This is a genomic window from Streptomyces sp. NPDC090127, from assembly GCF_044746945.1.
Lineage (GTDB): Bacteria > Actinomycetota > Actinomycetes > Streptomycetales > Streptomycetaceae > Streptomyces.
Window position 1 is genome coordinate 1 of sequence record NZ_JBIVDE010000010.1, and the last position, 56,533, is coordinate 56,533.

Here is a 56,533-nt window from a genome sequence, read left to right on the forward strand (position 1 = left end):
AAACGCCCGGTTACATTCCGAACCCGGAAGCTAAGCCTTTCAGCGCCGATGGTACTGCAGGGGGGACCCTGTGGGAGAGTAGGACGCCGCCGAACTCCCGCCCTTTTAGCTCAGTCGGTAGAGCGTCTCCATGGTAAGGAGAAGGTCAACGGTTCGATTCCGTTAAAGGGCTCCAGTGAAACAGAAGAAGGCCCCCGCCTCATGGCGGGGGCCTTCTTTGTTTTGTAGAACATTGTCAGGTTCGGGGCGCGAGAGGGAGCCGACCATGGATGATGAGATCCGGCTGATCAGCGATGGCGATGGCCTGACGGTCATCGGGAATCAAGCGGCGGTCGAACGCTTCCTTGTCTCTGAAGGGCTGCCGGCGAAGGACCTCGCATCGCGACGGCTCCGAGCCGCCCTTGGCAACTCGGCCGGAGCCACGCAGGGCGCTTCCGAGATCGCCGCCCACTCTGGTCGCTGGGTGAAGCTGACCAAGGAGTCTGCCCAGCGTGTCGACACGTACGGGCTGAGGGAGAGCGCCGCGACCGGCCTCAGTACAGGGGTGCTGAAAGGGGACAGCGGTCAGATCAGAGGATTCGTCGAGTTCGCGAAGGGGTCGTCGGGGCCGCTGCGGACCAATCCGGCGGTTCTGGCCAATGTCGCGGCAGTCATGGCGCAGCTGGCGATGCAGCAGGCCATGGAGGAGATCACCGACTATCTCGCCACGATCGACGAGAAGGTCGACGACGTGCTCCGCGCCCAGAAGGACGCCGCGTTGGCGAGCATGATCGGTGCCGAGCTCGTGATCGAGGAGGCCATGACCATCCGCGAGCAGGTGGGCCGCGTCTCCGAGATCGCGTGGTCGAAGGTGCAGAACACGCCGGGGACGATCGCGGCGACCCAGGGGTACGCGTTGCGTCAGCTCGACGCGCTCGCGGAGAAGATGGAGCGCAAGGCCAAGATCGGTGATCTCGCCGCCGCGGCCAGGGAGGCCGAGTCCAGGGCTCCTGAGTGGCTCGCCGTTCTCGCTCGGTGCTTCCAACTGCAGGACGCGATCGCCGTACTCGAACTGGACCGGGTGGTGGACGCAGCTCCGGACGAGCTGGACCGGCATCGGCTCGGGATCCGGATCGCCCGGCAGAACCGCATGGATCTGATCTCGCGGAGCACCGAGCGTCTGGTGGCGCGGATGCATGCGGCCGCCGGCGAGGCCAACGCCAAGGTGCTGTTGCACCCGGCCAAGTCCCCGGCCGTGGTCCAGTCGAGCAACCACGTCGTGACCGGTGTCGATGACTTCCACGGGCGGCTCGGGATCGAGTCGGGCCGTCGTCCGTCCGAGACGCGACGATGGGCGGCCGCGGCGGCGGAGGCGAAGGACAGGGCGTTCGAGGCAGGGGCGAACGGGGTCGGTGCGGCCAGGAGCCTCGGCAGCGGGACTCTCGACAGGGCTGGGTCGATGAAGGACAAGCTCGCCGGCGGGATCGCCGAGCGGGCGCTCCGTCGGCGCCGGGACACGGAGGGAGGCTGAGAGCCGCCCTCCGGCCGGCCGGTCCTCTGCTGTCAGTCCGTGGGGAGGGGCTCCGGGATGCGCATGGCCAGGATGGCCATGTCGTCGGACGCGGGTTCCTGGGCGAAACGCTCCACGGCTCGCAGGACTCGGGCCGCGACCGCGCCGGCGGTGAGGCCCGTGCAGGTCTTGAGGACCTCGGCCAGGCCGTCGTCGCCGAGCATGCGCGTGCCCTCGCGGCGTTCGGTGACGCCGTCGGTGACGCAGAGCAGGACGTCGCCCGGTTCGAGGGTGATGTTCTGCTCGTACAGCTCCAGGTCGTCGATGACGCCGAGGAGCGGCTGCGGGTCGGCGGCCGGGACGACCGTGCCGTTCTGACGCAGACGCAGCGGCAGGGGGTGGCCGGCGCAGACGACCTTGAGGAGGGCCGAGCCGTCCTCCTGGGGCCAGAGCTCTCCGTACAGGAGCGTCAGGAAGCGGCTGCGGGCGCCCTCGTCGAGGATCGCCGCGTTGAGGCGCTCCAGGACCGCCGGGCCGCCGAAGCCCTCGCGGGCCAGTAGGCGCAGCGCGTGGCGGGCCAGGCCCGTGACGGCGGCGGCCTCCGGGCCCGTACCGCAGACGTCACCGATGGCGAAGCCGTAGGCGTTGTCGCGGATCGGGAAGAGATCGTAGAAGTCTCCGCCGACCTCGTTGCCCTCGCCGGCCGCGCGGTAGATGACCTCGACCTCGACGTTCTCGATCTGAGGGAGGCCCGGGGGCAGCAGGCTGCGCTGGAGGGACTGGCTGATCGCCATGCGCTCCGAGTAGAGGCGGGCGTTGTCCAGGGCGAGCGCGGCTCGGCGGGAGAGGTCCTCGGCGAGCTCCAGGATCTCCTGGCGGAAGTGGTCGTCGGAGGGCTTGCCCAGGGTGAGCATGCCGATGACGCGGTTGCGGGCCACCAGGGGCAGCACCACCGTCTCGCCGCCCACGGCCGCGGCCGTGGCGAGGGTGGTGTCGATGCCGGAGGACAACGGGCCGCTCCCCTGGCCGAGTTCGCGCATCGAGGTGGAGAGCGCGGCGCGGTGGGCCGCCTCGGCGGGGGCCGCCCAGACGCGGGCTCCCGGGGTGGGCACCGGGTCCGGTGGGGCGATCGTGGACAGCAGGGCCTTGAGGCCGTCGATGCGGTCCTCGTCCTCGTGCAGGACGTACGAGAGGTACGGGTCCGAGGCCTGGTCGGCGATGGTGTAGACGGCGCACCAGGTGGCGAGGGTGGGGACGGTCATCTGGGCCATGAGGGCCAGGGTCTGGTCGCGGTCGAGGGTGCCGGCCAGCAGGTCGGAGGCCTCGACGAGGAAGCTGAGGGAACCGCGGCGGAGGCGTTCGAGCTCGCCGAGGCGGGCCGACTCGACGGCGAGGGCGATGCGGTCGGCGGCGAACTGGAGGCGCAGGGCCTCCTCGTTGGAGTACCGGTTGGAGCTCTCGGCGGCGACGCCGAGGGAGCCGGTGAGGCGGCCCTCGACCTTCAGGGGCACCGTGACGACGGAGCGCATGCCGGTGCCTTCGAGGAGCGGGACGGCGCCGGGGACGGCCGCCAGGTCCTCGTGGACGGCCGGCATCCGGGCGGAGCCGTAACGGCTGGCACCGGTCTCGACGGGGACGCGGGCGAAGCGCTGGCGTGCGGAGGGGAGACCGGTGGTGGCCCGGACCTCCAGTTCCGTCTCGTCGTCGGTGGCGAGCAGGAGGAAGGCGGAGTCGCCGTCGAGCATGTCGCGGGCGCGCTCCACCGTGCGCTGGAGGAGGCCGTCGAGGTCGTCGGGGGCCGGGGAGCCGATGAAGACCTCGAAGGGGTCCGTGGCGCGGCTCTCGGCGCCGGAGTCGGAGACCGCGGGGCGCTGGGGGGTCTGGAGGACGGCCCGTTCGTACTCCCGTACCAGGAGACAGACCGTCGAGGGTTCGCCCTCCGCGTCGCGGACGCGCAGGTGGGAGGCGTAGACCGGGATGATGCGGCCGTCGGCGCAGCGGATGCCGTAGCTGCCCTCCCAGCGGGAGAGGCGGAGGGCCTCGGCGAGGCCGGTGCCGATGCCGGGGGTGTGCGGCCAGGCGGCCAGGTCGCCGAGGGGTTTGCCGGTGACCTGCTCGGACGCGTACCCGAAGAGCTCTTCGGCGTCCTCGTTCCAGGAGGTGATGGCCCCGCCGCGGTCGATCTGGGCGACGGCGACGCGGACGCGGCTGTCGGCGACCGGGAGGAGGGCGTCGGGGAGGACCGGTCCCGCGGAGCGGGTGCCGATCGCGCGCTCGGGGAGGTCGAGCTGGAACCAGACGCGTTTGTGCGTGGGGGTGTACTCGACGCCCCAGCGGGTGGCGAGGGCCGCGCACAGGAGCAGCCCCCGGCCGTTCTCGCGGTCGGGGTGGGCCACCACGGCGCGGCCGCCCTGGACGGGGATCTCGCGCTCGGGGTAGCGGTCGGCCACCTCGACGCGGATGCCGTCCTCGCTGCGCAGGCACAGGACGTCGGCCGCGGTGCCGGCGTGGATGACGGCGTTGGTGACGAGCTCGCTGGTCAGGACGACGGCGTCGTCGACGACCTCGGCGTACCCCCAGCCCTGGAGGGTGTCCCGTACGAAGGCCCGGGCCGTCGCGACGGACCGCCCGACGGGGTCGAAGGTGGCAGCCGCCCGCGCGGTGATCACAGAACTCCTCGTACGCGTTTCGACGCCCGGCTCCGCCATGGTCGGTCTGCCCCTCCCGCTGCGCCCGGTGGTCGATTCGCGCCACCCCGCCCCCGCCGGGCGGACCGGGGCGGTTGGACAGCCGGATGCCAGGTTACTTACCTTCGCTGTCCGAGCGGATGCCGGTCACCGCTGTTTCCGTCTCCCGGGTGTGGGGACGCTATGCGAAGCTGCCGAACTGTTATCGCCAGGTCCGGCTGCGGTGAAACACTGGGCAGGCTTGTGGTGACAGCCCGGGCAGGACGGTCAACCCCTTCGGGAGGGACACGGTGGAGTCTGGCACGGCGGCGCGGCGTGGCGGCGGCGGCACGACGCGCGCGAAGGGCGGACGGCCCCGGAGCGGTGAGACGGTGCAGGTGGACGCGGCGGCCATGGAGCGGCTGCTCGCTGCCCTGGTCTCGATGCGGGACGGCAATTTCCGCAAACGCCTGACCGTGTCCGGCGACGGGATGATGGCGGAGATCTCCGCCGTCTTCAACGAGGTCGCCGACCGGCAGACGCAGCTGACCGGCGAGTTGTCGCGGGTCAGGCGCATGGTCGGGCGCGAGGGCAAGCTGTCGGAGCGCCTGGAGGCGGGGCCAAGCGAGGGTGCCTGGCTGGCGGCGATCGAGGCCGCGAACGCGCTCGTCGACGACATGACGCGGCCCGTGTCCGAGGTGGGTCGGGTGCTGTCGGCGGTGGCCGAGGGTGATCTGGCTCAGCGGATGGACCTGCGGTCGGACGGGCAGGAGGGGCGGCCGCTGCGCGGCGAGTTCCTGAAGGTCGCCCGGACCGTGAACAACCTGGTCGACCAGTTGTCCGCGTTCACGGACGAGGTGACGCGGGTCGCGCTGGAGGTCGGTACGGAGGGCATTCTGGGCGGTCAGGCCCAGGTGCGCGGTATGTCCGGTTCGTGGAAGGACCTCACGGATTCGGTCAACACGATGGCGTACCGGCTGACCGCGCAGGTACGTGACATTGCTCTCGTGACGACGGCCGTGGCCCGGGGTGACCTGTCCAACAAGGTCACGGTTCATGTGGCCGGCGAGATGTTGGAGCTGAAGAACACCGTCAACACGATGGTGGACCAGCTCTCCTCCTTCTCCTCCGAGGTGACCCGGGTCGCCCGTGAGGTGGGTACCGAGGGCGAGCTGGGCGGTCAGGCCGAGGTCGCCGGGGTCGGCGGTGTGTGGAAGGACCTGACCGATTCCGTCAACACGATGGCGGGAAATCTCACCAATCAGGTGAGGGGTATCGCCGAGGTGACGACGGCGGTCGCCAACGGCGATCTGTCCCAGAAGGTCACGGTCAGCGCGCGCGGCGAGGTCGCGCAGCTCGCGGACACCATCAACCAGATGACCGAGACGCTGCGGACGTTCGCCGACGAGGTGACCCGCGTGGCGAGCGAGGTGGGCGCCGAGGGTGCGCTCGGCGGGCAGGCCCAGGTGCCGGGTGCCGCCGGTACGTGGAAGGACCTGACCGATTCGGTCAACACGGTCTTCCGGAACATCACCACGCAGGTGCGGGACATCGCGCAGGTGACGACCGCGGTCGCCAACGGTGACCTGTCGCAGAAGGTCACCGTCGACGTGGCCGGCGAGATGCTGGAGCTGAAGAACACCGTCAACACGATGGTGGACCAGCTGTCGGCGTTCGGTTCCGAGGTGACGCGGGTCGCGCGGGAGGTCGGTGTCGAGGGTCTGCTCGGCGGCCAGGCGCACGTCCCGGGCGCGGCGGGGACGTGGAAGGACCTGACCGACTCGGTGAACACGGCGTTCCGCAACCTGACGGGTCAGGTGCGGGACATCGCGCAGGTGACGACGGCGGTCGCCAACGGCGATCTGTCGCAGAAGGTCACCGTCGACGTGGCCGGCGAGATGCTGGAGCTGAAGAACACCGTCAACACGATGGTGTCCCAGCTGTCCAACTTCGCCGACCAGGTGACGCGGATGGCGCGTGACGTGGGCACGGAGGGCCGCCTCGGCGGTCAGGCGCGGGTCGACGGCGTCTCCGGTACCTGGAAGGAACTCACCGACTCCGTCAACTTCATGGCCGGCAACCTGACGTCCCAGGTGCGGCAGATCGCCCAGGTGACGACGGCGGTGGCGCGGGGCGACCTGTCGCAGAAGATCGACGTGGACGCGCGCGGCGAGATCCTGGAGTTGAAGAACACCATCAACACGATGGTCGACCAGCTGTCCGCGTTCGCCGAGCAGGTGACCCGGGTGGCCCGTGAGGTGGGCACGGACGGCCGTCTCGGCGGGCAGGCGCAGGTGCCGGGCGTCGCCGGTGTGTGGCGCGATCTGACCGACTCGGTGAACGGCATGGCGGGGAACCTCACCGCCCAGGTCCGTAACATCGCGCAGGTCGCCACGGCGGTCGCGCGCGGTGACCTGTCGCAGAAGATCGACGTGGACGCGCGCGGCGAGATCCTGGAGCTGAAGAACACCCTCAACACCATGGTCGACCAGCTCTCCAGCTTCGCGGAGCAGGTGACGCGGGTGGCCCGTGAGGTGGGTACGGAGGGAATCCTGGGCGGTCAGGCCGAGGTGCAGGGGGTCTCCGGCACCTGGAAGGACCTCACCCAGTCCGTGAACTTCATGGCCAACAACCTGACCTCGCAGGTGCGGAACATCGCCGAGGTCACGACGGCGGTCGCCAAGGGCGATCTGTCGAAGAAGATCACCGTCGACGCCAAGGGCGAGATCCTGGAGCTGGTGACGACCGTCAACACGATGGTCGACCAGCTGTCCAACTTCGCGGACGAGGTCACGCGCGTGGCCCGCGAGGTGGGTACGGAGGGCATCCTCGGCGGCCAGGCACGGGTGCGCGGGGTCACGGGCATCTGGAAGGACCTGAGCGACAACGTCAACCTGATGGCCAACAACCTGACCAGTCAGGTGCGGAACATCTCCCGGGTCTCCTCGGCGGTCGCCAACGGCGACCTGACGAAGAAGGTGACGGTCGAGGCGCGCGGCGAGGTCGCCGAGCTCGCCGACACCGTCAACACGATGGTGACGACCCTGTCGTCCTTCGCCGACGAGGTGACCCGTGTCGCCCGCGAGGTGGGCACGGAGGGCGAGCTGGGCGGCCAGGCGCGGGTGCCGGGCGTCTCGGGCACCTGGAAGGACCTGACCGAGTCGGTGAACTCGATGGCGTCGAACCTGACGGGTCAGGTGCGTCAGATCGCCGCCGTCACGACCGCCATCGCCAAGGGCGACCTCACCAAGAAGATCGACATCGACGCGCGCGGTGAGATCCAGGAGCTGAAGAACACCATCAACACGATGGTCGACCAGCTGTCCTCCTTCGCCGAGGAGGTCACGCGCGTGGCCCGTGAGGTGGGTACGGAGGGCATCCTCGGCGGCCAGGCCCGGGTCCGGGACGTCGACGGCACCTGGCGCGACCTGACCGAGTCCGTGAACGAGATGGCCGGGAACCTGACCCGGCAGGTGCGCGCGATCGCGGCCGTCGCCACGGCGGTGACCCGCGGCGATCTGAACCTGAAGATCGACGGTGTGGACGCGGCGGGCGAGATCCAGGCGCTCCAGGACAACATCAACACCATGATCGCCAACCTGCGCGACACCACCCTCGCCAACGAGGAGCAGGACTGGCTCAAGGGCAACCTGGCCCGGATCTCCGGCCTGATGCAGGGCCGGCGCGATCTGGACGACGTCGCCTCGCTCATCATGAGCGAGCTGACCCCGGTCGTCTCCGCGCAGCACGGCGCCTTCTTCGTGGCGGTACCGACCGGTTCCGCGACCGGCGGAGCCGAACTCGGGCGGCTGGGGGAGAGCGCGTACGAGCTGCGGATGCGCGGCAGTTACGGCTACTCCGCCGGTTCCATGCCCACCTCCTTCCGGCCCGGTGAGACGCTCATCGGGACGGCGGCCGAGGAGAAGCGGACGATCCAGGTCAATGTGCCGCCGGGCTATCTGAAGATCTCCTCCGGGCTCGGCGAGGCCGCCCCGGCGCACGTGATCGTCCTTCCCGTCCTCTTCGAGGGGAAGGTGCTCGGCGTGATCGAGCTGGCCTCCTTCCAGCCGTTCACCCAGATCCAGCGGGACTTCCTCAACCAGCTCGCCGAGCTGATCGCCACCACGGTCAACACCATCAGCGTCAACACCAAGACCGAGGTGCTGCTCAAGCAGTCGCAGGAGCTGACCGAGCAGCTGCGCGAGCGGTCCGCGGAGCTGGAGCACCGGCAGAAGGAGCTCCAGGGCTCCAACGCCGAGCTGGAGGAGAAGGCCGAGCTGCTCGCCCGGCAGAACCGGGACATCGAGGTGAAGAACACCGAGATCGAGGAGGCCCGGCAGGTCCTGGAGGAGCGCGCCGAACAGCTCGCCGTCTCCATGCGGTACAAGTCCGAGTTCCTGGCCAACATGTCGCACGAGCTGCGCACCCCGCTCAACTCGCTGCTGATCCTGGCCAAGTTGCTCGCCGACAACGCGGACCACAACCTCTCGCCCAAGCAGGTCGAGTTCGCCGAGACCATCCACGGCGCAGGCTCCGACCTGCTCCAGCTCATCAACGACATCCTCGACCTGTCCAAGGTCGAGGCCGGCAAGATGGACGTCTCCCCGACCCGGATCGCGCTCGTCCAGCTCGTGGACTACGTGGAGGCCACCTTCCGGCCGCTGACCGCGGAGAAGGGCCTCGACTTCTCGGTCCGGGTCTCGCCCGAACTGCCCGCCACGCTGCACACCGACGAGCAGCGGCTGCTCCAGGTGCTGCGCAACCTGCTGTCCAACGCGGTGAAGTTCACCGACTCGGGCGCCGTGGAGCTGGTCATCCGGCCGGCCGGGACGGACGTGCCGCAGTCGATCCGCGAGCAGCTCCTGGAGTCCGGTTCGCTGCGCGACCCGGAGGCCGACCTGATCGCGTTCTCGGTGACCGACACCGGTATCGGGATCGCGGCCGGGAAGATGCGGGTGATCTTCGAGGCGTTCAAGCAGGCGGACGGGACGACCAGCCGCAAGTACGGCGGTACGGGTCTGGGTCTGTCGATCAGCCGGGAGATCGCACGGTTGCTCGGCGGCGAGATCTACGCGGCGAGCGAGCCGGGCCGCGGCTCCACCTTCACGCTCTACCTGCCGCTGAGCCCCAGCGAGCTGCCGCCGCACGGCTACGGGGCGGGGGAGCAGGGGGCGACGGAGTCGCGCGCGGAGACGGACGACGGCTCGGTCGACGAGATCCTGCCCCCCTTCCCGCCCTCGCCCATGGCGGCCGATCTGCGCTCCGGCGCGGGCGCGCTGTTCCGGCACCGCCGCAAGGCGGTGCAGCAGGCGTCGCCCGACGAGCGGCAGCCCGCGCTGCCGGGTCGGGCCGCGTGGAACGGCCAGGCAGCCGAGCAGGCGCCGGCCGACGACGACCGGGTGGAGTCCGAGCCGCGCCGTACGTTCCTGTTCAGCGGCGAGAAGGTGCTGATCGTGGACGACGACATCCGTAACGTCTTCGCGCTCACCAGCGTGTTGGAGCAGCACGGGCTCGCGGTGCTGTACGCGGAGAACGGCCGCGAGGGCATCGAGGTGCTGGAGCAGCACGACGATGTGACGGTCGTTCTGATGGACATCATGATGCCCGAGATGGACGGATACGCGACGACGACCGCGATCCGGCGGATGCCGCAGTTCGCGGGGCTGCCGATCATCGCGCTCACCGCGAAGGCGATGAAGGGCGACCGGGAGAAGGCCATCGAGTCGGGCGCCTCCGACTACGTCACCAAGCCGGTCGACCCCGATCACCTGCTGTCGGTGATGGAGGAGTGGATGCGCGGAAACGAAACGGAGGGTTGTTGACGCACTGTCGCCGCAGGCGTGTGAGAGGTCGGGATACGGGGAACCTTCTGGTCTCTCACCACGTTTCTGCTACGTGCACAGTGACATCGTGGTGACAGGGTGTGGCGACAGGCGGGGTGCGGCTACCATGACCGGCACAAGGACGGACGGCGCATGGGAGTCGTCTTCTGGGGCGGCGCCCGGTGCTTCCCTCGGCTCGGCGAGTCGGGGCGAGCCGATGCCGGGGCGAGGAGGACGGGGCATGGTGCAGAAGGCCAAGATCCTCCTGGTCGATGACCGGCCGGAGAATCTGCTGGCGCTGGAGGCCATTCTCTCCGCGCTCGATCAGACGCTGGTACGGGCATCGTCCGGGGAGGAAGCGCTCAAGGCGCTGCTGACCGATGACTTCGCGGTCATTCTGCTGGATGTCCAGATGCCAGGAATGGACGGATTCGAGACCGCGGCACACATCAAGCGGCGGGAGCGGACCCGGGACATCCCGATCATCTTCCTCACCGCGATCAACCACGGGCCGCACCACACCTTCCGGGGATACGCGGCGGGCGCGGTGGACTACATCTCCAAGCCCTTCGACCCCTGGGTGCTGCGCGCCAAGGTCTCGGTCTTCGTCGAGCTGTACATGAAGAACTGCCAGCTGCGCGAGCAGGCGGCGCTGTTGCGGCTCCAGCTGGAGGGCGGCGGCTCCGGAGGGCACGCGAAGGAGTCGGCAGGCCTTCTCGCCGAGCTCTCCGCGCGTCTCGCGGCGGTCGAGGAGCAGGCCGAGGCGCTGTCCAAGCAGCTCGACGACGACTCGGCCGACGCGGCCGCCGTCGCCACCGCCGCCCATCTGGAGCGCAAGCTCACCGGTCTTCGGCGAGCCCTGGACGCGCTGGAGCCCGGTGCGGGCGGCCCGCCCGTACTGCCTTCGCAGAGCTGACGTTCCGTCAAGGTGCGACCGCCCGGAGTGATCGGGCGTCAGTTTCGCGCCCTCGTAGGGGCGACACGAACGGGTGAGCCCGGATGGGCACGTGTCCGAGGCGGCTCACACCGGTAACCTCAGCATCATGGCCTCACGTACGTCCGGCAAGGGTTCCCAGGGCACGGCGGGCACCGCGAAGCCGCGCGCCGGCCGTACGAGCGGCGCCGCGAAGAAAGCGGCGCCCGCCAAGCCGCCCGCGAAGAAGACCGCGGCGAAGAAAGCCGTACCCGCGAAGCGGGCGCCCGCCAGGAAGAGCGTCGCGAAGAAGGCGGCGCCCAAGCCGGCGCCCTCCCCGACCGGAGGCGTGTACCGGCTGGCGCGCGGGCTCTGGCTCGGACTCGCGCACGGCGTCGGGGCGATGTTCCGGGGCATAGGGCGCGGAGCCAAGGGCCTCGACCCGGCGCACCGCAAGGACGGCTTGGCGCTGCTGCTGCTCGGTGTCGCCCTGATCGTCGCCGCCGGTACGTGGTCCAATCTGCGCGGCCCGGTGGGCGACCTGGTCGAGATGCTCGTCACCGGCGCGTTCGGCCGGCTCGACCTGCTCGTGCCGCTGCTCGTCGGCGCCATCGGCATCCGGCTGATCCTCTATCCGGAGAAGCCCGAGGCCAACGGACGGATCGTCATCGGCCTGTCCGCCCTGGTCATCGGGGTGCTCGGGCAGGTCCACATCGCCTGCGGCTCGCCGGGTCGCGGCGAGGGCACCGAGGCCATGCAGGACGCCGGCGGGCTCATCGGCTGGGCCGCGTCCAAGCCGCTGGTCTTCATGACGGGCGAGGTCCTCGCCGTACCGCTGCTGGTGCTGCTCACGATCTTCGGGCTGCTCGTCGTCACCGCCACCCCCGTCAACGCCATCCCGCAGCGGCTGCGCGCACTCGGCGTCAGGCTCGGCCTGGTCGAGCCGGCGTACGACCCCGAGGCCGAGGCCGAGGGGTACGACGAGGACTGGCGCGAGGCCGAACCGCGGCCCGCCCCCCGCGGTCGGCGCACCACCGCGGGCACCCAGGGGCAGCAGGTCTACGACGTCGACCGGGCCGAGGAGGAGGCGCTCACCACCCGCAGGCGCCCGCGCAGGTCCTCGGTGCAGCCCGCCTTCGACCGGCCCATGGACGCCGTGGACGTCGCCGCCGCGGCCGCCGCCGCCCTCGACGGCGCCGTGCTGAACGGCATGCCGCCCTCGCCGCTGGTCGCCGGACTCACCCGGGACGTCACCGCCGAGCGCGCGGCCGCCGTCGCGGCGGCGGCCGCCGAAGCCGCCGAGACGCAGGAGGCCCCCGGTGCCGCCGGGGCGGCGGGGAACGCCGCGGGAGCCTCCGCCGCGCCGGTCCCCTCCGCGCGCGCCGAGAAGGCCGGGCACGCCGACAAGGGCGGGCGCGCGACCGGAGGCGTACCGGACCTCACCAAGCCCGCGCCCGAGCACTCCGAGCTTCCGCCGCGCGCGGAGCAGCTCCAGCTGGCCGGCGACATCACGTACGCGCTGCCCTCGCTCGACCTGCTGGAGCGTGGCGGGCCGGGCAAGACGCGCAGCGCGGCCAACGACGCCGTGGTGGACTCGCTCTCCACGGTCTTCAGCGAGTTCAAGGTCGACGCGGCCGTCACCGGCTTCACGCGCGGGCCGACGGTCACGCGGTACGAGGTCGAACTCGGCCCGGCCGTGAAGGTCGAGAAGATCACGGCCCTGACGAAGAACATCGCCTACGCCGTCGCCTCCCCGGACGTCCGGATCATCTCGCCGATCCCCGGCAAGTCCGCGGTCGGCATCGAGATCCCGAACTCCGACCGGGAGATGGTCAACCTCGGCGACGTGCTGCGGCTGGCCGCCGCGGCCGAGGACGACCACCCGATGCTGGTCGCGCTCGGCAAGAACGTCGAGGGCGGCTACGAGATGGCCAACCTGGCGAAGATGCCGCACGTCCTGGTCGCCGGTGCCACGGGCTCCGGAAAGTCCTCGTGCATCAACTGCCTGATCACGTCGATCATGATAAGGGCGACCCCCGAGGACGTCCGGATGGTGCTCGTGGACCCCAAGCGGGTCGAGCTCACCGCGTACGAAGGCATCCCGCACCTGATCACGCCGATCATCACCAACCCCAAGCGGGCCGCCGAGGCCCTGCAGTGGGTGGTGCGCGAGATGGACCTGCGCTACGACGACCTGGCCGCCTTCGGCTTCCGGCACATCGACGACTTCAACGCGGCGATCCGCAGCGGCAAGGTCAAGCTGCCCGAGGGCAGCGAGCGCGAGCTGAAGCCCTACCCGTACCTGCTGGTGATCGTGGACGAGCTGGCCGACCTCATGATGGTCGCGCCCCGGGACGTCGAGGACGCCATCGTCCGGATCACCCAGCTGGCCCGTGCGGCCGGCATCCATCTGGTGCTCGCCACCCAGCGGCCGTCGGTCGACGTGGTCACCGGTCTGATCAAGGCGAACGTGCCCTCGCGGCTCGCCTTCGCGACCTCCTCGCTCGCCGACAGCCGGGTCATCCTGGACCAGCCCGGTGCCGAGAAGCTCATCGGAAAGGGTGACGGTCTGTTCCTGCCGATGGGTGCGAACAAGCCCGTCCGGATGCAGGGCGCCTTCGTCACCGAGGCCGAGGTCGCGGCCGTCGTCCAGCACTGCAAGGACCAGATGGCGCCGGTCTTCCGGGACGACGTCACCGTCGGCACCAAGCAGAAGAAGGAGATCGACGAGGAGATCGGCGACGACCTGGACCTGCTCTGCCAGGCCGCCGAGCTGGTCGTCTCCACCCAGTTCGGCTCCACCTCGATGCTCCAGCGCAAGCTGCGCGTCGGCTTCGCCAAGGCCGGCCGGCTGATGGACCTGATGGAGTCGCGGAACATCGTCGGACCGAGCGAGGGATCCAAGGCGCGGGACGTGCTCGTCAAGCCGGACGAGCTGGACGGGGTGCTGGCCGTGATCCGCGGGCAGTCCGAGGAGTGAGACGGGGGCACCGGACGGCGTAGCGCCACGAGTGGTCCTGGCCGGAACGAGACCTGGCCGAGACTCACTCGTAAGGGAACGAGGGCAACCGTTTCCCTTGGTCGTACGTCAAGTTGGAGGGAGGGACAGAAGGATGTCCCAGCCTCATGGCGTACAAACAGGGTCCGCCCGGTTGCCCCACCCTTTCGTACCACCCATAGACTGAACGTCCAGCAGGTGGTTACACGCTCGAAAGGCGCTCTCGTGTCCATCGGCAACTCCCCCGATTCCCCCGAAGACGACCGGAACTCCCCGGCAGACGACCGGGATTCGATCGGTCGTGCCCTCCAGCAGGGCCGGATCGCCGCCGGTCTCACCGTCGACGAGGTCAGTGCCTCCACGCGGGTCCGCATCCCGATCGTGCACGCGATCGAGGAGGACGACTTCTCACGCTGTGGCGGCGACGTCTACGCCCGCGGGCACATCCGTACGCTCGCTCGCGCCGTCGGTCTCGATCCCGCGCCACTGGTCGAGCAGTACGACGACGAACACGGCGGACGGCCCGCGCCGACCCCCGCGGCGCCGCTGTTCGAGGCGGAACGTATCCGCCCCGAGCCGCGCCGCCCCAACTGGACCGCCGCCATGGTGGCCGCCATCGTCGCCGTCGTCGGGTTCGTCGGCTTCACGATGTTCAACGGAACCGACACGAAGGACGGCGCCGGCGCCGTCGCCGAGGGTCCGGCTCCGGAGAAGAAGACCACCAGCCCCACCACGAAGCCGACCCCCACGCCCCCGCGGCCGGTGCCGAGCGCCATCGCGGCGGTGCCGAAGGACAAGGTCACGGTCAAGCTGACCGCGGTCGACGACAAGAGCTGGATCTCGGCCAAGGCCAGTGACGGCAAGCTGCTCTTCGACGGGCTCCTCCTCAAGGGCGAGTCCAAGACCTTCCAGGACGACGAGCGGGTCGACCTGATCCTCGGCAACGCGGGTCCGATCGAGCTCTTCGTGAACGGCAAGAAGATCGAAGAGAAGTTCGAATCCGGCGCCGTCGAGCGGCTCTCCTACGCCAAGGGCGACCCCGAGGCCGGATGATCCCCCGGGCGACCGTCGCGCAGGTGAACCCTGCGCGGCGGGGGTACGGCCGGGACGAAGTAGTCTTGAGCCCATGCCCGAACGCCGTACCGTCGCCCTTGTCACTCTTGGCTGCGCCCGTAACGAGGTGGACTCGGAGGAGCTCGCAGGCCGCTTGGCAGCGGACGGCTGGGAGCTCGTCGAGAACGCCGAGAACGCCGATGTCGCCGTCGTCAACACCTGTGGATTCGTCGAGGCCGCCAAGAAGGACTCCGTCGACGCCCTCCTCGAAGCCAATGATCTGAAGGATCACGGCAGGACCCAGGCCGTCGTCGCGGTCGGCTGCATGGCCGAGCGCTACGGCAAGGAACTCGCCGACGCCCTCCCCGAAGCCGACGGTGTCCTCGGCTTCGACGACTACGCCGACATCTCCGACCGGCTCCAGACCATCCTCAGCGGCGGCAGCGTGGAGGCCCACACCCCGCGCGACCGCCGCAAGCTGCTCCCGCTCTCCCCTGTGGAGCGCCAGCAGGCCGCCACCGAGATCGCCCTCCCGGGCCACGGCGCCGTCGAGGCCCCGGAGAACGTGCCGGCCGACCTGCCCGAGGGCCTCGCGCCGGCCTCGGGGCCGCGCGCCCCGCTCCGCCGCCGGCTGGACCGCAGCCCGGTCGCCTCCGTGAAGCTGGCCTCCGGCTGCGACCGCCGGTGCTCCTTCTGCGCCATCCCGTCCTTCCGCGGCTCCTTCGTCTCGCGGCGGCCCTCCGACGTCCTCAACGAGACGCGCTGGCTCGCAGAGCAGGGTGTGAAGGAGGTCATGCTGGTCTCCGAGAACAACACCTCGTACGGCAAGGACCTCGGTGACATCCGCCTCCTGGAGAGCCTGCTGCCCGACCTCGCGGCCGTGGAGGGCATCGAGCGCGTCCGGGTCAGCTACCTCCAGCCCGCCGAGATGCGGCCCGGCCTCATCGACGTGCTGACCTCGACCGAGAAGGTCGTCCCGTACTTCGACCTGTCCTTCCAGCACAGCGCCCCGGACGTGCTGCGGGCCATGCGCCGCTTCGGCGACACCGACCGCTTCCTGGAGCTCCTGGAGACCATCCGTTCCAAGGCCCCGCAGGCCGGTGCCCGGTCGAACTTCATCGTCGGCTTCCCCGGCGAGACCGAGGCGGACTTCGCCGAGCTGGAACGCTTCATCACCCACGCGCGGCTCGACGCCATCGGCGTCTTCGGCTACTCCGACGAGGACGGCACCGAAGCCGCCACGTACGAGCAGAAGCTCGACCAGGAGGTCGTGGACGAGCGGCTCGCCCACCTCTCGCGGCTCGCCGAGGAGCTCACCGCCCAGCGTGCGGAGGAGCGAATCGGAGAGACCCTTGAAGTACTGGTCGAATCGGTCGACGAGGAGGACGGCGTGGTCGGCCGCGCGGCGCACCAGGCGCCGGAGACGGACGGCCAGGTCGTCATCACCGCGGACTCCGCCGCGAGCCGGGGGCTGACCCCTGGCCGTATGGTCGAGGCGAAGGTCGTGGGCACGGAAGGCGTCGACCTCGTGGCCGAGTGTCTTTTCGAGGAGGCGGGCAGATGACCGGAGTCCCGGCGTCCGCGACGGGCGGGACCGGTAGGCCCGCGCCCGGGGGCAAGCTGGGCTCCGCGGCGGTCAACCAGGCCAGCCTGTGGAACATCGCCAACATCCTCACCATGATCCGCCTGGTGCTCGTGCCGTGCTTCGTGGTGCTGCTGCTCCAGGACGGTGGGCACGACCCCGCCTGGCGCGCCTGGGCCTGGGCCGCGTTCGCCGTCGCCATGATCACGGATGTCTTCGACGGGCATCTGGCGCGGGCGTACAACCTGGTCACCGACTTCGGGAAGATCGCCGACCCGATCGCCGACAAGGCGATCATGGCGGCCGGCCTGATCTGTCTGTCGTCGCTCGGCGACCTGCCGTGGTGGGTGACGGTCGTGATCCTCGCGCGCGAGCTCGGCATCACACTGATGCGGTTCTGGGTGATCCGGCACGGGGTGATTCCGGCCAGCCGCGGCGGCAAGATGAAGACCTTGGCGCAGGGGACGGCGGTCGGGATGTACGTCCTGGTCCTCACCGGTCCACTCGCCACGTTGCGCTTCTGGGTGATGGCTCTCGCCGTCGTGCTGACGGTGGTCACCGGTCTGGACTACGTCCGGCAGGCGATCGTGCTGCGGCGCCGGGGACTGGCGGAGGAGCGGGCGGCACGCTCGGCCTCGGCCTCGGCCCCGGTCTCGGTGGCCGGTGGGTCGGGTGCTTCGGGTGCGTCGGGGGTTCCTGGGGATTCGGGTGCGGCCGGGGTTCCTGGTGGTTCAGGTGCTGTCGGTGGTGCTGAGGGGGCTGCTGAGGCCTCCGAGTCGGGGTCGGCGCAGCCCGTGCCGGGGCCGGCGCAGCCTGTGCCGGGGTCGGCGAGCGGGGCGGAGTCCCCTGAGGTCTCCGCGAGCGACGCCTCCCCGGCGGGTCCCGCGGCGGGGTCGGGGCGATGAACGGGGCCGCCCGCGTGCTGGAGCTGCTCGCGGAGCGTGGTGAGACCGTCGCCGCCGCGGAGTCCCTCACGGGCGGTCTGGTGGCCGCGGAGCTCACGGCCGCACCCGGTGCCTCGGTGGGCTTCCGGGGGTCCGTCACGGCGTACGCGACGGCTCTCAAGCAGGAACTCCTGGATGTGGACGGGACGCTTCTCGTGGAGCGCGGAGCGGTCGACCCCGAGGTCGCGCTCCAGATGGCGGTGGGTGTACGCACTCGGCTCGGCGCCGACTGGGGCGCCGCGACGACCGGTGTGGCCGGGCCCGATCCGCAGGACGGACAGCCCGTCGGCACGGTGTACGTGGCCGTGGCGGGGCCCGTCGGCGCCGGGAAAGTGGTCGCATTGCGGTTGAACGGCGACCGTGCGGAAATCCGTAGAGAGAGCGTACGGAGCGTGCTGGAACTGCTCCACGACGAACTCTCGGGAAATGCGCGGGCACAGGATACGGAACAGAACGGGGGGAATTGATGTTTGCAGCCCTGAGTGAACACGACATCGCTCCCCGCACGGCCGCAGCGCGAGGCGGTACGGTGGGGCGTGAAGGATGCGGCTACGCGGTCCGAGGAGGGAGCCACCGATGATTCTGCTCCGTCGCCTGTTGGGTGACGTGCTGCGTCGGCAGCGCCAGCGCCAGGGCCGTACTCTGCGCGAAGTCTCCTCGTCCGCCCGAGTTTCGCTCGGCTATCTCTCCGAGGTGGAGCGGGGGCAGAAGGAGGCATCCTCCGAGCTGCTCTCCGCGATCTGCGACGCGCTTGACGTACGGATGTCCGAGCTCATGCGCGAAGTGAGCGACGAGCTGTCGCTGGCCGAACTGGCCGAGTCGGCAGCGGCGAGCGAACCGGTGCCTGGGCCGGTGCGCCCGATGCTCAATTCGGTGTCGGTGACGTCGGTGGCCGGTGTGCCCGGCGAGCGGGTGACCATCAAGGCGCCCGCGGAAGCGGTCGACGTCGTCGCTGCCTGAACCGAAGTGGGCTAAAGCCCCGGAGGTGTCCCGTTACGGGCGCCCACCGGGGCTTTAGTCGTTTCCGGTGGACTTTCGGACGCGTTCGGCGTGGGTGTTTGAGATGCCCGAATCAGGTGATCCGTGCATGGTGGGGAAACGTTCGACTGGTTGGAGAACACACATGTCCGTCGTGAAGACTTCGCTGTCCGAGGCCGACCTCAAGACGGTCGGCGACGCTCTGCAGGGCGCGTTGGTCGACCTCGTCGACCTCGCCCTGGTGGCCAAGCAGGTGCACTGGAACGTGGTGGGACCCCGGTTCCGCTCGGTCCACCTCCAGCTCGACGAGGTCGTGGTCACGGCGCGACAGCACTCCGACGTCGTGGCCGAGCGCGCCTCGGCCGTGGGCGTCAACCCGGACGGCAGGGCGGCCTCGGTGGCCGCGGGGACGGCCATCGGCACGGTGCCGTCGGGCTGGATCAAGGACGTGGAGGCCGTGAAGATCCTGGTCGACGCCCTCGGTGCGGTCATCGCCCGGATGCGGGAGCGGATCGAGGTCACGGACGAGCCGGACCCGGTCACCCAGGACATCCTCATCGGTCTGACCGCCGACCTCGAGAAGCACGCGTGGATGTTCCAGGCGGAAAGCGCCTAGGCGTGCAGCCCGGCAGGATGTCGACGCCGTGCGCGCGGTGCGCCGGGTATGCCCCCGGTGCGCCCTCCCGCCGGGCGATACGACCGGTCTAGCGTCGATCGCGGGAGGCGGCCATGGTACGGCGACGGGTTCCGCCGGTGACGCTCGTGTGGATGGCGGGCGCGCTGGTGGTCGGCGGGCTGTGGTGGTGGGCGGTGTTGCGGCTGGTGCTGGTCCCCGAGCAGTCGGGGCTGGTCGAGGGCGCGGTCGCGGCCGGTGGCTGGGGGCTGAGTCTCCTGCCGGTGCACGTGACGGCGTCGCCCGCCGCCTCGAGCGGTCCGACGCGGATGCGTCCCGCGCACGCCGGGCGGGTCACCAGGGCATCGCGACGCCGCCGTTGGGGCGGAGGATCTGACCCGTCGTGAACGAGGCGGCATCGGACGCGAGGTGGAGCACCGCGTGTGCGATGTCCTCCGGTTCGCCCACCCTGCCCAAGGGGGAGTGGCGGACCATGGCCGTCTCGGCCTGCTGCTGTGCGCCGGGTTCGTGGCGGTCGGTCATCGGTGTACGGATCCATCCCGGGGCGATCGCGTTGACGCGGATGCCGTGCCGGCCGACCTCGGTGGCCAGGGTCTTGGTCAGCTGGACGACGGCGGCCTTGGTGACGCTGTAGCAGAGAAGACCCGGGCTCGCGGTGTCCATGGCGCCCGACGCCATCGTGACGATGGAGCCCCGGGTCCCGCTCGCGATCATCGAGCGCGCGGCTTCCTGGCAGGCGTACAGGACCCCCTTGAAGTTGACCGCGAGGACGCGGTCGAGGTCCTCGTCGCGGGTCTCCAGGACGGTGCTGGTGTGCATGATCCCGGCGACGGCGACCATCGTGTGCAGCGGGCCCGCGGCGGCCACAGCCGCGGCGAGCGCGGCGCGGTCGGTGACGTCGAGGACGTGGACCCGTGCGGTGCCGCCCCGCTCGGTGACGAGTGTCGAGGTCTCGTGGAGGCCGGGCTCGTCGCGGTCCGCGCAGTGCACGGTGGCGCCCGCCTGGGCGAGGAGCGTGGCGGTCGCGCGGCCGATGCCGCTCGCGGCTCCGGTGACGAAGGCGGTGCGGCCGGTGAAGTCGTACGCCGTGAGGGCCATGAGCGGACCGTACGACCGGATCTGACGGTGCGTCAATTGGTGCGAACGGTTTCGGCGGTGGGGCCTTTCTGGCAGCCGGGGCACCAGTACGAGACGCGGTCGTCCGGTGTGGAGCGGCTCGCGGGCGGCCCGAAGCGTCGGACGGCGATGCCGCAGCGCAGACAGGGGCGGTTCACACGTCCGTACACGTAGAGGTTGTTCCGCGGGTGCCGGGCCGTGGTGGTGCGCCGTTCGACGCGGTCCTTGTTCGCCTCCAGGAGGCGGTGGGCGGTGGCGACCAGGCGCTCGGGGACACCGGGCGGGAGTTCGCCGACCGGCAGCCACGGGGTGACGGCGGCCAGGAAGGCCAGCTCCGCCTTGAACACATTGCCGATGCCCGCCAGGTTCCGCTGGTCGAGAAGGGCCTCGCCGAGCGGGCGGCCGGGGTCGGCGGTGAGACGGCGGACGGCCTCCACCGGGTCCCAGTCCGGGCCGAGGAGATCAGGGCCCAGATGGCCGACCACATTCTCCTCCTCGGCCGTGCGGATCAGCTCCAGGAACGGGAGCCGGTAGCCGACGGCGGCGTGCTCGGTGGTGGCCAGGATCGCCCGGATCTGGTGCTCCGGGCCGCCGCGCCAGCGCTCACCGGTGGCGAACACCCGCCAGGCACCCTCCATCCGCAGATGGGAGTGGAGGGTCAGACCACCCTCGAAGCGGGTCAGGAGGTGCTTGCCGCGTGGTGTCACGTCCAGGACGGAGCGGCCGGTGAGATCGGCGGTGGCGAACCGGGGCACGCGCAGGTCCGACCGGGTCAGGACGCGCCCCGCCAGTGCCTCGTGCAGGCGGTGGGCGGTCCGCCAGACCGTGTCTCCTTCAGGCATGACTCCATGATGGATCGGGCGGCGGCGTGGGGGCGGTTGCCGAGGCGTCGGGGTGGTTCACGGGCGCAGGCGCAGCCCCCTCGGGGTGGCGTGGAAGCCGGCGTGCTCCAGGGAGCGGGCGAGCGGCGAGGTGAGGGCCGTGGCTCCGTTGACCCGCTCCACCGTGACCGTACCGAGCGAGCCCGCGAGCGCGGCCGAGGCCAGGGACTCGGCCGCGGCTCTCAGGGCCGGATCCTCGGGGTCCTCCGGCCAGCACAGCAGGGTCTTGCCGCCGCGCTCCATGTAGAGCGTGAGCTCGCCGTCGACCAGGACGACCATGGACCCCGCCTTCCGGCCCGGCTTGTGCCCCGCCCCGCTCGGCGGCTCCGGCCAGGGCAGCGCCGCTCCGTACGCGTTGGCCGGGTCGGCGGCGGCGAGGACCACCGCGCGGGGGCCCGCACCCGCCTCCGCGCCGCGGTCGCGGGCGGTCGCGGAGGCGCGCAGCCGGTCCACTGCCCCGTCCATCGCGAACTGGGCCGCGCCCAGCCCCTCCACCACATAGCCGCGCCGCGCCTGCCCGCTGTCCTCGAAGGCGGCCAGGATGCGGTACGTCGCCGAGAAGCCGCCCTCGACCCCTTCGGCGGCGACGGCGCCCCGGGTGACCACGCCGTGCCGATCGAGCAGCGTACGGGCGAGGGCGTGGGCGCGGTGGGTCGCCTCCGGCTCGAGCGGCGGGAGCAGCGACCAGCGGCCGCTGACCGTGGGTGGGCCCGTGCGGGACGTGGGGCGGGCGGACGCGGTGAGCGTGCCGTAACGGCCGCGGGGGATCGTCCGCTTGGCGCGATGGGCGGTGGATCCCGCCGTACGGCCTGAGCCGAGCAGGGAGCGCAGCGGGGCGAGGGTGTCGTTGGTGAGCCGGCCCGACCAGGCCAGGTCCCAGAGGGCGTCGGCCAGTTGGGGGTCGGTGGCGTCCGGGTGCGTGGTGGCCCGCACCTGGTCGGCGATCTGACGGAAGAACAGGCCGTATCCCCCGGACAGGGCGGTCAGCACCGACTCGTGGAGCGCGGTCTGCTCCAGCGGATGCGGTGGCGGGAGCAACAGGGGCGCCGCGTCGGCCAGATAGAGCGAGACCCAGCCGTCCTTTCCGGGCAGGGCGCCGGCGCCGGCCCAGACGACCTCGCCGGTCGTGGTCAGCTCGTCGAGCAGGGCGGGGGAGTAGTCCCTGACCCGGGACGGCAGGATCAGCTTCTCCAGGGCCGAGGCGGGCACGGGCGCGCCCTGCAACTGCTCGACGGCGCGGGCCAGTCCGTCGATCCCGCGCAGGCTGTTGCTCGCCAGGTGCTGCCACTGGGGCAGGAACGTGGCGAGCGCGGCCGGGGGCACCGGCTCCAGCTCGTGCCGGAGGGCGGCGAGCGAGCGGCGGCGCAGGCGGCGCAGCACGGCCGCGTCGCACCACTCCTGGCCGATCCCGGAGGGATGGAACTCGCCCTGCACGACCCGGCCCGCGGCCGCCAGGCGCTGGAGGGCGCCGTCGGTGACGGCTGCGCCGAGGCCGAAGCGGGCGGCGGCCGCGGAGGAGGTGAACGGTCCGTGCGTGCGCGCGTGGCGGGCCAGGAGATCGCCGAGGGGGTCCTTCACCGGCTCCGTGAACGCCTCGGGCACCCCCACCGGCAGGGCCGTGCCGAGGGCGTCCCGCAGCCGGCCGGCGTCCTCGATCGCCGCCCAGTGCTCGGTGCCGGCGATCCGGACCCGGATCGCGCGGCGGGCGGCCCCCAGCTCGCGGGCCCAGGCGGGCTCTCCGCCGCGCTCGGTCAACTCGGCCTCGGTGAGCGGTCCGAGGACGCGCAGCGCGTCGGCCACGCCCTCGGCGTCCTTGATCCTGCGGTCCTCCTTGAGCCACTGGATCTCCTGCTCCAGCTCCGTCAGGACGTCGGCGTCGAGCAGCTCGCGCAGCTCGGCCTGGCCGAGCAGCTCGGCGAGAAGGCGGGAGTCCAGGGAGAGGGCGGCGGCCCGCCGCTCGGCGAGCGGGGAGTCTCCCTCGTACAGGAACTGGGCGACATAGCCGAAGAGCAGGGAGCGGGCGAACGGCGACGGCTCCGGGGTGGTGACCTCGACGAGCCGGACGCGGCGGGACTCGATGTCGCCCATCAGCTCTTCGAGGCCGGGGACGTCGAAGACGTCCTGGAGGCACTCGCGGACCGCTTCCAGGACGATCGGGAACGACCCGAACTCGCTCGCCACCTGGAGCAGCTGGGACGCCCGCTGGCGCTGCTGCCAGAGCGGGGTCCGCTTGCCCGGATTGCGCTTGGGCAGCAGCAGGGCGCGCGCGGCGCACTCGCGGAAGCGGGAGGCGAACAGGGCGGACCCGCCGACCTGGTCGGTGACGATCTGGCTGATCTCGCCCTTGTCGAACAGGGCGTCGGCCGCGCCGATCGGGGCCTTGTCGGAGTCGTACGTGGTGTCCAGATGGCGTCCGGGGTCGACCGGCTCCTCGTCCAGCAGGTCGAGGCCCATCATGTCGGCGTCCGGCAGCCGCAGCACGATGCCGTCGTCGGCGTGCATCACCTGCGCGTCCATGCCGTACCGCTCGGCGAGCCTGGCCCCCAGCGCCAGCGCCCACGGGGCGTGCACCTGGGCTCCGAAGGGGGAGTGGATGACGACCCGCCAGTCACCGAGCTCGTCCCGGAACCGCTCCACCAGGATCGTCCGGTCGTCCGGCACATGGCCGCAGGCCTGGCGCTGCTCGGTGAGATACGCCAGGACGTTGTCGGCGGCCCAGGCGTCCAGGCCGGCGGCGACCAGGCGCAGCCGGGCGTCCTCGGTCTCCAGGGAGCCGACCTCGCGCAGGAACGCGCCCACCGCGCGCCCCAGTTCGAGCGGGCGGCCCAGCTGGTCGCCCTTCCAGAACGGCAGCCTGCCGGGCACTCCGGGGGCCGGGGAGACCAGGACGCGGTCCCGGGTGATGTCCTCGATGCGCCAGGAGGTGGTGCCCAGCGTGAAGACGTCGCCGACCCGGGACTCGTACACCATCTCCTCGTCCAGCTCGCCGACCCGGCCGCCGCCCTTCTTGGGGTCGGAACCGGCGAGGAAGACGCCGAAGAGGCCCCGGTCGGGGATCGTGCCGCCGGACGTGACGGCGAGGCGCTGCGCGCCAGGACGGCCCGTGACCGTGCCGGTCACCCGGTCCCAGACCACGCGCGGGCGCAGCTCGGCGAAGGCGTCCGAGGGATACCGCCCGGCCAGCATGTCGAGGACGGCCGTGAACGCGGACTCGGGCAGCGAGGCGAACGGCGCGGCCCGGCGGACCGTCGCCAGCAGGTCGTCCACCTGCCAGGTGTCCAGGGCGACCATCGCCACCAGCTGCTGGGCCAGGACGTCCAGCGGATTCGCCGGAACGCGCATCGACTCGATCGATCCGCTGCGCATCCGCTCCGTGACCACGGCCGCCTGGACCAGGTCGCCTCGGTACTTCGGGAACACCACACCCGTCGACACGGCGCCGACCTGGTGTCCGGCGCGGCCCACCCGCTGGAGCCCCGAGGCGACCGACGGCGGCGACTCGACCTGCACGACCAGGTCCACCGCTCCCATGTCGATGCCCAGCTCCAGGCTGGAGGTGGCCACGACGGCGGGCAGCCGGCCCGCCTTCAGGTCCTCCTCGACCTGGGCCCGCTGCTCCTTGGAGACCGAGCCGTGGTGGGCGCGGGCGAGAAGCGCGGGCGCTCCCTGGGCCGCGCCGGACTGCGCCATGATCTGGGCGGGCGGGCCGTCGTCGGGCATCGGCTCGCCCGTCGCGCGTTCGTACGCGATCTCGTTGAGCCGGTTGCACAGCCGCTCCGCCAGTCGGCGGGAGTTGGCGAAGACGATCGTGGAACGGTGGGCCTGGACGAGATCGGCGATGCGCTCCTCGACCTGGGGCCAGATCGAGGGCTTGTCGCCGCCGTCCTTGCCCTCCGAGGCCGGGGAGCCGCCCAGCTCTCCCATGTCCTCGACGGGGACGACCACCGACAGGTCGAACTCCTTGCCGGAGGGTGGCTGGACGATCTCCACCCTGCGCTGCGGGGAGAGATAGCGGGCGACCTCGTCCACCGGCCGGACCGTCGCGGACAGGCCGATCCGGCGGGCCGGGCGGGGCAACAGCTCGTCGAGCCGCTCCAGGGACAGCGCGAGGTGCGCGCCGCGCTTCGTCCCGGCGACCGCGTGGACCTCGTCAAGGATCACCGTCTCGATGCCGGTGAGTGCGTCCCGGGTGGCGGAGGTCAGCATCAGGAAGAGCGACTCGGGGGTCGTGATCAGGATGTCCGGGGGCTTCGTCGCCAGCGCGCGGCGCTCGGCGGGCGGCGTGTCACCGGAGCGGATACCGACCTTGACGTCCGGCTCGGGCAGCCCGAGCCGCACCGACTCCTGGCGGATGCCGGTCAACGGGGACCGCAGATTGCGCTCGACGTCGACGGCCAGGGCCTTCAGCGGCGAGACGTACAGCACCCGGCAGCGCTTCTTCGGGTCCGCCGGCGGCGGCGTGGACGCCAGCTGGTCCAGGGAGGCGAGGAAGGCGGCCAGCGTCTTGCCGGAGCCCGTCGGCGCGACCACGAGCACGTCCGAGCCCGCGCCGATGGCCTGCCAGGCGCCCTCCTGCGCGGCGGTGGGCGCGTGGAAGGCCCCGGCGAACCAACCACGGGTCGCGGGGGAGAACGATTCGAGCGCGGACCTGACCATGCCACCCATCGTGCACCCCGCCACTGACAACCGCCCGGACCTGGGGAGATCCCGCTCGTGGCGGGGGAGGGCGGTGACGCAGAATGGAGGCATGGCGACTGCGGAACGCGCACGGTACTGGAGGTACGAGGAGCTGCCCGGCGTCGACCTGCTGCACGCCCACTACGTGCGCAAGGCCTTCGCCCGGCACACCCACGAGACCTTCGTCTTCGCCGCGATCACCGACGGCGTGGAGGCCTTCCACTACCGCGACCGGCTGGTGCAGGCAGGGCCAGGGCAGATCGCCCTGGTCAACCCGGACACCCCGCACACCGGGCACGCGGGCGTGCCCGAGGGCTGGACGTACCGCACGATCTACCCCGACGCCGAGCTGATCCGCTCCATCGCCGCCGACACGATCGCGCTGCGCGGAGACGTCGGCTTCACCGACCCGGTCGTGGACGATCCGTACGCCGCCCAGCTCGTCATCGGGGTCCACCGGGCCGCCGAGGAGGGTAACGCGCTGGCCGCCGACAGCCTGCTGCGCCTGGTCACCGCGAGGATGCTGCGCAGCCACGGAGGCCGGACAGCCCCGCTCGCCCCCCGCTCGGCGGGGGCCCGCAACGCGGCACACGCGCGTGCCGTCCTGGAGGAGCGGATGATCGACCCGCCCACCCTGGAGCGCCTCTCCGCCGACCTCGGCACCAGCCCCTTCGCGCTGCTGCGGGCCTTCCGGGACGCGTACGGGATGCCGCCGCACACCTGGCTCACCGACGCGCGCGTGCGGCGGGCCCGGCGGCTCCTCGACACCGGGACGGCACCGGCGGAGGCGGCCGCGGCCGTCGGCTTCACCGACCAGTCGCACCTCAACCGGCATTTCGTACGGAGCGTGGGTGTCCCGCCGGGGGCGTATCAGCGCTCGCGGCGGGCGGGGTAGGCACGGCGGGGGCGGGGCCTACCCCGGGGCAGAGGGGCAGGGGCGGTGCGCCGGCGGCCGAGGGCGCAAGAACGTACAAGACCGCGCGCGGGCGGGCCCGTACTGTCGCTGACGTGGCAGAACAGACAGCACCCCCCGTCATACGGGAGGCGACCAAGGCGGACTCGGCGGTCGTGCGCGACGCGCTCGGAGTCGGGATCGCGGTCGGCCTCTCGGGCTTCGCCTTCGGAGTGACGTCCGCGGGCTCCGGACTCAGCCTCCTCCAGACCTGCGCGCTCAGCCTGCTCGTCTTCACCGGCGCCTCGCAGTTCGCGCTGGTGGGAGCGTTGGCGGCCGGCGGAAACCCCTTCACGGCCGCGGCCGGCGCCTTCTTCCTCGGCACCCGTAACGCGTTCTACGGGCTGCGCCTCTCGCAGCTCCTCGCGCTGCCGCGCGCGGTCAGGCCCCTCGCGGCGCAGTGGGTCATCGACGAGACGGCCGCCGTGGCGCTGGCCCAGCCGACGCGGCGGGCAGCGCGGATCGGCTTCACCGTCACCGGCCTCACGCTCTACGTGCTGTGGAACCTGACGACGTTCCTCGGCGCCCTCGGCGCGGAGGCCATCGGTGACACGAAGGCCTGGGGCCTCGACGCCGCGGGTCCCGCCGTCTTCCTCGCGCTCCTCGCGCCCATGCTGAAGACGGCGACGGAGCGGTACACGGCCGGGCTGGCGGTCCTGCTCGGCCTCGGGCTGCTGCCGGTGCTGCCCGCGGGTGTCCCCGTCCTGGCGGCGGCCCTGGCGGCACCGGCGGTGCTGTGGCTGCGGGGGCGCCGGCTGGGGGACGGGACGTCCACGCCCGCGGCAGGACCAGGAACAGGAGCTAGGGCCGGGACAGGGGCAGGACCAGGAACAGGAGCTAGGGCCGGGACTGTGGGCAAGGAGTCGCAGAAGGAGAAGGGTCAGGACCGATGACCGTCTGGATCGCGATCGGCCTCACGGTCGTCGGCTGCTACCTTGTCAAGCTGCTCGGGCTCCTGGTCCCGGCGGGGGCCCTGGAGCGACCGCTCGTCCAACGCCTGTCGGCGCTGCTCCCGGTCGCCCTGCTCGCGGCGCTCACCGCCCAGCAGACCTTCGGAGCGGGCACGGCCCTGACCCTCGACGCCCGCGCGGCGGGTGTCGCCGCGGCGGCCGTCGCGCTGGTCCTGCGCGCCCCCTTCCTGGTCGTCGTGGCCGTCGCCGTGGCCGTCACGGCAGGGGTGCGGGCTCTCGGCGGGTGAGCCGCCGGGCCCGCTCTCCGCAAGCGGCCGGAAAAACATCCGGCGGCCATGTCGAGAACCCGTGGCCGGCTCCGTCCCTGGGGTGAACGCGACCACAATGGACGCACCAGGACCGAGGAGAACGACCATGGCCAAGTACCTGATGCTCAAGCACTACCGCGGCGCTCCGGCTCCGGCCAACGACGTGCCGATGGACCAGTGGACGCCGGAGGAGATCTCGGCCCACGTGCAGTACATGCGGGACTTCGCCGACCGGCTCGAAGGGACCGGCGAGTTCGTCGACGGTCAGGCGCTCGCGCCCGAGGGGACGTGGGTCAGGTACGACGGCGAGGGGCGCCCGCCGGTCACCGACGGCCCGTTCGCGGAGACCAAGGACCTCATCGCCGGCTGGATGGTGATCGACGTCGACAGCTACGAGCGCGCCGTCGAGCTGGCCGGGGAACTGTCGGCCGCCCCCGGGGCGGGCGGGAAGCCGATCCACGAGTGGCTCGAACTGCGCCCGTTCCTGGCCGCGCAGCCCACCGTCACGGAGTGCCCGCATCGATGAACGAGGCCCTGCTGCGCAGCCTCAGCCCGAACGTGCTCGCCGTCCTCGTCCGCCGCGGAGCCGACTTCGCGGCGGCCGAGGACGCCGTGCAGGACGCCCTCGTCGAGGCGGTGCGCGTCTGGCCGGCCGACCCTCCGCGCGACGCGAAGGGCTGGCTGATCACCGTCGCCTGGCGCAAGTTCCTCGACGCGACCCGGGCGGACACCGCCCGGCGTCGCCGGGAGGACATCCTCGACGAGGAACCGCCGCCCGGTCCGGCGCCCGCCGAGGACGACACCCTCCAGCTGTACTTCCTGTGCGCCCACCCGGCGCTGACGCCGTCGTCGGCGGTCGCGCTCACGCTGCGCGCCGTCGGAGGACTGACCACCCGCCAGATCGCCCAGGCCTACCTGGTGCCCGAGGCGACCATGGCGCAACGCATCAGCCGGGCGAAGCGCACGGTCTCCGGCGTGCGGTTCGACCGGCCCGGCGATGTCGCCACCGTGCTGCGCGTCCTCTACCTGGTCTTCAACGAGGGCTACTCCGGCGACGTCGACCTCGCCGCCGAGGCCATCCGGCTCACCCGGCAGCTCGCTGCCCAGGTCGACCACCCCGAGGTGGCGGGGCTGCTCGCCCTCATGCTGCTCCACCACGCCCGGCGTACCGCACGCACCGCGCCCGACGGCAGCCTGGTGCCCCTCGCCGAGCAGGACCGCGGCCGGTGGGACACGCGGCTGATCGCCGAGGGGGTCGCGATCCTCCAGGCGGCCCTGGCCCGCGACCGGCTGGGCGCGTTCCAGGCCCAGGCCGCCATCGCGGCGCTGCACGCCGACGCGCGCGTCGCCGAGGAGACCGACTGGGTGCAGATCGTCGAGTGGTACGACGAGCTCACGCGTCTGACCGACAGCCCCGTCGTACGGCTCAACCGCGCGGTCGCCGTCGGTGAGGCCGACGGACCGCGCGCCGGCCTGGCCGCGCTCGCCGAACTGGACGACTCGCTCCCCCGTCACACCGCCGTCGCGGCGTACCTCCACGAACGCGACGGCGACCTGGCGACGGCCGCGCGGCTGTACGCCGAGGCGGCCCACCACGCACCCAACCTCCCCGAGCGCGACCACCTGACGCGTCAGGCGGCCCGGCTCAACGCCCGTCGGCGTGGCTGAGGCGTAGGCGTCTTCGGTGCCCGGAAGGGCGGCGGCGACCGAGCGCCGCTGCCGTTGGTGCGCGGGGCCGCCGGTGTCCGGGGCCGCCGGTGGCCGGGGCCGCCAGTGCGCGGGGCGACTGTCGATCGGGCGCCTGTCGATCGGGTGTCAGTGGATCGGGGCGCCGCGTCAGTCGATCGGGGGGGCGCTTGTCGATCGGGGGCGCGCCGCGTCAGTCGACCGGGCGGCTGTCGACAGGGGAGCGCCGGTTTCAGTCGATCGGGCGGCCGTGCGCGCGCAGCGTGCGCAGCGCCTCGATCGTCACGATCGGCCGCGCCTCCAGCGCCGTGCCCGGGGCCCACTGGCGCCAGGTGACCGGCCATCCGCCGTCCTCCTGCTGGGCGGAGGCCAGGCGGTCCAGCGAGCGGGCCATCTCCTCGTCCGTGAACCAGAGGCGGGCCAGCGAGTCGGGCACGCGCGCGTAGTCGTACGGGTAGTGGTGCTCCTCGGGCGCGTACCCGGGCGCCACCGGGAAATCGTCGAGCCGCCCCGGATCCAGGACCGCCAGCCGCTGGTCCCGGACCAGGCGCCCCAGCCGGTCGGCCACCGCCTGCGCCCGCGACCGGTCCGGGACCCCGTCCAGGAAGGCGACGGCGGCCTCGATCTCGTACGGGTGCGACTTCTCCAGCGACTCGACCGCCGACCAGCAGAACTCGGTCGCCCGGAACAGCCAGGCGTGCCACACCTGGTTCCGGTGGAGCAGGCCGACCACGGGGCCGGTGGAGAGCAGAGCGCTGGGCGGGGCGTCGACGATCGGCACGAACGGGGCGGCCGGGTAGCCGCGCTGGGACGGGTGGACGGCGGGCAGCGCGCCGTCCAGCGTGGACACCTCGGTGAGGTAGCGGCAGATCCGCTCGACCCGCAGGCCGCCGCAGCGGCCGATGGAGTCCAGGACCCGCAGCGCGTGCCCGGTGTGCAGGGGCTGGCTGACCGGGCCGCGGAGGTCCGGTTCGAGGGCGTGGCCGTAGCCGCCGTCCTCGTTGAGGTAGGCCGAGAGCGCCACCTCGACGGGTTCCGCGCCGCCGCGCAGGAAGTGGTAGGCGAACCGGCGCTGTTCGAGCACACGGGCCGTCAGCCAGACGAAGTGCTCGGCACGCGCGCGGGGTGTGGAGTGCGGAGCCGTGAGAGGAGTTCCAGCCATGGTCCGACCGTAGGGTGCCCGGGACGTGTGACAAGGCTTACCGGCCGGGCTGCACTCTTGGGAGCGGGATACTGGGGTCATGCGGTTGACGATTTTCTGGGAGCGGATGGCGGACCACTTCGGAGGTTCCTACGCCGAATCCTTCGCGCGGGACCACGTGATGTCCGAACTGGGCGGTCGTACGGTGCATGAGGCACTGGACGCGGGGTGGGAGGCGAAGGACGTGTGGCGCGCGGTCTGCGCGGCCATGGACGTACCGGCCGACAAACGCTGACCGTGCCCGTCCGGGGAGCGGCGGCTTCCTCGTACGTCGGGCGCCGATCACGCCCGAGCCTCGTGTGACAGGCGGCGGCCGCGGCCTGGAGCCTCGTGCGATGCGTCGACCGTGTCCGACCTCTTGTGGGACATGTGCTGATCACGCCCGAGCCTTCCCGCGGCGGTCGCCGTCCGCGTCCGGCCCTCTGCGGCGGGTCGCCGTCCGCGTCCGATCCCCTCTGCGGTGGTTGCCGACCGCGTCCGAGCCTCTCTGCGGCGGTCGCCGACCGCGTCCGATCCCCTCTGCGACACGCGCTGATCGCGGTGACCGTGCGTCGACGCGCCCCGGCAGGGACGGAATGTCCGTGCGGTGCGCGAGACTGGCGGGGTGGCTCCGACTGACAACACCGACGCGACCGGCAGTGCGACCGGCAAGACGACCGCCGAGGGGACCCTCGACCAGGCTGTGACCGGGCGAACCCCGGAAGCGCGGTCGGAGGGGCGGTCCACGGTGGGCAGAGCCCCCGGGACGGCGTCCGGCGCGGCTCCCCGGCAGGGCGAGCCGACGCCCATGCCCCGCCAGGGAGATGCGACTCCGGCGCCGCGCCAGGGAGATCCGGCTCCGGCGCCGCGCCAGGGAGATCCGGCTCCGGCGCCGCGCCAGGGAGATCCGGCTCCGGCGCCCCGCCAGGGAGATCCGGCTCCGGCGCCCCGCCAGGAAGATGCGGCTCCCGCGTCCCGCCACGGAGATCCGGGGCCGGCGTCCCTCCAGGGTGATCCGGGGCCCGCGCCTCGCCAGGGTGACCCGACGCCCCCCGGCTCGACACCGCCGAGTTCGACTCCCGGGGCCGCGCCCTCCGGGCCCACGCCCGACGCCTCCGTGCCACCGCCGACGCGAGGCGGGATCCCGACCCCCGCCGACGGGCCCGCGACCGCCCCCACCGGAGGCGGCGCCGGTTCCGGCGGGCCCGGTTCCGGAGCGTCCGCCGGGCCCGCCGCCAGGATGCCCCGCTGGCTGCCCCGGGCCATGGTCCTCGCCCTCGCGCTCTTCGCCTGCTTCCAGCTCGGCAGTTGGGCGTTCCACCAGCTCATCGGGTTGCTCGTCAACATCCTCGTCGCGTTCTTCCTCGCCCTCGCCATCGAACCGGCCGTGGGACGCATGGCCGCGCGAGGCATGCGGCGAGGACTCGCCACGTTCCTCGTGTCCCTGGGCGTGGTGATCTTCGCCGTCGGCTTCGTCGTCCTGCTCGGTTCGATGCTCGCGGGCCAGATCGTCGACATGGTCGAGAACTTCCCCAAGTACCTCGACTCGCTGATCAACTGGATCAACCAGACGTTCCACACCGAGCTGTCCCGGGTCGAGGTCCAGGACAACATCCTGCGCTCCGACTGGCTCCAGAAGTACGTGCAGAACAGCGCCAGCGGCGTGCTGGACGTCTCCGCCACCGTCCTCGGCGGCCTGTTCAAACTGCTGACGATCTTCCTGTTCTCGTTCTACTTCGCCGCCGACGGCCCCCGGCTGCGCCGCGCGCTCTGCTCCGTCCTGCCGCCGGCCCGCCAGACCGAGGTCCTGCGGGCCTGGGAGATCGCCGTCGACAAGACCGGCGGCTACCTCTACTCCCGCGGCCTGATGGCCCTGATCTCCGGCGTCGCGCACTTCATCCTGCTGGAGATCCTGGGTGTGCCGTACGCGCCGGCGCTCGCCGTCTGGGTCGGCCTGGTCTCGCAGTTCATCCCCACCATCGGCACGTACCTCGCGGGTGCGCTGCCCATGCTGATCGCGTTCACCGTGAACCCCTGGTACGCCCTGTGGGTGCTCGTGTTCGTCGTGGTCTACCAGCAGTTCGAGAACTACGTCCTCCAGCCGAAGCTGACCTCCAAGACGGTGGACATCCACCCGGCGGTCGCGTTCGGCTCGGTGATCGCCGGTACGGCGCTGCTGGGTGCGGTCGGCGCGCTGATCGCGATCCCGGCCATCGCCACCCTCCAGGCGTTCCTGGGCGCGTACGTGAAGCGGTACGACGTGACCGACGACCCGCGCGTGCACGGGCACCGGCGCTACGGGGAGGCCGTCGTCACCCGACTCCAGAAGGCTCTCCACCACAAGAAGCACCAGGAACAGCAACAGCAACAGGGGCAGGGGGAGGGCGGTCAGACGCCGTCCGGCGAGGACGACAAGTGACACCTGGCCGGAGGACGTGCGTCGCCCTCCGGCCAGGTGGTCACCCACCGTCTCCGGGCCCCACCCCCGGCCGCCTCAGCGAGCGCGACCTCGGGCTCCGGCTTCTTGCTCAGCCGGTGCAGCACCGCACCCGCTGCACGTTTATCAGCGAGATGGTGTGGCCGAGCACGTCGTGCAGCTCCCGGGTGATCCGCCGCCGCTCCTCCGTGGCGCTCTGCCGGCCACGCGCCTCCAGCCCCCGCTCGGCGGCGAGGGCGCCGCAGCCGACTGCGATCAGGCCCCGGGCGATGACCGGCCGTTCAGGCGCGTCGGCGCTGCGAGGACGGGCGCGGCGGGCCCGCGTGGTGCGCTTGACACCAAAATCGAACATCCATTCTTATGGGATTCCGGCCCTTGGAATCGCGGGGTTGTGGGCGAGTTATCCACAGGTCGGAGGGACGTCGGCGCCCATTGTCAGTGGCAGGGGTTAGCGTCTTTCACATGAAGCGATCGACTCAAGCAAACCGGGTGGAACCCATGGCAGGTACCGACCGTGAGAAGGCACTCGAAGCCGCACTCGCGCAGATTGAACGGCAATTCGGCAAGGGTGCCGTGATGCGCATGGGCGACCGCACCCAGGAGCCGATCGAGGTGATCTCCACGGGCTCGACCGCCCTCGACATCGCGCTCGGTGTCGGCGGCCTGCCCCGCGGCCGTGTCGTGGAGATCTACGGCCCGGAGTCCTCCGGTAAGACGACCCTGACGCTGCACGCCGTGGCCAACGCCCAGAAGGCCGGCGGTCAGGTCGCCTTCGTGGACGCCGAGCACGCCCTCGACCCCGAGTACGCCAAGAAGCTCGGCGTCGACATCGACAACCTCATCCTGTCCCAGCCGGACAACGGTGAGCAGGCCCTCGAGATCGTCGACATGCTGGTCCGCTCCGGCGCCCTCGACCTCATCGTCATCGACTCCGTCGCCGCGCTCGTCCCGCGTGCGGAGATCGAGGGCGAGATGGGCGACTCGCACGTGGGTCTCCAGGCCCGACTGATGAGTCAGGCCCTCCGGAAGATCACCAGCGCGCTCAACCAGTCCAAGACCACCGCGATCTTCATCAACCAGCTCCGCGAGAAGATCGGCGTCATGTTCGGCTCGCCGGAGACGACGACCGGTGGCCGCGCCCTGAAGTTCTACGCCTCGGTGCGTCTCGACATCCGCCGTATCGAGACCCTCAAGGACGGCACGGACGCCGTCGGTAACCGCACCCGCGTCAAGGTCGTGAAGAACAAGGTCGCGCCGCCCTTCAAGCAGGCCGAGTTCGACATCCTCTACGGCCAGGGCATCAGCCGCGAGGGCGGTCTGATCGACATGGGCGTGGAGCACGGCTTCGTCCGCAAGGCCGGCGCCTGGTACACGTACGAGGGCGACCAGCTCGGCCAGGGCAAGGAGAACGCCCGCAACTTCCTCAAGGACAACCCCGACCTCGCCGACGAGATCGAGAGGAAGATCAAGGAGAAGCTGGGCGTCGGCGTCCGCCCGGGTGCCACTCCGGCCGAACCCGCCGCGGAGGCCACGGCCGGCGCCGAGGCCGCCGCCACGGACGACGCGGCCAAGGCCGCCCCGGCGGTCAAGGCCACCAAGGCGACGAAGGCTGCCCCGGCGGCCAAGAGCTGAGCCCGTGACCGGTCGCACCGAATGGCCGGGCGACAGCCCCGACTCGTCGAGGGCCGAGAAGGAGCTGTCGCCCCAGGATCCGGCTGAGCGGGCGCGGGCGATCTGCCTGCGCCTGCTCACCGGGACACCCCGCACGCGCAAACAGCTCGCCGACGCCCTGCGGAAGCGTGAGATCCCTGACGAGGTCGCCGAGGAGGTCCTCTCCCGCTTCGAGGACGTCGGGCTGATCAACGACGCCGCCTTCGCCGACGCCTGGGTGGAGTCCCGGCACCACGGGCGAGGACTCGCCCGCCGGGCCCTCGCCCGTGAGCTGCGCACCAAGGGCGTCGACCCGTCGCTCATCCAGGACGCGGTGGGGCAACTGGACACCGAGCAGGAGGAGAGCACCGCCCGCGAGCTCGTCGACCGCAAGCTCCGCGCCACCCGCGGCCTCGACCGGGACCGGCGGCTGCGCCGCCTCGCGGGAATGCTCGCCCGCAAGGGCTACCCCGAGGGCATGGCCCTCCGCGTCGTCCGCCAGGCGCTGGAGGCCGAGGGGGAGGATGCGGAGGGGCTGGACGAACCGTTCTAGTCGCTGGAGCGTCGGACCGCTGGGCCTCCGAGGCGCCGGGCGGGCCCGCCGGACCGTCGGGGCGCCGAGCCTCTGGGCTACCGGACCGCTGGACCTCCGATGCGCCGGGCTACCGGACCGCCGGGGCTCCGTGCCTCCGGGCCCGGAGGCCCGCCGAGCCTCCGGCCCGCCGAGCCTCCGGACCGTCCGCTCGGGGGCCGCCGTGCCGTCGGCTCGTACGCCCGGCGGGTCGCCGAACCACAGGCCCGTCCGCCCCATGGGTCGTCGTGCCTTCGGGTGCCTCCGGGCGCCTTCAGGCGCCTTCGGCCCGGGGGGCAGGCCTCGGCGCGCGGGAACGGGTCGGAGCCGCGCTCGGCGGCTTCGTGAACGGGCGTCCTTGCTACGGCGTCGTCCCCGGCAGCAGGACCGGGAGGCCCGCCGCCTTCCACGCCTGGAAGCCGCCGATCACGTCCGTCGCCCGGTGCAGCCCCAACTGCCGCAGTGACGCCGCCGCCAGCGAGGACGCGTACCCCTCGTTGCAGAACACCACCACCCGCAGGTCATGGCTGTCCGCCTCCGGGGCGCGGTGGCTGCCCCACGGGTCGAGCCGCCACTCCAGCTCATTGCGCTCCACGACCAGCGCGCCCGGAATCAGTCCGTCCCGCTCGCGCAGCGCCGCGTACCGGGTGTCGACGAGGAGCGCGTCACCTGCCTCGTACGCCTCGTGGGCCACCCGGGGCTCGATCCGGTCCAGTCCCGACCGGACCCGCTCGAGGAACTCGTCGATCCCCACCCGCTCGTCTGTCTGGTGCTCACTCACTGCCAGTCCTCCGGACGCTCGACCTGCTCAAGACGGAGCACCGCGCCCGACCGGCTGAAGCGCCGGATCAACGGGAGCGGCGGGTAGTACGCGTGGACCGACACGGCGTGCCTGTCGGGGGAATCGTTGAGCACCTCGTGCACATGGTGCTGACCGAAGGCGCGCCCCTTGCCCGCCGACAGGTGCCGCTCCCGGTCGACCCCGTCGGCCAGTTCGAGGGTCTTCCAGCCGTCGGACGGCAGCCGTACCGCGAGGGAGTTCTCCCGCAGGGTGCCGCGCGCCGTGGTGAAAGCGCCGTGCGACTCGGCGTGGTCGTGCCAGCCCGTGCCCGTGCCGGGCGGCCAGCCGATCAGCCACGCCTCGCTGCCGCCCGGGCCGTCGAGCCGCACCCAGGTACGGCCCTCCGGATCGAGCGGGAGGGAGTCGATCAGCTCGTCGTCCGCCGCCGTCCGACGGACGAAGTCCAGCAGAGCGGCCGCCGTCGGCGCGGCGGCGGGACGAACGCCGGAGCGTACGGAAGGGGGCACGGCAGAGACGGGGGGCACGGCAGAGACGGGGGGCACGGCAGAGACAGGGGAGACGCGCTGGGCCGGGGAGACTTGCTGGGGCACGGAGAACCGTCCTGGAGTTCGCGGTGAGAAGCGCGCGACAGCCACGCCGACTTCGGTCGGCGGCCAAGGTCACGCGAAGAGAGGGGCGAATTCAGCAGGACGGGCGACACACGCAGCCCGCGAAACGGAGGAGATCCATATGGACCCTCCGCCACAGGCGCACATCGGTGTCGGTCACGCTCCGGAGTACACCATGTGCGCCCGCGAGGGTCAATTGATGTCCGCAGTACGGTCGCTCGGCGTGGACCCCCGGGTGAGCGCCCGTGCCGGGGCCCCGCTCCCCGCCGGCTCCGCCTTCCCGCCCCGCGTCGCGTCCGCCGCCGCGTACAGCTCGTCCGGCCGGACCCCTGGGAACGAGGCGACCAGATGCCCGTCAGGACGTACCAGCAGCACGGTGTGGGCCACCGCGCCCGGGTAGGCCTCCGTCACGAGCAGCTCGGCCTTCACCGGTAGGGCCCGTACCGCCTCCGCGAGCCGGGGCATCACCCCCGCGCTCACCCAGTGCCGCCGGTCCCACACACCCGTACCGGGCGCCACGAGCACCACGAGGAGCCGCCCCTGACCGAGCCGGTCCCGGAGCCGTACCGTCGTACCGTCGGGCGCCGTCACGCGTACGTCCTCCACCGGCGCACCCGCCCCCGTGCTCACCGCGCTCCGTGACGCTCCGGCGTCCTGGGGCGCGAGAGGGGAGTGCGGGTACGCGGGGGGCGCCCCCAGCGGGCCACGCCCCAGGTGACCGTCCGTCAACAACACGTCGTGGCTGCGGGCCCCGCCGGGCAGGTACGTCCGCAGGCCCCCGCCGCCGCGCAGCACCGGAAGCGACTGGTCGGCGGCGCGCAGCCGGGAGGCGACGGCGGCCCGCCGCTCGCTCTGGTAACTGTCGAGCAGCGTTTCCGAGGCGCCGTGGTGCCAGGCGTACGCGAGCTTCCAGGCCAGGTTGTCGGCGTCACGCAGCCCCTCGTCGAGGCCCTGCGTGCCCACCGCGCCCAGCAGATGCGCCGCGTCGCCCGCCAGGAACACCCGGTCCACGCGCCAGCGCCGCGCGAGGCGGTGGTGCAGCGTGTGGACACCGGTGTCGATCAACTCGTACGGCGGAGTCGTCCCGCCGCACCAGCCGGCCAGCGTGTCGCGGATCTTGGTGACGAGCGCGTCGGGGGTGACGAGGTCACCCCGGGCCGGTAGCAGCCAGTCGATCCGCCAGACCCCGTCCGGCAGCGGACGGGCCGTGACCTCCTCGCCGCCGCCGCGCCACGGTGGCTGACGGTGCAGCACGGCCTCGCCGGGCCAGGGGAGTTCGGTGCGCAGCGCGGCGACCGCGTGCCGTTCCACCGCCGTACGCCCGGGGAAGCGGATCGAGAGCAGCTTGCGGACGGTGGAGCGGGCGCCGTCGCAACCGACCAGATGGCTGCCGCGCCACCAGGTCCCACTCGACCGGGAGCCGGACCCGGACCCAGTCCCGGCCCCGGACCCAGTCCCGGCCCCGGACCCAGTCCCGGAGACGGCCCCAGCCCCAACCCCGGCCCCGGACCCAGTCCCGGAGACGGCCCCAGCCCCAACCCCGGACCCGGACCCAGTCCCGGCCCCAGCCCCAACCCCGGAGACGGACCCAGCCCCGGCCCCGGACCCGGCCCCGGACCCAGCTCCAGCCCCAACCCCGGACCCCGCGCCGCGCGTGTGTGCCGTGACCCCGTGCGCGTCCTGTTCGATCGTGTCGAGGCGGACGTCGGTGACGAGCTGGACGAGCTCCTGCCCGGCGATCGCGTCGCGCAGACCGCGCGCGAGGGCGTGCTGCGGAATGTGCAGCGGGGCCGGCGGGCCGCCCTCGTCGTCACTCTCCGTCTCTCCCAGACCGAGGCTGAGCTCGATGTGCCTCATCTGTTGCCTGCGTCGCACGGACCGCCAACCGACCCACCGGACCCCCTCGTCACGCAGGGTGGTGCAACCCAGCCGCTCGACCATCGCGGCCATGTCCGCGCGCAGGACGACCGTGCGGGCGGGGCGTGGATCCTCCTTGCCGGGACCCTCGTCGAGCACGATGCTCGGTACTCCCTGCGAGGCCAGGGCAAGGGAGAGCGCGAGGCCCACGGGCCCCGCGCCGACGATGATCACCGGGTCCACGGCGCGGCTCCTGAAGGCCGTTCGGTCATGCGGGTAGCACAGCGAAGTGTGGCGCGAGCCCGGTGCGTGATCACAGAACGTATGCAACCCATTGCGGGTGCTTGCGTCAAGCGACGGGGGCAGCGGCGCGACGCCACTGCCCCCGGATGATGTCACATACTGTCAGTTCTTCGTGATACCGGTCCCGTCGGGCCCGTCGCCCGCACCGCCGGCCGTGGTGCCGAAGGCCTGCCCGGCGTCGGCGCCGAGCACGACCTCCTGGGCCGCGGCGTCGGGAACGTGGATCCCGGTCTTGGCCCGCCGCCCCCGCTTCTCGATCCAGGTGGCGAGCGCGGAGAGCGCCAGACACAGCGCGATGTAGATGGCGCCGAAGACCACGATGGTGGAGACGTACGGGTACTGGCCGTTGACCTGCGTGTTGGAGGCGATCAGACGGGCCGAGTACAGCAGCTCGGGGTAGAGGATCACGAAGCCGAGCGAGGTGTCCTTCAGGGTGACCACCAGCTGGCTGATGATCGTCGGCAGCATCGCCCGGACGGCCTGCGGCATCAGGACGCTCATCATGACCTGGGTCTTGCTCATGCCCAGGGCGTACGCGGCCTCGCGCTGCCCCTTCGGCACGGAGTTTACGCCGGCCCGGAGCACCTCGGCCTGGACGCAGCCGTTGTAGATCGACAGGCCGATGGCCAGCGCCCACAGCGAGTAGTCGATCAGGAAGGCGAACCACACGGCGAAGATCGTGATCAGTAGCGGGATGGAGCGGAAGACCTCGATGAAGCCGGTGGCCACCACACGGATCGGTGCGTGGTCGGAGAGCCGCGCCACGGCCAGCAGCACACCGAGGACGAGCGAGCCGACGGCCGCGAGGCCGAAGGCCTTGAGGGTGGCGACGAGCGCGTCGGCGATGTTCTGCCGGATGCCCGCGTAGTTGAAGATGTCCCACATCGCGGGGTCGAGGTGGCCCTTGTCGGCCAGCCGGACCACGCTCACGGCGAGGAGCGCGACGATGGCGAGGGTGCCCACGACGGCGTAGATCCGGTTACGGACACGCGCCTTGGGGCCCGGGGTGTCGAAGAGAACGCTGGCACTCATCGGGCGACCTCCATGCGGCGCTCCAGGAGACGGAAGATCCCGCTGATGGTGAAGGTGACGACGAGGTACGCGATGGCCACCCACAGGAAGATGGCGCCGATGGCGTAGCCCTGCTCGCTCATCAGCGTCTGCCAGCCGAAGAGTTCGGTGACGCTGAACGCGCCCGCGATGGCCGAGTTCTTGGTGAGCGCGATGAAGATCGAGCTCAGCGGGGGCAGCACGGTCCGGGTGGCCTGCGGCAGCACGATCATCCGCAGCGTCTGCGAGAAGGTCATGCCGAGCGACCGGGCGGCCTCCGCCTGCCCGATCGGCACGGTGCTGATGCCGGAGCGGACCGCCTCGCAGATGAACGCGGAGGTGTAGAAGCCGAGCGCGAGCGAACCCAGCACGAAGGGGCTCATGCCCGGGAACAGGATCTCCGGGACGACGAAGAACGAGACGAGGAAGAGCAGCGTCAGGGGGGTGTTGCGCAGCAGCGTCACCCAGGCGGTGCCGAAGAAGCGCAGCGGGGGGATGGGCGAGACCCGGAAGCCGGCGATGACGATGCCGAGGACCAGCGCGATGACCGAGCTGACGGCGGTGATCGACACGGTTCCTATGAAGCCGTCGCGGAACTCCGGGAAATGGTCGAGCAGTACGTTCATGAGGTCTCCGCGTCGGCGGTCAGCGGCTTACGGGCAGGGGAGCGGCGTACGGGCTGCGGCGTACGGGCACGGAAGCGGCGGCGTACGGGCAGGGGGAGCGGCGCCCCGTACTCCCGTACGGGGCGCTCGACTTCAGGCGAGGATCAGTAGCGGACGAGCGCCGGCGGCTCGGTGTACTCGGAGCCGGACAGACCCAGAGTCGCCTCGTAGATCTTCTTGTACGTGCCGTCCTTGATGTTGGCCTCGAGGATGTCGCTGATCTTGTCGCGCAGGACCTTGTCGTCCTTGTTCATGCCGACGCCGTAGGGCTCCTCGGTGAACGGCTTGCCCACGACCTTGAGCTTGCCGGCGTTGGCGGCGGCGTAGCCCTTGAGGATCGCGTCGTCGGTGGTGACGGCGTCGACCTGCTTGGTGAGCAGCTGCTGCACGCAGTCGGAGTACTTGCCGAGCTCGACGGTCTGGGCGCCGTACTCGGGCTTCTTGATCTCCTGCAGCGGGGTGGAGCCCGTGATGGAGCAGACCTTCTTGCCCTTGACGGACTGCGGACCGGTGATCGCGGTCTCGTCCTTGCGGACCAGGAGGTCGGCGCCGGCCTTGTAGTACGGACCCGCGAAGCCGACCTGCGCCTTGCGCTTGTCGTTGATCGTGTACGTACCGACGTAGTAGTCGATCTTGCCGGCGGAGATCGTCGACTCACGGGACTTCGAGTCGATGGTCTCCCACTCGATCTTGTCCTCGGTGAAACCGAGGCCCGCCGCGATCATCTTGGCGATCTCGACGTCGAAGCCGGACCGCTCCTTGGTGGACTGGTCCTCGAAGCCCAGGTACGGCTGATCGGCCTTGGAGCCGATGAGCAGCTTCCCGCGCTTCTGCGCCTCCTTGAAGGTGGGCGACTCCAGCTTCACATCGGTGGCGACGATGTACTTGGGGAGCTGCGGGGCGCTCGAATCGCCGGGCTTCACGGCGGGCTTGTCGCCGGCGGAGCCTTCCTTGCCACCGCAGGCGGTCGCGGTGAGGGCGAGCACGGCGACGGCCACGGCCGCGGACTTGCGGAGCTTCATGGTGAACATCCCTTGATTCGTGGGTTGTTGTCGGCAGGGTGAATCATGCGGGCTGACCGTCGTCAGTGGTGCAGGATTTTCGAAAGGAAGTCCTTGGCACGGTCGCTGCGCGGGTTGCTGAAGAACTCGTCCGGCGTCGCCTGTTCGACGATCTTGCCGTCCGCCATGAAGACCACGCGGTTGGCGGCGGAGCGGGCGAAACCCATCTCGTGGGTGACGACCACCATCGTCATTCCGTCGCGCGCCAGCTGCTGCATGACCTCAAGGACCTCGTTGATCATCTCGGGGTCGAGCGCGGAGGTCGGCTCGTCGAAGAGCATGACCTTCGGGTCCATCGCCAACGCCCGCGCGATCGCGACACGTTGCTGCTGACCGCCGGAGAGCTGCGCCGGGTACTTGTCCGCCTGAGTGCCGACACCCACCCGGTCGAGCAGCGCGCGGGCCTTGGTCTCGGCGGCCTTCTTCTCCGTCTTGCGGACCTTGACCTGGCCCAGCGTCACGTTCTCCAGCACGGTCTTGTGCGCGAAGAGATTGAAGGACTGGAAGACCATGCCGACGTCGGCGCGCAGCCGGGCCAGCTCCTTGCCCTCCTGGGGCAGCGGCCGGCCGTCGATCGTGATGGCGCCGGAGTCGATCGTCTCCAGGCGGTTGATGGTGCGACACAGTGTGGACTTGCCGGAACCCGAAGGCCCGATCACGACCACGACCTCGCCACGGGCGATGGTCAGGTCGATGTCCTGGAGCACATGCAGCGCGCCGAAGTGCTTGTTCACGTTGGACAGCACGACCAGGTCGCCCGCCGCCGCTACGGCGTCTTCCGAGCCCTTGGTCACTGACACTCCGCTCATCGGCTTCTTGCTCCGTCCTCCTCGGTTGGGGAGGACACTAGGCACGCCGTACGACGAGCGTCATTACATCTGAGCGGAAATTGAGGATAACGATACGGCCTCAACCGGACACACTGCGTGAAGGGGACTCTCGGTGGCGTACCGGGTCCATAACAGAAACCCCGGGTTGACAGGGGGAGACTTGACTGTGACGGCGACCATCGGCGTTCATGCCCTGGTACACAGAAAGCCATCGCGCGTCACCATCCCATGATCACGAAGCCACCGGAGGGGGGCCATGAGACTCCTGCTCGTCGAGGACGACGACCACGTAGCCGCGGCCCTGTCCGCCGTACTGGCGAAGCACGGCTTCGCGGTCACGCACGCCCGCAACGGCGAGGAGGCGCTCCAGGCGGTGCTGCCCACCGCCCACGGCGAGCGCCCGTCGTTCGGGGTGATCCTGCTCGACCTCGGCCTGCCCGACCAGGACGGCTACCAGGTCTGCGGCCGGATCCGTAAGCTCACCACCACCCCCGTGATCATGGTGACGGCGCGCGCCGACGTACGGTCGCGGATACACGGCCTCAACCTCGGGGCCGACGACTACGTGGTCAAGCCGTACGACACCGGGGAGCTGCTCGCCCGGATCCACGCCGTCAGCAGGCGCACGGCCGCCGGCGACGAGGCCGGCTCGGCCGGTGAGGACACCGCGCTGCGGCTCGGCTCGGTCGTCATCGAGCTGCCCACCCGCCGGGTCAGCGTCGACGGCACGCCCGTCCCGCTCACCCGCAAGGAGTTCGACCTGCTGGCCCTGCTCGCCCAGCGGCCCGGTGTGGTCTTCCGGCGCGAACAGATCATCAGCGAGGTCTGGCGCACCAGTTGGGAAGGGACCGGACGCACCCTCGAAGTGCATGTCGCCTCGCTCCGCTCCAAGCTGGCGATGCCGGCCCTGATCGAGACCGTCCGCGGCGTCGGCTACCGCCTGGTCGCCCCGGCCGCCTAGCCGACCGGGTCCTTCGTGCGCACACGTCTCCTTCCGCTCCTCCTCGTCCTGATGGCCGGGGTGCTCCTCGCTCTCGGCTTCCCGCTCGCCGCCAGCCTCGCCGCGGCCGAGCAGCAGCGCGTGGTCGTCGACCGGCTCGACGACGCGGCCCGCTTCGCCGCGCTCGCCCAGTTCGTCAGCGAGTCCGAGCCGGCCGTGGACGAGCGACGCACCACGCTCCGCGGCGAACTCGCCAGCTACCACGACGTCTACGGCATCCGGACCGGCATCTTCTACCGCGACAACCAGGCCATGGCCGCCGCGCCCGCCGACTGGGTCGTCCCGTACGAGGGTGAGGGGCGCCGCGCGTTCAACGAGGCCCTGCTCGGCCGCCGCAGCCACGACCCGCCCCAGGTGTGGCCGTGGCAGTCGCACGCCCGCCTCGCCATCGCCTCGCCGGTCGTACGCGACGGTGACGTCGTCGCCGTCGTGGTGACCGACTCGCCCACCAGGCAGCTGCGCTCGCACATCCTGAGCGGCTGGCTGATCATCGCCGCCGGGGAGTCCGCGGCGATGCTGCTCGCCGTCGGCGCCGCCTTCCGGCTCACCGGCTGGGTGCTGCGGCCGGTCCGCGTCCTGGACGCGGTCACCCACGACATCGCCACCGGCCGCATGAAGTCCCGGGTTGCCGCGGCCGGGGGCCCACCCGAACTGCGCCGTCTGGCCCGCTCGTTCAACGAGATGGCCGACAACGTCGAGGACGTCCTGGAGCAGCAGCGAGCCTTCGTCGCCGACGCCTCGCACCAGTTGCGCAACCCGCTCTCCGCCCTGCTGCTGCGCATCGAACTGCTCGCCCTGGAGCTCCCCGAGGGGAACGAGGAGATCGCCTCCGTCCGTACGGAGGGCAAGCGGCTCGCGCAGGTCCTCGACGACCTGCTGGACCTCGCGCTCGCCGAGCACGCCGCCGCCGACCTCGGCCTCACCGACATCGGCGCGCTCGTGGCCGAGCGGATCGCCGCATGGCGGCCGCTCGCCGACGAGGAGGGTGTACGGCTCCATGGCGAGCGGCGGGCGGTGACGGCGTGGGCCGACCCGGTGGCGCTCTCCAGCGCGCTCGACGCGGTGATCGACAACGCGCTGAAGTTCACGCCGGAGGGGGAGGAGGTCACGGTCTCCGTGGCCTCGGAGGGCGACCTCTGCACGATCGTCGTGGCGGACCGGGGGCCCGGGCTCACCCAGGAGGAGCTCGACCGGGTCGGCGACCGCTTCTGGCGCAGCAACCGCCACCAGAACATCAAGGGCTCGGGGCTCGGCCTGTCGATCTCCCGGGTCCTCCTCGCGGCGGGAGGCGGCTCGATCGCCTACGCGCCGCACGAGCCGCACGGGCTGCGCGTGACGCTCACGGTGCCGAGGACGGGGCCGCAGGGGCGGTGAGGGCGGTGGCGGTGGCGGGGTGACTGTTGGTGCCCCCCCTGATGTCGGGGTGCCCGGGTGCGCGGGTGCCCGGGTGCCCGGCGGGTGCCTGGGGGTGTCCGCGTGGCCGGGTGCCTGGGTGGCCGGGGGCCCTGATGGCTTGGTGCTCTGCTGCCGTACGGGACTGCCGCCCGGCTCCGTCCGGTGTCGCGGGGCCTACGGCTTCACGGAGCGGTAGTAGCGACGGGCGCCCTCGTGGAGGGAGAGGGGTTCCGTGTAGATGGCGGTACGGAGGTCCACCAGCTGGGCCGGGTGGACCTGGCGGCCGATTCCGTCCCGGCTTCTGATCACCGTACGGGTGAAACCCTCGACCAGCGCCGGATCCGCCGCGTCCGTCGTCACCAGCAGGTTCGTCACGGCCAGCGTCGCCACCTCCTGGCCGTCCTGGGCCCGGGCGTAGGCGTCCGCAGGGATCACGGCGGAGCGGTAGTGGCGCGTCGACTCGCCCACGTCGTGGACCTTGTCCACGAGGGCGGCGTCGAGCGGGACCAGCCTCACGGGAAGACGGTCGGAAAGCTCCTGGACGGCCTGGGTGGGGAGACCGCCCGACCAGAAGAACGCGTCCAGCTGCCCGCGCTCCAGCAGGCCGGGCATGGTGTCGATGCCGGCCGAGACCGGCTCGACGCCGGCGCCGGAGGTGAGGCCGCCGGCCGCCAGGACCCGGTCCGCGATGAGCCGGACGCCGGAGCCCTCCTGCCCGACGCCGACCCGCAGCCCGCGCAGATCGGCCACGGACCGCACGGCCGAATCCTTGCGGACGACGAGCTGGACGTAGTCGTCGTAGAGGCGGGCGCAGCCCCGCAGCCGGTCGTGGCCCGGCTTGCGGTCGCGCTGGTACTGAGCCACGGCGTCGGCCGTCGCCACGGTGAAGTCCGCTTCGCCGGAGGCCAGCCGGGCCAGGTTCTGCTGGGAGCCCTCGCTGTTCTTCAGCTGTACCGACACGTCCGGCAGATCGGTGGCGAGGGCCTGGCGCAGTAGTTCGCCGTAGCGCTGGTAGACCCCCGTGGGTACGCCCGTACTGAAGGTGACCCGCCCGCTCGGCGCCGGTGTACCGAACGGAACCAGCCACCAGACCAGCAGGCCGCACACCACCAGAACCGCCGCCGACACCTGGAAAAGGCGGCGGCGGGCGGAACGGGAGTACGAGGCGAGCATGGCGCGATCCTGCCAGCTCGATCCCCACCCTGACCAGGCCGGGCCGGGGTGCTCTCCTTCACGCGCGCGTGGCCTCGTCCCCGGCCCACGCGCGCGTGGGCTGCAACCACGGTCTCCGACCCGGACCGGCCGGACCGGGTGCCGCTGGTCACAGGCCGGTCGCCTGGGCCCGCAGCCAGCCGAGCAGGGCGGCGATCCGCTCGTCCCGCTCCGGCGGCTGTGGGCTGAGCAGGTGGTAGCCGGTGCCGTCCTGGACCAGGCCGAAGGGGGCGACCAGCTGTCCGCTCAGCAGATCGTCGTGGACCAGCGCGTACGGGCCGATGGCCACGCCGATGCCGGCGACGGCCGCCTGCAGTGCCAGATAGAAGTGCTCGAAGGTCTGCTCCCCGGTGGGATCGACGGTTCGCCGGGTGATCCGCTGCCAGTCCGCCCACGCCCGCGGCCGGGTGCTCGTGTGCAGAATCGTCACACCCCTGACCCCGCTCCCGGCGGTGAGCCGCGCCGCGATGTCCGGGCTGCAGACCGGACCGACGCGTTCCAGGAAGAGCGGTGAGCGGGTCACCTCGGCCGGTACGGGGAAGTCGTCGCGGCGCAGGGCGACGTCGAGCGGGTCGCGGTCGAAGGAGACGGGTCCGCCGCCCGCCGACAGGTGCACGGTGAGGCCGGGGACCTGGACGGCGAGGCCCGGCAGGCGCGGAATGAGCCAGCGCATCAAGAGCGTCGGCTCGCAGGACAGCGCGAGCGGGCCGCCGCGCTCGCGGCGCGAGACCTCGCGGGCCGCCACGTCGATCTGGTCGAGGGCGTCGCGGACGGCGGCCGCGAGACGGCGGGCCTGAGGCGTCGGCCGGAGCGAGCGGGTCCCTCGCTCGAAGAGCGTGACACCGAGGGATTTCTCCAGGTTCTGGATCTGTCGGCTGACGGCGCCGTGGGTCACGTGGAGTTCCTGCGCGGCCCGGGTCATGCTCGCGTGCCGCACGGTCGCCTCGAAGGGGAGCAGGGCGTTGAGCGGAGGAAGGTCGGGCCAGCGCATGTGTGAAATCTACTCACAGGTGGGGTGAGAAGGAATCGCTTGTCCAGCGGCTTTCCGAACGCCAGGGTTGACGTCAGTGGCGGCGAACGCGAGAGGACGAGACATGAGGCGACAACCACCGATCGGCCCCGTGACGGGCGTTGCCGTCCTCGCGGACGACCTGACGAGCGCCGGCGACGGCGCGGCGCCCTTCCGCAGGGCCGGACACCGGGCGACGGTCCTGCTGGCCGAGGCCGTCGAGCCGGGGACGGCGGCCCGTGACGGCGTCGTCGCCGTGGACCTCGGCAGCCGGCTGCTCGACGAGGCGTCGGCCGTGGCCCTGGCCGGGCGGTTCGCGGAGGCGTTCGCCGACTCCGAGCTGCTGATCAAGACCGTCGACTCGACGCTCCGGGGCCATGTGGCGGCCGAGATCCGCGCCGCCCACGCCGGTTCGGGACGGCGGGCCGTCGTCGTCGCGCCCGCGTTCCCCGCCGAGGGCAGGACGACCCTCCGGGGGATTCAGCACGTGCACGGCGTACCGGTGCACGAGACGGACTTCGCGCGCGACCCGGCGCACCCCGTGCGGACCGCCGACCTCGCCCGGCTGCTGCCCGACGCGGACATCCTCGAACCGGATTGTTTCGGGAAGTTGCCCGAACGGATCGACGGGGGAGGCGTGTTCGTCTGCTCGGCGGCGACGGACGCCGAGCTCGGCCTTCTGGTGTCCTCCGTGCCGCGGCCCGGCGACGTGCTCTGGGTCGGCTCCCCGGGCCTCGCCGCCGCGCTGGCCGGGCACCACACCCGCACGCCCGCGGCCTTCCCGCTCGAACCGCCCCGAGCACGGCGGCCCTTGATCGTGGTCGGCAGCGCGCATCCGGCGACGCGACGACAGTTGGACCGGCTGCGGACGCGGGTGGACGTGGGCGCGGCCGAGGCGTTCGACGGCCCGGAGGAAGCGCTCGCGGCCCTGCGCGGCTCCTCCGCACCCGTGCTCGCCGTCCACACCCCGGACACCCGCCGTACGGCAGCCGGCTCGCTGGCCGGCGACCTCGCCGCCGTCGTACGGGAGTTGGTGGCGGACGGCCTGGTCGACGGACTCGTGCTCACCGGCGGAGAGACCGCGGTGGCCGCTCTCGAAGCCCTCGGTGGCTCCGGCCTCGACCTGGCCGACGAGCCCGAACCGGGAGTCGCCCGGGGCGTCCTGCTCAGCCCGCCCCAGCTGCCCGTCCTGATCAAAGCCGGCGGCTTCGGCGACGACGGCACACTCGACCGGCTCTGCCGCCTCCTCATGGAGAGCGGGCCGACGTCATGACGCGACCCATCGCCCTCACCATGGGCGACCCGAACGGCATCGGCCCCGAGATCACGGTCAAGGCGTACGCAGACCCACGGCGCCGTCCCCCGGTCGTCGTCATCGGCGACCCCGCCACCCTCGCCCGGGCCTGCCGGATCACGGGCGTCGACCTGACCGTGCGACCGATCGCCTCCCTGGCGGACGCGGCCCACGCCCCCGGAGTCCTCGACGTCCTCGCCGAGGGAACACTTCCCGAAGACCTGCCCCTCGGCACGGTGGACGCCCGCGCCGGAGCCGCCTCGTTCCATTACGTGCGCCGGGGCATCGAGCTGGCGCTCGGCGGTGAGGTACGCGCCCTCACGACGGCACCGATCAACAAAGAAGCGCTCAGGCGTGCCGGGCTGCCCTACCCGGGCCACACGGAGATCCTCGCCGAGCTCTCGGGCACGAGTGACTACGCCATGATGATGGCCAACGACGAACTGCGGATCGTCCTGGTCACCGTCCATCAGTCGCTCCGCACGGCGATCGACTCCCTCACCACCGCGCGCGAGCTGGAGATCATCCGGCTGACGGACCGCACACTCCGGGCCGGCCGGGCCACGGGGCCCTCCGGGGCCCGCCCCCGTATCGCCGTCGCCGCTCTCAATCCGCACGCCGGGGAGAACGGACTGTTCGGGCGCGAGGACCTGGACATCATCGAACCGGCCGTACGGGCCGCGCGGCGGGACGGCATCGACGTCAGCGGCCCCTGGCCCGCCGACACCGTCTTCATGCGCGCCCGCGCGGGCGAGTTCGACGCCGTCGTGGCGCAGTACCACGACCAGGGGCTCATACCGGTCAAGTACCTGGGTCTGGAGCACGGCGTCAACATCACCATCGGCCTGCCGTTCGTGCGCACCAGCGTCGACCACGGCACGGCCTTCGACCTCGCGGGCCGGGGCACCGCCGACCACACCAGCCTCCTCACCGCCCTGCACCACGCCGACGACCTGTCCACCCAGGTCCCCGCGACGCCCGCAGCCTAGGCCGCAGCACCCGCCACCTGGGCCGCAGCGCCCGCGCCCTAGCCTCAGCCACCTGGGCCCCACCGCCCACGCCCTGGGCCGCAGCGCCCACTCTCTTGGCCCCAGCGCCCGCCACCTGGGCCCCGCGCTCACGCCCCAGGCCCCCGCGCCGGGACCCTAGGCCGCCACGGCCGCCACGGCCGCCTCGCCCACCGCGCAGACTCCCGTGCCTACCCCACCACCCGGAGGACCCCCGTGGACTTCATCTTCATGCTCACCCGTGACGACAGAACCGTCACGGACTGCCTCGACGTCCTCGACACCGTCCGGGGCCTCGGCGTCGCCCACCTCGGCTTCAAGGACGTCGGAGTCGAGCCCGCCACTCTCGCCCGGCTCCATCGGGAGATCAAGGACATGGGCGCCACCAGCTACCTCGAAGTGGTGAGCACCACCCGGGACGAGGCGCTCACCTCCGTCCGGCGCGCGATCGACCTCGGCGTCGACCGGCTCATGGGCGGCACCTGGATCGACGACACCCTGGCCCTCGTCGCAGGAACCTCCGTCGAGTACCTCCCCTTCGTGGGTGAACCACGGGGTCACCCCACCCGTCTCGCCGGCGGACCCGACCGGATAGCCGACGACTGCCGCCGGGCGGAGACCGCGGGCTGCGCGGGCGTCGACCTCCTCGCCTACCGGGCCACCGACGCCGACCCGCTCGACCTCGTCCGCGCCGCCCGGGCGGCCACCAGAGGGCATCTGGTCGTGGCCGGAAGCATCACCACGACCGCCCGGATAGCGGCGGTGGCGGCCGCCGGAGCCGACGCCCTCACCATCGGCTCCGCCGCCTTCGACGGGTCGCTGCGCCCCGACGCGGGCACCCTCGCCGCACAGCTCCGCGCGGCCCTCGAAGCCGTCGGCAGCGCCCCCGCGCCCTCACCCCGGCGGCTCGGGACCGGGCAATCCCCGGCACCGCATACCCTTGTTCCATGACCAGCAGCGACCGGAGCCAGGCAGTGGACGTCCAGCGAACCTACGAAGTGCGCACCTACGGGTGCCAGATGAACGTCCACGACTCCGAGCGGCTCTCCGGTCTGCTGGAAGACGCCGGTTACGTCCGCGCACCCGAGGGCTCCGACGGTGACGCCGACGTCGTCGTCTTCAACACCTGCGCGGTCCGCGAGAACGCCGACAACAAGCTCTACGGCAACCTCGGCCGGCTCGCCCCCAGGAAGACGACGCGCCCGGGCATGCAGATCGCCGTCGGCGGCTGCCTCGCCCAGAAGGACCGCGACACCATCGTCAAGAAGGCCCCCTGGGTCGACGTGGTCTTCGGCACGCACAACATCGGCAAGCTGCCGGTCCTCCTGGAGCGCGCCCGCGTCCAGGAAGAGGCTCAGATCGAGATCGCGGAGTCGCTGGAGGCCTTCCCCTCCACGCTGCCGACCCGCCGCGAGTCCGCGTACGCCGCCTGGGTCTCGATCTCCGTCGGCTGCAACAACACCTGCACCTTCTGCATCGTCCCCGCCCTGCGCGGCAAGGAGGAGGACCGCCGGCCCGGCGACATCCTCGCCGAGATCGAGGCCCTGGTGGCCGAGGGCGTCTCGGAGATCACCCTCCTCGGCCAGAACGTCAACGCGTACGGCTCCGACCTGGGCGACCGCGAGGCCTTCTCCAAGCTGCTGCGCGCCTGCGGTGAGATCGAGGGCCTGGAGCGGGTCCGCTTCACCTCGCCGCATCCCCGCGACTTCACGGACGACGTCATCGCCGCGATGGCCGAGACCCCGAACGTGATGCCGCAGCTGCACATGCCGCTGCAGTCCGGCTCGGACACGGTCCTCAGGGCCATGCGCCGCTCCTACCGGCAGGAGCGTTTCCTCGGCATCATCGAGAAGGTGCGCGCGGCCATCCCGCACGCCGCCATCTCCACCGACATCATCGTGGGCTTCCCCGGCGAGACCGAGGAGGACTTCGAGCAGACCATGCACACGGTGCGCGAGGCCCGCTTCGCCAACGCCTTCACCTTCCAGTACTCCAAGCGGCCCGGGACCCCCGCGGCCGAGATGGACGGGCAGATCCCCAAGGAGGTCGTGCAGGCGCGCTACGAGCGTCTCGTCGCCCTCCAGGAGGAGATTTCCTGGGAGGAGAACAAGAAGCAGGTCGGCCGGACGCTGGAGGTCATGGTCGCCGAGGGCGAGGGCCGCAAGGACGGTTCCACCCACCGCCTCTCCGGCCGCGCCCCCGACAACCGGCTCGTCCACTTCACCAAGCCGGACCAGGAGGTCCGCCCGGGCGACGTGGTGACCGTCGAGATCACCTACGCCGCCCCGCACCACCTGCTCGCCGAGGGCCCGACGACGGCGGTACGCCGCACACGCGCCGGCGACGCCTGGGAGAAGCGCACCGCCGCGGCCGCCGAGAAGCCGGCCGGGGTCCTGCTCGGACTGCCCAAGATCGGCGTCCCGGAGCCGCTGCCCGCGGCCTCGGCCCCGGCCTGCGGCAGCCACTGACACACGACGAACGTGGGGGGTTGGGGTGGGGAAGTGGATCGTCGTCGCCCAGCGCGGTGGCAGCGGTGACACGTACGTCTCCGAAGTGATCCGGAGAGTCAGCGGCACACGGGAGGACGCGCAGGAGGCGATGCGCGCCGCCTCCCTCACGTACGGCGAGCCGTGGCGCGAGAAGGCACGTCAGGTGTACCGGTTCCCCAGCGGCGACAGCTGCGTGGTGATCGTCAGAGGCATGGTGTCCGAGAGACAGACGGTCCTGAGCATCGCCGAACTGGTCCACGACTCGGCCGACGTGGACGAGACGGCGGCGGCCGAGCCGCAGGACGCCGTGCCGCCCGTGGAGGGGAGATCGCCGCAGTAGGCTGCGGATCATGCTTGTCGCCGCAGCCGTCTGTCCCTGTCCGCCCCTGCTCGTGCCCGACGTGGCGGCGGGCGCCGCCGGTGAACTCGATCAAGCCCGGACGGCCTGCGTCGACGCCGTCGGGCTCCTCGCCGCGTCCCGGCCCGACCGGCTCTACGTCGTCGGCCCCGCCGACGAGGGAGAGCGCGGTACGTTCCCCGGCGGTTCGACCGGCGGCTTCGCGGGGTTCGGCGTCGATCTCTCCGTACGGCTCGGTGCAGGGCCGGCAGGGGAGCGACCGCTGCCCGCCTCTCTCGCCGTCGCCGCCTGGCTGCTCCAGCGCGCCGACTGGGCCGACGCGCCCGTGGAAGGCCTCGGGGTCGGCCGGCCGCTGGACGCCGTTCGCTGCGTCTCCACGGGCCGTGAGCTGGCCGCCACGGCCGACCGCGTGGCGCTCCTCGTGATGGGTGACGGCAGCGCCTGCCGCACGCTCAAGGCCCCCGGCTACCTGGACGAGCGGGCCGCCGCCTTCGACGCGGAGGCCGCACGCGCGCTCGGCGCGGCGGACCTGGACGCCCTGCTCGCGCTCGACGAGAACCTCGCGTACGAGCTGAAGGCGGCGGGCTGGGCCCCGTGGCAGGTCCTCGCGGGCGCGGCCCAGGGCGCGGGCCTCGACGGCAGGCTGCTCTACGAGGACGCCCCGTACGGCGTCGGCTACTTCGTGGCGGCCTGGTCGTAACAGCACCACGGTACGGGCGTACCGGCACCGCGCCGCCCCACGAACGACCGACGGCGGACGGCCGCGGAGCGCGATGCCCCGCGGCCGTCCGCCGTGCGGGAGGAACCCTCGGGCGCGCCGAACGTCAGATTGCCGGTGGCGGCGTCGGCCCACCCTCGCCGGGGGCCTTCGTGCCGGCGTCGTCCCTGTCGGCGACCCGGTCGAGGGCGTTCGCGGCCCTGCCGATGCCCGATCGATCCTGGCGCTGTACGTGCCCCTGATGGCCTTGAGTGAGTCCAGCGGTCCCATGGGCCACCGTCCTCCGGTGGAGCCGCGTGGCCTGTCCTGTCGCCAGGGCCCCGTTACTTGCGGGCGCTCTCGCCGGCCTCGTTGTCCGCGGCCTCGTCCGCCGACTGCTGCTTCGGGATCTCCACGACCTCGACCGCCTCCGCCACGGGGGCCTCCTCGTCCGCCTCAGCCCCCTCGGCCGGCTCCGGCGACGAGCCGCTCGCGGGGCGGTCCGCGGTCTCGGTCTCGGTGGCCTCTCCGCTCGGCGTGCCGGCCTCCGTCTCCTCCGACGCGTCCGTCACGGCGACAGCCTGGGCCTCCTCCGTCGACGCCTCGGCAGCTTCCTTGCCCTTCCGCCGAAACATTGCAAAAACGCCCATTTCAACTCCATAGCGTACTCGTGTGGGAAAAGCCCCGCGGCGCCCGGAGCGCCCTGTTGCGCCACCCGGCGCGGCCGGTACGGAAACCGGCGGTCGGAACCTCGCAACTGGCAACGAACCCGGTGGCGGACCGTCACGTCGCTCATTCGGGGACCTGCTGGGAGGTTTGCGAGACTGTGACGGTGAGAAGTGCAGCTCCCGCCCCGCGGGTCATCGCCGTCGTCGGTCCCACAGCGGCCGGAAAGTCCGATCTGGGCGTGTTCCTCGCCCAGCAACTGGGCGGCGAGGTCGTCAACGCAGACTCGATGCAGCTCTACCGAGGGATGGACATCGGTACCGCCAAGCTGACGCTCGATGAGCGCGGCGGCATCCCGCACCACCTCCTCGACATCTGGGACGTGACGGAGGCCGCCAGCGTCGCCGAGTACCAGCGCCTCGCCCGCGCCGAGATCGACCGGCTGCTGGCCGAGGGGCGCACCCCGGTCCTGGTCGGCGGCTCCGGCCTCTACGTACGGGGCGCCATCGACTCCCTCGAGTTCCCGGGCACGGACCCGGAGGTACGGGCCCGTCTGGAGGCCGAGCTGGAGGAGCGCGGCTCCGGAGTGCTGCACGCCCGCCTCGCGGCGGCGGACCCGGCCGCCGGGCGCGCGATCCTGCCCAGCAACGGCCGGCGCATCGTCCGCGCCCTGGAGGTGATCGAGATCACCGGCAAGCCGTTCACCGCCAACCTGCCCGGGCCGGACCCGGTCTACGACACCGTGCAGATCGGCGTCGACGTGGCGCGCCCCGAGCTCGACGAACGGATCACCGCGCGCGTGGACCGGATGTGGGAGGCCGGACTCGTCGACGAGGTGCGCACCCTGGAGGCGCGGGGACTGCGGGAGGGGCGCACGGCCGCCCGCGCGCTCGGCTACCAGCAGGTGCTCACGGCGCTCGCGGGGGAGTGCACCGAGGACGACGCGCGGGCCGAGACCGTACGCGCCACCAAGCGCTTCGCGCGCCGTCAGGACTCGTGGTTCCGGCGCGACCCACGGGTCCACTGGATGAGCGGTGCGGCGGAGGACCGCGGGGAACTCCCGCGACAGGCGCTGACGTTGGTCGAACGAGCGGTCACAGCCTGATCACGTGATGGCATCGGGACGCCACGGCCGTCATTCCGGGGGTCTGTGGCGTGCCATCATCGAGCATCGATCGACCAAGTGGAGTCCGAGTGGGAGGGCGCGTGGCGATGGAGGCCGGCCCTCGTGACACAGAGCAGCAGGACGCGGTCCCGGGCGAAGCCCCGGGGGACGCGCCAGGCTTGAGCCCGGACGGACCCGACGACGCCGAAGGCTCGTCCGTCGAGGTCGACGCCGACGAGGTGGAGGTCGAGCTGCGGCCGCAGCGCAGGCTGCGGATCTGGCAGCTCGCGCCCATCGTGGGCCTCGCCGCCGTCGGGTCGCTGATGTTCGCCTTCCCCCTCGCTTTCGGCTCCGGCGACGGTGGTGCCGTCGTCGCCATGCTCGGCCTGCTGATCAGCTCCTGCGCCGCAGGCTGGGGCATGATGGCGGCCCGCAGGGTCGGCTCCGCCTGGCCGGGCCTCCCGGCCCGCGGCTCCGGCGAGCGGCCGGACTGGCGCGTGATAGCCCTGTACGTGTTCTTCAGCGCGCTGCTGGTCGCCCTGGCGGTCTGGCGTGTGGCCCGCCTGCGCTGAGCTTTACCGGCCCGCGCTGAGCTTTACCGGCCCGCGCTGACCGTCTGCCCGCCTGCGCTGACCCCTGCCCGCCTGGGCTGACCGTCTGCCCGCCTGCGCTGATCCCCTGTCCGCCTGGGCTGAGCCCTGCCGGTCCGCGCTGCCCCCCTGTCCGTCCGGGCTGAGTCCCGCCGACCTGCGTGGCCGCCCGGGGGCTGGATCGCCCCGCCCGAGGGGTGGGCCTTCGAGCGGCTGTCGGACCCGGCCCGTACAGTTGATCCGTGACCACCACGCAGACCTCGCCACTCGCATTCCTCAAGGGCCACGGGACCGAGAACGACTTCGTGATCGTCCCCGACCCCGACAACGCCGTCGAGCTGCCCGCGGCCGTCGTCGCGCGCCTGTGCGACCGCCGGGCCGGTATCGGTGGCGACGGCGTGCTGCACGTGGTGCGCAGCGAGGCCCACCCCGAGGCCCGCGCGATGGCCGGCGAGGCCGAGTGGTTCATGGACTACCGCAACGCCGACGGCTCGGTCGCCGAGATGTGCGGCAACGGCGTCCGCGTCTTCGCCCGCTATCTGGAGCACGCCGGGCACATCACGGCCGGCCAGGTCGCCGTCGCCACCCGAGGCGGCGTCAAGCGGGTCCACCTGGACAAGGACGGCTCCGTCACCGTCTCCATGGGCCGCGCCCGGCTCCCCGAGGACGGTGTCACGGTCAGCGTCGACGGCCGCAGCTGGCCCGCCCGCAACGTGAACATGGGCAACCCGCACGCGGTCGCCTTCGTCGAGTCCCTCGACCACGCGGGCACGCTGTTCACCGAGCCCCCGTACGCTCCCTCCGAGGTCTTCCCGGACGGCGTGAACATCGAGTTCGTCGCCGACCGCGGCCCCCGGCACGTGGCCATGCGCGTGCACGAGCGCGGCGCCTCCGAGACCCGCTCCTGCGGTACGGGCGCGTGCGCCGTCGCCGTCGCCACCGCCCGCCGGGACGGCGTCGACCCCGCCGAGAGCGGGACGCCCGTCACGTACACCGTGGACGTCCTCGGCGGCACGCTGACGATCACCGAGCACCCCGACGGAGAGCTCGACATGACCGGCCCGGCCGTCATCGTCGCGGAGGGCAC

47 protein-coding genes, 1 tRNA gene, 1 rRNA gene and 2 pseudogenes (1 of these 51 cut by a window edge) are annotated in these 56,533 nt (G+C 71.9%); 33 read left to right on the forward strand and 18 right to left on the reverse strand.

Annotated features, from left to right (window positions below):
• The 3 genes from rrf to ACIPPS_RS30295 all read left to right on the forward strand — a co-directional run.
• A 5S ribosomal RNA gene (gene rrf, locus ACIPPS_RS30285) occupies positions 1 to 95 on the forward strand; the annotation flags it as partial.
• A gap of 4 nt (positions 96 to 99) precedes the next feature.
• Positions 100 to 175, forward strand: a tRNA-Thr gene (locus ACIPPS_RS30290).
• A 90-nt stretch (positions 176 to 265) separates the two neighbouring features.
• A complete protein-coding gene (locus tag ACIPPS_RS30295; RefSeq protein WP_401438626.1) occupies positions 266 to 1,510 on the forward strand; it encodes a hypothetical protein in 1,245 nt (414 codons plus the stop codon).
• Between the two features lie 32 nt (positions 1,511 to 1,542).
• On the opposite strand, the gene ACIPPS_RS30300 is transcribed toward ACIPPS_RS30295, so the two are convergent.
• The gene (locus ACIPPS_RS30300) at positions 1,543 to 4,197 is read right to left on the reverse strand and encodes a SpoIIE family protein phosphatase (RefSeq protein ID WP_401438629.1); all 2,655 of its coding nucleotides are present in this window, start codon (positions 4,195 to 4,197) and stop codon (positions 1,543 to 1,545) included.
• Between the two features lie 269 nt (positions 4,198 to 4,466).
• Between ACIPPS_RS30300 and ACIPPS_RS30305 the strand changes: the two genes are divergently transcribed.
• The 10 genes from ACIPPS_RS30305 (at position 4,467) to ACIPPS_RS30350 (ending at position 19,465) form a co-directional block, all read left to right on the forward strand.
• Positions 4,467 to 9,977 carry a HAMP domain-containing protein gene (locus ACIPPS_RS30305; protein ID WP_401438632.1) on the forward strand — a complete coding sequence of 1,837 codons (5,511 nt, stop codon included), beginning with the start codon at positions 4,467 to 4,469 and terminating at the stop codon, positions 9,975 to 9,977.
• A 241-nt stretch (positions 9,978 to 10,218) separates the two neighbouring features.
• Positions 10,219 to 10,893 carry a response regulator gene (locus ACIPPS_RS30310; protein ID WP_315893446.1) on the forward strand — a complete coding sequence of 225 codons (675 nt, stop codon included), beginning with the start codon at positions 10,219 to 10,221 and terminating at the stop codon, positions 10,891 to 10,893.
• A gap of 127 nt (positions 10,894 to 11,020) precedes the next feature.
• The gene (locus tag ACIPPS_RS30315) at positions 11,021 to 13,870 is read left to right on the forward strand and encodes a DNA translocase FtsK (protein ID WP_401438635.1); all 2,850 of its coding nucleotides are present in this window, start codon (positions 11,021 to 11,023) and stop codon (positions 13,868 to 13,870) included.
• 243 nt (positions 13,871 to 14,113) lie between these two features.
• Complete coding sequence (locus ACIPPS_RS30320; RefSeq protein WP_401438638.1) at positions 14,114 to 14,941, forward strand: helix-turn-helix domain-containing protein; 828 nt, start codon at positions 14,114 to 14,116, stop codon at positions 14,939 to 14,941.
• 73 nt (positions 14,942 to 15,014) lie between these two features.
• A complete protein-coding gene (gene rimO, locus ACIPPS_RS30325) occupies positions 15,015 to 16,505 on the forward strand; it encodes a 30S ribosomal protein S12 methylthiotransferase RimO (protein ID WP_401438641.1) in 1,491 nt (496 codons plus the stop codon).
• Positions 16,502 to 17,428 carry a CDP-diacylglycerol--glycerol-3-phosphate 3-phosphatidyltransferase gene (gene pgsA / locus ACIPPS_RS30330; protein WP_401438644.1) on the forward strand — a complete coding sequence of 309 codons (927 nt, stop codon included), beginning with the start codon at positions 16,502 to 16,504 and terminating at the stop codon, positions 17,426 to 17,428. The genes rimO and pgsA overlap by 4 nt, the downstream gene beginning before the upstream one ends.
• Complete coding sequence (locus ACIPPS_RS30335; RefSeq protein WP_401438647.1) at positions 17,425 to 17,934, forward strand: CinA family protein; 510 nt, start codon at positions 17,425 to 17,427, stop codon at positions 17,932 to 17,934. Before pgsA ends, ACIPPS_RS30335 begins: the two co-directional genes overlap by 4 nt.
• A 109-nt stretch (positions 17,935 to 18,043) precedes the next feature.
• Positions 18,044 to 18,427 (forward strand): helix-turn-helix domain-containing protein, encoded by a 384-nt coding sequence (locus ACIPPS_RS30340; protein ID WP_401438649.1) that lies wholly within the window; start codon positions 18,044 to 18,046, stop codon positions 18,425 to 18,427.
• Positions 18,428 to 18,590: 163 nt separating this feature from the next.
• Positions 18,591 to 19,061, forward strand: a complete 471-nt coding sequence (locus ACIPPS_RS30345) for a Dps family protein (RefSeq protein WP_401438652.1) — start codon at positions 18,591 to 18,593, stop codon at positions 19,059 to 19,061.
• A 113-nt stretch (positions 19,062 to 19,174) separates the two neighbouring features.
• Positions 19,175 to 19,465 carry a hypothetical protein gene (locus ACIPPS_RS30350; RefSeq protein WP_401438655.1) on the forward strand — a complete coding sequence of 97 codons (291 nt, stop codon included), beginning with the start codon at positions 19,175 to 19,177 and terminating at the stop codon, positions 19,463 to 19,465.
• On the opposite strand, the gene ACIPPS_RS30355 is transcribed toward ACIPPS_RS30350, so the two are convergent.
• From ACIPPS_RS30355 to ACIPPS_RS30365, 3 genes are read right to left on the reverse strand one after another with little or no spacing between them, the layout of a single operon-like run.
• Entirely contained in the window at positions 19,413 to 20,177 is a 765-nt protein-coding gene (locus ACIPPS_RS30355; RefSeq protein ID WP_401438658.1) for an SDR family NAD(P)-dependent oxidoreductase, read from the reverse strand. The genes ACIPPS_RS30350 and ACIPPS_RS30355 overlap by 53 nt on opposite strands.
• A gap of 32 nt (positions 20,178 to 20,209) precedes the next feature.
• Complete coding sequence (locus ACIPPS_RS30360; RefSeq protein WP_401438661.1) at positions 20,210 to 21,037, reverse strand: Fpg/Nei family DNA glycosylase; 828 nt, start codon at positions 21,035 to 21,037, stop codon at positions 20,210 to 20,212.
• Between the two features lie 57 nt (positions 21,038 to 21,094).
• Positions 21,095 to 25,732, reverse strand: coding sequence for a DEAD/DEAH box helicase (locus tag ACIPPS_RS30365; RefSeq protein WP_401438664.1), 4,638 nt, complete (start codon positions 25,730 to 25,732; stop codon positions 21,095 to 21,097).
• 91 nt (positions 25,733 to 25,823) lie between these two features.
• Between ACIPPS_RS30365 and ACIPPS_RS30370 the strand changes: the two genes are divergently transcribed.
• From ACIPPS_RS30370 to ACIPPS_RS30390, 5 genes are all read left to right on the forward strand, one after another.
• Positions 25,824 to 26,648, forward strand: coding sequence for an AraC family ligand binding domain-containing protein (locus ACIPPS_RS30370; RefSeq protein WP_401438666.1), 825 nt, complete (start codon positions 25,824 to 25,826; stop codon positions 26,646 to 26,648).
• A 113-nt stretch (positions 26,649 to 26,761) separates the two neighbouring features.
• Positions 26,762 to 27,598, forward strand: coding sequence for an AzlC family ABC transporter permease (locus ACIPPS_RS30375; protein ID WP_401438669.1), 837 nt, complete (start codon positions 26,762 to 26,764; stop codon positions 27,596 to 27,598).
• On the forward strand, positions 27,595 to 27,903 hold the full coding sequence (locus tag ACIPPS_RS30380) for an AzlD domain-containing protein (protein ID WP_401438672.1): 309 nt from the start codon (positions 27,595 to 27,597) through the stop codon (positions 27,901 to 27,903). Before ACIPPS_RS30375 ends, ACIPPS_RS30380 begins: the two co-directional genes overlap by 4 nt.
• A 127-nt stretch (positions 27,904 to 28,030) precedes the next feature.
• Positions 28,031 to 28,450, forward strand: a complete 420-nt coding sequence (locus tag ACIPPS_RS30385; protein ID WP_401438675.1) for a YciI family protein — start codon at positions 28,031 to 28,033, stop codon at positions 28,448 to 28,450.
• Positions 28,447 to 29,592 carry an RNA polymerase sigma factor gene (locus ACIPPS_RS30390; RefSeq protein WP_401438678.1) on the forward strand — a complete coding sequence of 382 codons (1,146 nt, stop codon included), beginning with the start codon at positions 28,447 to 28,449 and terminating at the stop codon, positions 29,590 to 29,592. Before ACIPPS_RS30385 ends, ACIPPS_RS30390 begins: the two co-directional genes overlap by 4 nt.
• Before the next feature lie 250 nt (positions 29,593 to 29,842).
• Here ACIPPS_RS30390 and ACIPPS_RS30395 read toward each other — a convergent pair whose 3' ends face one another.
• The gene (locus ACIPPS_RS30395; protein ID WP_401438681.1) at positions 29,843 to 30,772 is read right to left on the reverse strand and encodes a hypothetical protein; all 930 of its coding nucleotides are present in this window, start codon (positions 30,770 to 30,772) and stop codon (positions 29,843 to 29,845) included.
• 79 nt (positions 30,773 to 30,851) lie between these two features.
• Here ACIPPS_RS30395 and ACIPPS_RS30400 point away from each other — a divergent pair, with 79 nt between their 5' ends.
• Together ACIPPS_RS30400 and ACIPPS_RS30405 are read left to right on the forward strand one after the other, a co-directional pair.
• Entirely contained in the window at positions 30,852 to 31,046 is a 195-nt protein-coding gene (locus tag ACIPPS_RS30400) for a DUF3046 domain-containing protein (protein ID WP_361441542.1), read from the forward strand.
• A 984-nt stretch (positions 31,047 to 32,030) separates the two neighbouring features.
• A complete protein-coding gene (locus ACIPPS_RS30405; RefSeq protein ID WP_401438684.1) occupies positions 32,031 to 33,209 on the forward strand; it encodes an AI-2E family transporter in 1,179 nt (392 codons plus the stop codon).
• Between the two features lie 109 nt (positions 33,210 to 33,318).
• Here ACIPPS_RS30405 and ACIPPS_RS30410 read toward each other — a convergent pair whose 3' ends face one another.
• Positions 33,319 to 33,579, reverse strand: a complete 261-nt coding sequence (locus ACIPPS_RS30410) for a histidine kinase (RefSeq protein WP_401438686.1) — start codon at positions 33,577 to 33,579, stop codon at positions 33,319 to 33,321.
• A gap of 137 nt (positions 33,580 to 33,716) precedes the next feature.
• On the opposite strand from ACIPPS_RS30410, the gene recA reads away from it, so the two are divergent.
• Positions 33,717 to 34,859 carry a recombinase RecA gene (gene recA / locus ACIPPS_RS30415; RefSeq protein ID WP_401438967.1) on the forward strand — a complete coding sequence of 381 codons (1,143 nt, stop codon included), beginning with the start codon at positions 33,717 to 33,719 and terminating at the stop codon, positions 34,857 to 34,859.
• Between the two features lie 4 nt (positions 34,860 to 34,863).
• A complete protein-coding gene (gene recX, locus ACIPPS_RS30420; protein WP_401438688.1) occupies positions 34,864 to 35,430 on the forward strand; it encodes a recombination regulator RecX in 567 nt (188 codons plus the stop codon).
• A gap of 379 nt (positions 35,431 to 35,809) precedes the next feature.
• On the opposite strand, the gene ACIPPS_RS30425 is transcribed toward recX, so the two are convergent.
• From ACIPPS_RS30425 to ACIPPS_RS30465, 9 genes and pseudogenes are all read right to left on the reverse strand, one after another.
• A complete protein-coding gene (locus ACIPPS_RS30425; protein WP_401438691.1) occupies positions 35,810 to 36,229 on the reverse strand; it encodes a rhodanese-like domain-containing protein in 420 nt (139 codons plus the stop codon).
• Positions 36,226 to 36,774: a cysteine dioxygenase gene (locus ACIPPS_RS30430; protein WP_401438694.1), complete on the reverse strand. Its 549-nt coding sequence runs from the start codon at positions 36,772 to 36,774 to the stop codon at positions 36,226 to 36,228. Before ACIPPS_RS30430 ends, ACIPPS_RS30425 begins: the two co-directional genes overlap by 4 nt.
• Positions 36,775 to 36,931: 157 nt before the next feature.
• Positions 36,932 to 37,018 (reverse strand): putative leader peptide, encoded by an 87-nt coding sequence (locus ACIPPS_RS30435; RefSeq protein ID WP_361441868.1) that lies wholly within the window; start codon positions 37,016 to 37,018, stop codon positions 36,932 to 36,934.
• 32 nt (positions 37,019 to 37,050) lie between these two features.
• Positions 37,051 to 38,262 (reverse strand): annotated as a pseudogene (locus ACIPPS_RS30440) (FAD-dependent monooxygenase); the annotation flags it as partial.
• A 234-nt stretch (positions 38,263 to 38,496) separates the two neighbouring features.
• Positions 38,497 to 38,958: pseudogene (locus ACIPPS_RS30445) on the reverse strand (FAD-dependent monooxygenase); the annotation flags it as partial.
• A 162-nt stretch (positions 38,959 to 39,120) separates the two neighbouring features.
• The gene (locus ACIPPS_RS30450; protein ID WP_401438697.1) at positions 39,121 to 40,050 is read right to left on the reverse strand and encodes an amino acid ABC transporter permease; all 930 of its coding nucleotides are present in this window, start codon (positions 40,048 to 40,050) and stop codon (positions 39,121 to 39,123) included.
• Complete coding sequence (locus ACIPPS_RS30455) at positions 40,047 to 40,694, reverse strand: amino acid ABC transporter permease (protein WP_401438700.1); 648 nt, start codon at positions 40,692 to 40,694, stop codon at positions 40,047 to 40,049. Before ACIPPS_RS30455 ends, ACIPPS_RS30450 begins: the two co-directional genes overlap by 4 nt.
• Positions 40,695 to 40,837: 143 nt before the next feature.
• Positions 40,838 to 41,755: a glutamate ABC transporter substrate-binding protein gene (locus ACIPPS_RS30460; protein ID WP_401438703.1), complete on the reverse strand. Its 918-nt coding sequence runs from the start codon at positions 41,753 to 41,755 to the stop codon at positions 40,838 to 40,840.
• 62 nt (positions 41,756 to 41,817) lie between these two features.
• The gene (locus ACIPPS_RS30465) at positions 41,818 to 42,603 is read right to left on the reverse strand and encodes an amino acid ABC transporter ATP-binding protein (protein WP_401438707.1); all 786 of its coding nucleotides are present in this window, start codon (positions 42,601 to 42,603) and stop codon (positions 41,818 to 41,820) included.
• A 277-nt stretch (positions 42,604 to 42,880) separates the two neighbouring features.
• Between ACIPPS_RS30465 and ACIPPS_RS30470 the strand changes: the two genes are divergently transcribed.
• Both ACIPPS_RS30470 and ACIPPS_RS30475 read left to right on the forward strand, forming a co-directional pair.
• The gene (locus tag ACIPPS_RS30470; protein ID WP_401438710.1) at positions 42,881 to 43,585 is read left to right on the forward strand and encodes a response regulator transcription factor; all 705 of its coding nucleotides are present in this window, start codon (positions 42,881 to 42,883) and stop codon (positions 43,583 to 43,585) included.
• A gap of 15 nt (positions 43,586 to 43,600) precedes the next feature.
• Entirely contained in the window at positions 43,601 to 44,998 is a 1,398-nt protein-coding gene (locus ACIPPS_RS30475) for an ATP-binding protein (protein WP_401438712.1), read from the forward strand.
• A 195-nt stretch (positions 44,999 to 45,193) separates the two neighbouring features.
• Here the strand turns inward: ACIPPS_RS30475 and ACIPPS_RS30480 are convergent, their stop codons facing one another.
• Together ACIPPS_RS30480 and ACIPPS_RS30485 are read right to left on the reverse strand one after the other, a co-directional pair.
• Positions 45,194 to 46,192: a TAXI family TRAP transporter solute-binding subunit gene (locus ACIPPS_RS30480; RefSeq protein WP_401438715.1), complete on the reverse strand. Its 999-nt coding sequence runs from the start codon at positions 46,190 to 46,192 to the stop codon at positions 45,194 to 45,196.
• Positions 46,193 to 46,340: 148 nt separating this feature from the next.
• Complete coding sequence (locus tag ACIPPS_RS30485; RefSeq protein WP_401438718.1) at positions 46,341 to 47,222, reverse strand: LysR substrate-binding domain-containing protein; 882 nt, start codon at positions 47,220 to 47,222, stop codon at positions 46,341 to 46,343.
• A gap of 103 nt (positions 47,223 to 47,325) precedes the next feature.
• Between ACIPPS_RS30485 and ACIPPS_RS30490 the strand changes: the two genes are divergently transcribed.
• The 6 genes from ACIPPS_RS30490 (at position 47,326) to ACIPPS_RS30515 (ending at position 53,088) form a co-directional block, all read left to right on the forward strand.
• Positions 47,326 to 48,513, forward strand: a complete 1,188-nt coding sequence (locus ACIPPS_RS30490; RefSeq protein ID WP_401438719.1) for a four-carbon acid sugar kinase family protein — start codon at positions 47,326 to 47,328, stop codon at positions 48,511 to 48,513.
• On the forward strand, positions 48,510 to 49,523 hold the full coding sequence (pdxA, locus tag ACIPPS_RS30495) for a 4-hydroxythreonine-4-phosphate dehydrogenase PdxA (protein ID WP_401438722.1): 1,014 nt from the start codon (positions 48,510 to 48,512) through the stop codon (positions 49,521 to 49,523). Before ACIPPS_RS30490 ends, pdxA begins: the two co-directional genes overlap by 4 nt.
• Positions 49,524 to 49,757: 234 nt before the next feature.
• Entirely contained in the window at positions 49,758 to 50,492 is a 735-nt protein-coding gene (locus ACIPPS_RS30500; protein ID WP_401438725.1) for a hypothetical protein, read from the forward strand.
• Complete coding sequence (gene miaB, locus ACIPPS_RS30505; RefSeq protein ID WP_401438727.1) at positions 50,489 to 52,009, forward strand: tRNA (N6-isopentenyl adenosine(37)-C2)-methylthiotransferase MiaB; 1,521 nt, start codon at positions 50,489 to 50,491, stop codon at positions 52,007 to 52,009. The genes ACIPPS_RS30500 and miaB overlap by 4 nt, the downstream gene beginning before the upstream one ends.
• A gap of 25 nt (positions 52,010 to 52,034) precedes the next feature.
• Complete coding sequence (locus ACIPPS_RS30510) at positions 52,035 to 52,370, forward strand: hypothetical protein (RefSeq protein WP_401438730.1); 336 nt, start codon at positions 52,035 to 52,037, stop codon at positions 52,368 to 52,370.
• A 10-nt stretch (positions 52,371 to 52,380) separates the two neighbouring features.
• Positions 52,381 to 53,088, forward strand: coding sequence for a class III extradiol dioxygenase subunit B-like domain-containing protein (locus ACIPPS_RS30515; RefSeq protein WP_401438732.1), 708 nt, complete (start codon positions 52,381 to 52,383; stop codon positions 53,086 to 53,088).
• Between the two features lie 341 nt (positions 53,089 to 53,429).
• Here the strand turns inward: ACIPPS_RS30515 and ACIPPS_RS30520 are convergent, their stop codons facing one another.
• Positions 53,430 to 53,735 carry a hypothetical protein gene (locus ACIPPS_RS30520; RefSeq protein WP_401438735.1) on the reverse strand — a complete coding sequence of 102 codons (306 nt, stop codon included), beginning with the start codon at positions 53,733 to 53,735 and terminating at the stop codon, positions 53,430 to 53,432.
• A gap of 182 nt (positions 53,736 to 53,917) precedes the next feature.
• Between ACIPPS_RS30520 and miaA the strand changes: the two genes are divergently transcribed.
• The 3 genes from miaA to dapF form a co-directional block, all read left to right on the forward strand.
• Entirely contained in the window at positions 53,918 to 54,856 is a 939-nt protein-coding gene (gene miaA, locus ACIPPS_RS30525; RefSeq protein ID WP_401438737.1) for a tRNA (adenosine(37)-N6)-dimethylallyltransferase MiaA, read from the forward strand.
• Between the two features lie 107 nt (positions 54,857 to 54,963).
• Positions 54,964 to 55,428, forward strand: a complete 465-nt coding sequence (locus ACIPPS_RS30530; protein ID WP_401438970.1) for a hypothetical protein — start codon at positions 54,964 to 54,966, stop codon at positions 55,426 to 55,428.
• A gap of 260 nt (positions 55,429 to 55,688) precedes the next feature.
• Positions 55,689 to 56,533, forward strand: partial view of a diaminopimelate epimerase gene (gene dapF, locus ACIPPS_RS30535; RefSeq protein WP_401438740.1) — the 5' portion only. 31 nt of this gene lie beyond the right edge of the window; the window shows 845 of its 876 coding nt (coding positions 1-845); the start codon lies at positions 55,689 to 55,691; the stop codon falls past the right edge of the window.

What these genes read in the sequence shown, in the direction of transcription:
- ACIPPS_RS30295 (WP_401438626.1), top strand. Translation starts at nt 266, where the DNA reads ATGGATGATGAGATCCGGCTGATCAGCGATGGCGATGGCCTGACGGTC.
- ACIPPS_RS30300 (WP_401438629.1), bottom strand. Translation starts at nt 4,197, where the DNA reads ATGGCGGAGCCGGGCGTCGAAACGCGTACGAGGAGTTCTGTGATCACC.
- ACIPPS_RS30310 (WP_315893446.1), top strand. Translation starts at nt 10,219, where the DNA reads ATGGTGCAGAAGGCCAAGATCCTCCTGGTCGATGACCGGCCGGAGAAT.
- ACIPPS_RS30315 (WP_401438635.1), top strand. Translation starts at nt 11,021, where the DNA reads ATGGCCTCACGTACGTCCGGCAAGGGTTCCCAGGGCACGGCGGGCACC.
- rimO (WP_401438641.1), top strand. Translation starts at nt 15,015, where the DNA reads ATGCCCGAACGCCGTACCGTCGCCCTTGTCACTCTTGGCTGCGCCCGT.
- pgsA (WP_401438644.1), top strand. Translation starts at nt 16,502, where the DNA reads ATGACCGGAGTCCCGGCGTCCGCGACGGGCGGGACCGGTAGGCCCGCG.
- ACIPPS_RS30335 (WP_401438647.1), top strand. Translation starts at nt 17,425, where the DNA reads ATGAACGGGGCCGCCCGCGTGCTGGAGCTGCTCGCGGAGCGTGGTGAG.
- ACIPPS_RS30340 (WP_401438649.1), top strand. Translation starts at nt 18,044, where the DNA reads ATGATTCTGCTCCGTCGCCTGTTGGGTGACGTGCTGCGTCGGCAGCGC.
- ACIPPS_RS30345 (WP_401438652.1), top strand. Translation starts at nt 18,591, where the DNA reads ATGTCCGTCGTGAAGACTTCGCTGTCCGAGGCCGACCTCAAGACGGTC.
- ACIPPS_RS30350 (WP_401438655.1), top strand. Translation starts at nt 19,175, where the DNA reads ATGGTACGGCGACGGGTTCCGCCGGTGACGCTCGTGTGGATGGCGGGC.
- ACIPPS_RS30355 (WP_401438658.1), bottom strand. Translation starts at nt 20,177, where the DNA reads ATGGCCCTCACGGCGTACGACTTCACCGGCCGCACCGCCTTCGTCACC.
- ACIPPS_RS30360 (WP_401438661.1), bottom strand. Translation starts at nt 21,037, where the DNA reads ATGCCTGAAGGAGACACGGTCTGGCGGACCGCCCACCGCCTGCACGAG.
- ACIPPS_RS30365 (WP_401438664.1), bottom strand. Translation starts at nt 25,732, where the DNA reads ATGGTCAGGTCCGCGCTCGAATCGTTCTCCCCCGCGACCCGTGGTTGG.
- ACIPPS_RS30370 (WP_401438666.1), top strand. Translation starts at nt 25,824, where the DNA reads ATGGCGACTGCGGAACGCGCACGGTACTGGAGGTACGAGGAGCTGCCC.
- ACIPPS_RS30380 (WP_401438672.1), top strand. Translation starts at nt 27,595, where the DNA reads ATGACCGTCTGGATCGCGATCGGCCTCACGGTCGTCGGCTGCTACCTT.
- ACIPPS_RS30385 (WP_401438675.1), top strand. Translation starts at nt 28,031, where the DNA reads ATGGCCAAGTACCTGATGCTCAAGCACTACCGCGGCGCTCCGGCTCCG.
- ACIPPS_RS30390 (WP_401438678.1), top strand. Translation starts at nt 28,447, where the DNA reads ATGAACGAGGCCCTGCTGCGCAGCCTCAGCCCGAACGTGCTCGCCGTC.
- ACIPPS_RS30395 (WP_401438681.1), bottom strand. Translation starts at nt 30,772, where the DNA reads ATGGCTGGAACTCCTCTCACGGCTCCGCACTCCACACCCCGCGCGCGT.
- ACIPPS_RS30400 (WP_361441542.1), top strand. Translation starts at nt 30,852, where the DNA reads ATGCGGTTGACGATTTTCTGGGAGCGGATGGCGGACCACTTCGGAGGT.
- ACIPPS_RS30405 (WP_401438684.1), top strand. Translation starts at nt 32,031, where the DNA reads ATGCCCCGCTGGCTGCCCCGGGCCATGGTCCTCGCCCTCGCGCTCTTC.
- ACIPPS_RS30410 (WP_401438686.1), bottom strand. Translation starts at nt 33,579, where the DNA reads ATGTTCGATTTTGGTGTCAAGCGCACCACGCGGGCCCGCCGCGCCCGT.
- ACIPPS_RS30450 (WP_401438697.1), bottom strand. Translation starts at nt 40,050, where the DNA reads ATGAGTGCCAGCGTTCTCTTCGACACCCCGGGCCCCAAGGCGCGTGTC.
- ACIPPS_RS30455 (WP_401438700.1), bottom strand. Translation starts at nt 40,694, where the DNA reads ATGAACGTACTGCTCGACCATTTCCCGGAGTTCCGCGACGGCTTCATA.
- ACIPPS_RS30460 (WP_401438703.1), bottom strand. Translation starts at nt 41,755, where the DNA reads ATGAAGCTCCGCAAGTCCGCGGCCGTGGCCGTCGCCGTGCTCGCCCTC.
- ACIPPS_RS30465 (WP_401438707.1), bottom strand. Translation starts at nt 42,603, where the DNA reads ATGAGCGGAGTGTCAGTGACCAAGGGCTCGGAAGACGCCGTAGCGGCG.
- ACIPPS_RS30470 (WP_401438710.1), top strand. Translation starts at nt 42,881, where the DNA reads ATGAGACTCCTGCTCGTCGAGGACGACGACCACGTAGCCGCGGCCCTG.
- ACIPPS_RS30480 (WP_401438715.1), bottom strand. Translation starts at nt 46,192, where the DNA reads ATGCTCGCCTCGTACTCCCGTTCCGCCCGCCGCCGCCTTTTCCAGGTG.
- ACIPPS_RS30485 (WP_401438718.1), bottom strand. Translation starts at nt 47,222, where the DNA reads ATGCGCTGGCCCGACCTTCCTCCGCTCAACGCCCTGCTCCCCTTCGAG.
- ACIPPS_RS30490 (WP_401438719.1), top strand. Translation starts at nt 47,326, where the DNA reads ATGAGGCGACAACCACCGATCGGCCCCGTGACGGGCGTTGCCGTCCTC.
- pdxA (WP_401438722.1), top strand. Translation starts at nt 48,510, where the DNA reads ATGACGCGACCCATCGCCCTCACCATGGGCGACCCGAACGGCATCGGC.
- miaB (WP_401438727.1), top strand. Translation starts at nt 50,489, where the DNA reads ATGACCAGCAGCGACCGGAGCCAGGCAGTGGACGTCCAGCGAACCTAC.
- ACIPPS_RS30515 (WP_401438732.1), top strand. Translation starts at nt 52,381, where the DNA reads ATGCTTGTCGCCGCAGCCGTCTGTCCCTGTCCGCCCCTGCTCGTGCCC.
- ACIPPS_RS30520 (WP_401438735.1), bottom strand. Translation starts at nt 53,735, where the DNA reads ATGGGCGTTTTTGCAATGTTTCGGCGGAAGGGCAAGGAAGCTGCCGAG.
- ACIPPS_RS30530 (WP_401438970.1), top strand. Translation starts at nt 54,964, where the DNA reads ATGGAGGCCGGCCCTCGTGACACAGAGCAGCAGGACGCGGTCCCGGGC.